This window comes from Actinomadura meyerae (genome assembly GCF_900188445.1).
GTDB classification, from domain to species: domain Bacteria; phylum Actinomycetota; class Actinomycetes; order Streptosporangiales; family Streptosporangiaceae; genus Spirillospora; species Spirillospora meyerae.
Window position 1 is genome coordinate 1 of record NZ_FZOR01000008.1, and the last position, 55007, is coordinate 55007.

General features: G+C 74.2%; 57 protein-coding genes, 1 pseudogene and 1 riboswitch (1 of these 59 running past the window's edge). Of the genes and pseudogenes, 36 read left to right on the plus strand and 22 right to left on the minus strand.

Annotated features, from left to right (window positions below):
* Positions 1–181: 181 nt before the first annotated feature.
* The gene (locus CHF16_RS10705; RefSeq protein WP_342750090.1) at positions 182–616 is read left to right on the plus strand and encodes a Rieske (2Fe-2S) protein; all 435 of its coding nucleotides are present in this window, start codon (positions 182–184) and stop codon (positions 614–616) included.
* A gap of 85 nt (positions 617–701) precedes the next feature.
* A complete protein-coding gene (locus CHF16_RS10710) occupies positions 702–1187 on the plus strand; it encodes a Rieske (2Fe-2S) protein (protein ID WP_089325818.1) in 486 nt (161 codons plus the stop codon).
* Here the strand turns inward: CHF16_RS10710 and CHF16_RS10715 are convergent.
* A complete protein-coding gene (locus CHF16_RS10715) occupies positions 1174–2424 on the minus strand; it encodes a mechanosensitive ion channel family protein (protein WP_143227941.1) in 1251 nt (416 codons plus the stop codon). The genes CHF16_RS10710 and CHF16_RS10715 overlap by 14 nt on opposite strands.
* A 174-nt stretch (positions 2425–2598) precedes the next feature.
* Between CHF16_RS10715 and uvrC the strand changes: the two genes are divergently transcribed.
* From uvrC to whiA, 4 genes are all read left to right on the plus strand, one after another.
* Positions 2599–4587, plus strand: coding sequence for an excinuclease ABC subunit UvrC (gene uvrC, locus CHF16_RS10720; protein WP_089325819.1), 1989 nt, complete (start codon positions 2599–2601; stop codon positions 4585–4587).
* Positions 4584–5462, plus strand: a complete 879-nt coding sequence (rapZ, locus tag CHF16_RS10725; protein WP_089325820.1) for an RNase adapter RapZ — start codon at positions 4584–4586, stop codon at positions 5460–5462. The genes uvrC and rapZ overlap by 4 nt, the downstream gene beginning before the upstream one ends.
* Positions 5463–5499: 37 nt before the next feature.
* Positions 5500–6477 (plus strand): gluconeogenesis factor YvcK family protein, encoded by a 978-nt coding sequence (locus CHF16_RS10730; RefSeq protein ID WP_179271477.1) that lies wholly within the window; start codon positions 5500–5502, stop codon positions 6475–6477.
* A 61-nt stretch (positions 6478–6538) separates the two neighbouring features.
* On the plus strand, positions 6539–7519 hold the full coding sequence (gene whiA / locus CHF16_RS10735) for a DNA-binding protein WhiA (protein WP_089325821.1): 981 nt from the start codon (positions 6539–6541) through the stop codon (positions 7517–7519).
* Positions 7520–8288: 769 nt separating this feature from the next.
* Here whiA and CHF16_RS10740 read toward each other — a convergent pair.
* Genes CHF16_RS10740 through CHF16_RS10750 form a run of 3 tightly spaced genes read right to left on the minus strand, consistent with a single transcriptional unit; the run spans position 8289 to position 11453 of the window.
* Positions 8289–9482, minus strand: a complete 1194-nt coding sequence (locus CHF16_RS10740; RefSeq protein ID WP_089325822.1) for a hypothetical protein — start codon at positions 9480–9482, stop codon at positions 8289–8291.
* A complete protein-coding gene (locus tag CHF16_RS10745) occupies positions 9472–10731 on the minus strand; it encodes a hypothetical protein (RefSeq protein WP_143227942.1) in 1260 nt (419 codons plus the stop codon). The genes CHF16_RS10740 and CHF16_RS10745 overlap by 11 nt, the downstream gene beginning before the upstream one ends.
* Positions 10728–11453, minus strand: coding sequence for a hypothetical protein (locus CHF16_RS10750; protein WP_089325824.1), 726 nt, complete (start codon positions 11451–11453; stop codon positions 10728–10730). The genes CHF16_RS10745 and CHF16_RS10750 overlap by 4 nt, the downstream gene beginning before the upstream one ends.
* A 224-nt stretch (positions 11454–11677) precedes the next feature.
* Here CHF16_RS10750 and gap point away from each other — a divergent pair, with 224 nt between their 5' ends.
* The 5 genes from gap (at position 11678) to CHF16_RS10775 (ending at position 15613) form a co-directional block, all read left to right on the plus strand.
* A complete protein-coding gene (gap, locus tag CHF16_RS10755) occupies positions 11678–12685 on the plus strand; it encodes a type I glyceraldehyde-3-phosphate dehydrogenase (RefSeq protein WP_089325825.1) in 1008 nt (335 codons plus the stop codon).
* 89 nt (positions 12686–12774) lie between these two features.
* Positions 12775–13962 carry a phosphoglycerate kinase gene (locus CHF16_RS10760; protein WP_089325826.1) on the plus strand — a complete coding sequence of 396 codons (1188 nt, stop codon included), beginning with the start codon at positions 12775–12777 and terminating at the stop codon, positions 13960–13962.
* 2 nt (positions 13963–13964) lie between these two features.
* Positions 13965–14777: a triose-phosphate isomerase gene (gene tpiA / locus CHF16_RS10765; protein WP_089325827.1), complete on the plus strand. Its 813-nt coding sequence runs from the start codon at positions 13965–13967 to the stop codon at positions 14775–14777.
* A 138-nt stretch (positions 14778–14915) separates the two neighbouring features.
* A complete protein-coding gene (secG, locus tag CHF16_RS10770; RefSeq protein ID WP_089325828.1) occupies positions 14916–15158 on the plus strand; it encodes a preprotein translocase subunit SecG in 243 nt (80 codons plus the stop codon).
* Positions 15159–15241: 83 nt separating this feature from the next.
* Positions 15242–15613 (plus strand): RNA polymerase-binding protein RbpA, encoded by a 372-nt coding sequence (locus tag CHF16_RS10775; RefSeq protein ID WP_089325829.1) that lies wholly within the window; start codon positions 15242–15244, stop codon positions 15611–15613.
* A 90-nt stretch (positions 15614–15703) separates the two neighbouring features.
* Here the strand turns inward: CHF16_RS10775 and CHF16_RS10780 are convergent, their stop codons facing one another.
* The gene (locus CHF16_RS10780) at positions 15704–17395 is read right to left on the minus strand and encodes a substrate-binding and VWA domain-containing protein (RefSeq protein ID WP_089325830.1); all 1692 of its coding nucleotides are present in this window, start codon (positions 17393–17395) and stop codon (positions 15704–15706) included.
* Positions 17396–17618: 223 nt separating this feature from the next.
* Here CHF16_RS10780 and CHF16_RS10785 point away from each other — a divergent pair, with 223 nt between their 5' ends.
* The 3 genes and pseudogenes from CHF16_RS10785 to CHF16_RS10795 all read left to right on the plus strand — a co-directional run bounded on the left by CHF16_RS10785 (position 17619) and on the right by CHF16_RS10795 (position 20525).
* Positions 17619–18110 (plus strand): Lrp/AsnC family transcriptional regulator, encoded by a 492-nt coding sequence (locus tag CHF16_RS10785; RefSeq protein ID WP_089325831.1) that lies wholly within the window; start codon positions 17619–17621, stop codon positions 18108–18110.
* Between the two features lie 111 nt (positions 18111–18221).
* A pseudogene (locus CHF16_RS10790) lies at positions 18222–19022 on the plus strand (DMT family transporter); the annotation flags it as partial.
* 92 nt (positions 19023–19114) lie between these two features.
* Positions 19115–19201: riboswitch (ZMP/ZTP riboswitch) on the plus strand.
* A gap of 52 nt (positions 19202–19253) precedes the next feature.
* A complete protein-coding gene (locus tag CHF16_RS10795; protein ID WP_089325833.1) occupies positions 19254–20525 on the plus strand; it encodes a serine hydroxymethyltransferase in 1272 nt (423 codons plus the stop codon).
* On the opposite strand, the gene CHF16_RS10800 is transcribed toward CHF16_RS10795, so the two are convergent.
* Positions 20522–21316, minus strand: coding sequence for a class I SAM-dependent methyltransferase (locus tag CHF16_RS10800; protein WP_089325834.1), 795 nt, complete (start codon positions 21314–21316; stop codon positions 20522–20524). The genes CHF16_RS10795 and CHF16_RS10800 overlap by 4 nt on opposite strands.
* Before the next feature lie 130 nt (positions 21317–21446).
* On the opposite strand from CHF16_RS10800, the gene CHF16_RS10805 reads away from it, so the two are divergent.
* The gene (locus CHF16_RS10805; protein WP_089325835.1) at positions 21447–22139 is read left to right on the plus strand and encodes a carboxymuconolactone decarboxylase family protein; all 693 of its coding nucleotides are present in this window, start codon (positions 21447–21449) and stop codon (positions 22137–22139) included.
* Complete coding sequence (locus CHF16_RS10810) at positions 22136–22735, plus strand: GNAT family N-acetyltransferase (protein ID WP_089326003.1); 600 nt, start codon at positions 22136–22138, stop codon at positions 22733–22735. The genes CHF16_RS10805 and CHF16_RS10810 overlap by 4 nt, the downstream gene beginning before the upstream one ends.
* Positions 22736–22757: 22 nt before the next feature.
* Here CHF16_RS10810 and CHF16_RS10815 read toward each other — a convergent pair whose 3' ends face one another.
* Genes CHF16_RS10815 through CHF16_RS10840 form a run of 6 tightly spaced genes read right to left on the minus strand, consistent with a single transcriptional unit; the run spans position 22758 to position 28567 of the window.
* Positions 22758–23525, minus strand: coding sequence for an isocitrate lyase/PEP mutase family protein (locus CHF16_RS10815; protein ID WP_089325836.1), 768 nt, complete (start codon positions 23523–23525; stop codon positions 22758–22760).
* Between the two features lie 37 nt (positions 23526–23562).
* Complete coding sequence (locus CHF16_RS10820; RefSeq protein ID WP_089325837.1) at positions 23563–24294, minus strand: aspartate/glutamate racemase family protein; 732 nt, start codon at positions 24292–24294, stop codon at positions 23563–23565.
* Between the two features lie 22 nt (positions 24295–24316).
* On the minus strand, positions 24317–25720 hold the full coding sequence (locus CHF16_RS10825; RefSeq protein WP_089325838.1) for an MmgE/PrpD family protein: 1404 nt from the start codon (positions 25718–25720) through the stop codon (positions 24317–24319).
* Positions 25717–26535 carry a cyclase family protein gene (locus CHF16_RS10830; RefSeq protein ID WP_089325839.1) on the minus strand — a complete coding sequence of 273 codons (819 nt, stop codon included), beginning with the start codon at positions 26533–26535 and terminating at the stop codon, positions 25717–25719. Before CHF16_RS10830 ends, CHF16_RS10825 begins: the two co-directional genes overlap by 4 nt.
* Positions 26532–27383, minus strand: a complete 852-nt coding sequence (locus CHF16_RS10835) for an HpcH/HpaI aldolase/citrate lyase family protein (RefSeq protein ID WP_089325840.1) — start codon at positions 27381–27383, stop codon at positions 26532–26534. Before CHF16_RS10835 ends, CHF16_RS10830 begins: the two co-directional genes overlap by 4 nt.
* Positions 27380–28567: a CaiB/BaiF CoA transferase family protein gene (locus CHF16_RS10840; RefSeq protein WP_089325841.1), complete on the minus strand. Its 1188-nt coding sequence runs from the start codon at positions 28565–28567 to the stop codon at positions 27380–27382. Before CHF16_RS10840 ends, CHF16_RS10835 begins: the two co-directional genes overlap by 4 nt.
* A 230-nt stretch (positions 28568–28797) precedes the next feature.
* Between CHF16_RS10840 and CHF16_RS10845 the strand changes: the two genes are divergently transcribed.
* Genes CHF16_RS10845 through CHF16_RS10890 form a run of 10 tightly spaced genes read left to right on the plus strand, consistent with a single transcriptional unit; the run spans position 28798 to position 39258 of the window.
* Positions 28798–30048 (plus strand): ABC transporter substrate-binding protein, encoded by a 1251-nt coding sequence (locus tag CHF16_RS10845; protein ID WP_089325842.1) that lies wholly within the window; start codon positions 28798–28800, stop codon positions 30046–30048.
* Positions 30045–31064 (plus strand): branched-chain amino acid ABC transporter permease, encoded by a 1020-nt coding sequence (locus CHF16_RS10850; RefSeq protein WP_089326004.1) that lies wholly within the window; start codon positions 30045–30047, stop codon positions 31062–31064. Before CHF16_RS10845 ends, CHF16_RS10850 begins: the two co-directional genes overlap by 4 nt.
* On the plus strand, positions 31061–32164 hold the full coding sequence (locus CHF16_RS10855) for a branched-chain amino acid ABC transporter permease (RefSeq protein ID WP_089325843.1): 1104 nt from the start codon (positions 31061–31063) through the stop codon (positions 32162–32164). The genes CHF16_RS10850 and CHF16_RS10855 overlap by 4 nt, the downstream gene beginning before the upstream one ends.
* Positions 32161–32895, plus strand: coding sequence for an ABC transporter ATP-binding protein (locus CHF16_RS10860; protein WP_179271478.1), 735 nt, complete (start codon positions 32161–32163; stop codon positions 32893–32895). The genes CHF16_RS10855 and CHF16_RS10860 overlap by 4 nt, the downstream gene beginning before the upstream one ends.
* Positions 32882–33583 (plus strand): ABC transporter ATP-binding protein, encoded by a 702-nt coding sequence (locus CHF16_RS10865; protein WP_089326005.1) that lies wholly within the window; start codon positions 32882–32884, stop codon positions 33581–33583. Before CHF16_RS10860 ends, CHF16_RS10865 begins: the two co-directional genes overlap by 14 nt.
* A 35-nt stretch (positions 33584–33618) precedes the next feature.
* Positions 33619–34965, plus strand: a complete 1347-nt coding sequence (locus tag CHF16_RS10870) for an MmgE/PrpD family protein (RefSeq protein WP_089325845.1) — start codon at positions 33619–33621, stop codon at positions 34963–34965.
* The gene (locus tag CHF16_RS10875) at positions 34962–35609 is read left to right on the plus strand and encodes a hydantoin racemase (protein WP_089325846.1); all 648 of its coding nucleotides are present in this window, start codon (positions 34962–34964) and stop codon (positions 35607–35609) included. Before CHF16_RS10870 ends, CHF16_RS10875 begins: the two co-directional genes overlap by 4 nt.
* Positions 35606–36982: an FAD-dependent oxidoreductase gene (locus CHF16_RS10880; protein ID WP_089325847.1), complete on the plus strand. Its 1377-nt coding sequence runs from the start codon at positions 35606–35608 to the stop codon at positions 36980–36982. The genes CHF16_RS10875 and CHF16_RS10880 overlap by 4 nt, the downstream gene beginning before the upstream one ends.
* 10 nt (positions 36983–36992) lie before the next feature.
* Complete coding sequence (locus CHF16_RS10885; RefSeq protein WP_089325848.1) at positions 36993–38462, plus strand: dihydroorotase; 1470 nt, start codon at positions 36993–36995, stop codon at positions 38460–38462.
* Positions 38463–38478: 16 nt separating this feature from the next.
* Positions 38479–39258 (plus strand): IclR family transcriptional regulator, encoded by a 780-nt coding sequence (locus tag CHF16_RS10890; protein ID WP_218826629.1) that lies wholly within the window; start codon positions 38479–38481, stop codon positions 39256–39258.
* Positions 39259–39286: 28 nt separating this feature from the next.
* Here the strand turns inward: CHF16_RS10890 and CHF16_RS10895 are convergent, their stop codons facing one another.
* Positions 39287–40015, minus strand: coding sequence for a metallophosphoesterase (locus CHF16_RS10895; protein WP_089325849.1), 729 nt, complete (start codon positions 40013–40015; stop codon positions 39287–39289).
* Positions 40016–40061: 46 nt separating this feature from the next.
* Here CHF16_RS10895 and pdxR point away from each other — a divergent pair, with 46 nt between their 5' ends.
* Complete coding sequence (gene pdxR, locus CHF16_RS10900) at positions 40062–41447, plus strand: MocR-like pyridoxine biosynthesis transcription factor PdxR (RefSeq protein ID WP_089325850.1); 1386 nt, start codon at positions 40062–40064, stop codon at positions 41445–41447.
* A gap of 57 nt (positions 41448–41504) precedes the next feature.
* On the opposite strand, the gene CHF16_RS39390 is transcribed toward pdxR, so the two are convergent.
* The 3 genes from CHF16_RS39390 to CHF16_RS10915 all read right to left on the minus strand — a co-directional run bounded on the left by CHF16_RS39390 (position 41505) and on the right by CHF16_RS10915 (position 43278).
* Positions 41505–41813 (minus strand): hypothetical protein, encoded by a 309-nt coding sequence (locus CHF16_RS39390; protein ID WP_143227943.1) that lies wholly within the window; start codon positions 41811–41813, stop codon positions 41505–41507.
* A 145-nt stretch (positions 41814–41958) separates the two neighbouring features.
* Positions 41959–42753, minus strand: coding sequence for an SDR family NAD(P)-dependent oxidoreductase (locus CHF16_RS10910; protein ID WP_089325851.1), 795 nt, complete (start codon positions 42751–42753; stop codon positions 41959–41961).
* A gap of 81 nt (positions 42754–42834) precedes the next feature.
* Positions 42835–43278 carry an ATP-binding protein gene (locus CHF16_RS10915; RefSeq protein WP_089325852.1) on the minus strand — a complete coding sequence of 148 codons (444 nt, stop codon included), beginning with the start codon at positions 43276–43278 and terminating at the stop codon, positions 42835–42837.
* A gap of 183 nt (positions 43279–43461) precedes the next feature.
* Here CHF16_RS10915 and CHF16_RS10920 point away from each other — a divergent pair, with 183 nt between their 5' ends.
* Positions 43462–44316, plus strand: coding sequence for a helix-turn-helix domain-containing protein (locus CHF16_RS10920; RefSeq protein ID WP_089325853.1), 855 nt, complete (start codon positions 43462–43464; stop codon positions 44314–44316).
* Complete coding sequence (locus tag CHF16_RS10925; RefSeq protein ID WP_089325854.1) at positions 44313–44513, plus strand: DUF397 domain-containing protein; 201 nt, start codon at positions 44313–44315, stop codon at positions 44511–44513. Before CHF16_RS10920 ends, CHF16_RS10925 begins: the two co-directional genes overlap by 4 nt.
* A 30-nt stretch (positions 44514–44543) precedes the next feature.
* Here the strand turns inward: CHF16_RS10925 and CHF16_RS10930 are convergent, their stop codons facing one another.
* Positions 44544–45110 (minus strand): TetR/AcrR family transcriptional regulator, encoded by a 567-nt coding sequence (locus tag CHF16_RS10930; RefSeq protein ID WP_089326007.1) that lies wholly within the window; start codon positions 45108–45110, stop codon positions 44544–44546.
* 108 nt (positions 45111–45218) lie between these two features.
* On the opposite strand from CHF16_RS10930, the gene CHF16_RS10935 reads away from it, so the two are divergent.
* Entirely contained in the window at positions 45219–45599 is a 381-nt protein-coding gene (locus CHF16_RS10935) for an ester cyclase (RefSeq protein WP_089325855.1), read from the plus strand.
* Between the two features lie 34 nt (positions 45600–45633).
* Here CHF16_RS10935 and CHF16_RS10940 read toward each other — a convergent pair whose 3' ends face one another.
* Both CHF16_RS10940 and CHF16_RS10945 read right to left on the minus strand, forming a co-directional pair.
* Positions 45634–46209, minus strand: a complete 576-nt coding sequence (locus CHF16_RS10940; RefSeq protein ID WP_089325856.1) for a hypothetical protein — start codon at positions 46207–46209, stop codon at positions 45634–45636.
* A gap of 76 nt (positions 46210–46285) precedes the next feature.
* On the minus strand, positions 46286–47281 hold the full coding sequence (locus tag CHF16_RS10945) for a zinc-binding dehydrogenase (RefSeq protein ID WP_089325857.1): 996 nt from the start codon (positions 47279–47281) through the stop codon (positions 46286–46288).
* A gap of 110 nt (positions 47282–47391) precedes the next feature.
* Here CHF16_RS10945 and CHF16_RS10950 point away from each other — a divergent pair, with 110 nt between their 5' ends.
* From CHF16_RS10950 to CHF16_RS10960, 3 genes are all read left to right on the plus strand, one after another.
* Positions 47392–48012 carry a TetR/AcrR family transcriptional regulator gene (locus tag CHF16_RS10950; protein ID WP_089325858.1) on the plus strand — a complete coding sequence of 207 codons (621 nt, stop codon included), beginning with the start codon at positions 47392–47394 and terminating at the stop codon, positions 48010–48012.
* Positions 48013–48097: 85 nt separating this feature from the next.
* Positions 48098–48469 (plus strand): VOC family protein, encoded by a 372-nt coding sequence (locus CHF16_RS10955; RefSeq protein WP_089325859.1) that lies wholly within the window; start codon positions 48098–48100, stop codon positions 48467–48469.
* Between the two features lie 7 nt (positions 48470–48476).
* Positions 48477–49052 (plus strand): DUF4303 domain-containing protein, encoded by a 576-nt coding sequence (locus CHF16_RS10960; RefSeq protein WP_089325860.1) that lies wholly within the window; start codon positions 48477–48479, stop codon positions 49050–49052.
* A gap of 34 nt (positions 49053–49086) precedes the next feature.
* Here CHF16_RS10960 and CHF16_RS10965 read toward each other — a convergent pair whose 3' ends face one another.
* Genes CHF16_RS10965 through CHF16_RS10975 form a run of 3 tightly spaced genes read right to left on the minus strand, consistent with a single transcriptional unit; the run spans position 49087 to position 52360 of the window.
* Positions 49087–50043, minus strand: coding sequence for a polyprenyl synthetase family protein (locus tag CHF16_RS10965; RefSeq protein ID WP_179271479.1), 957 nt, complete (start codon positions 50041–50043; stop codon positions 49087–49089).
* Positions 50040–51656, minus strand: coding sequence for a chymotrypsin family serine protease (locus tag CHF16_RS10970; protein ID WP_089325861.1), 1617 nt, complete (start codon positions 51654–51656; stop codon positions 50040–50042). The genes CHF16_RS10965 and CHF16_RS10970 overlap by 4 nt, the downstream gene beginning before the upstream one ends.
* Before the next feature lie 32 nt (positions 51657–51688).
* Positions 51689–52360, minus strand: coding sequence for a hypothetical protein (locus CHF16_RS10975; protein ID WP_089325862.1), 672 nt, complete (start codon positions 52358–52360; stop codon positions 51689–51691).
* Positions 52361–52643: 283 nt separating this feature from the next.
* Between CHF16_RS10975 and CHF16_RS10980 the strand changes: the two genes are divergently transcribed.
* The 3 genes in view from CHF16_RS10980 to CHF16_RS10990 are tightly spaced (at most 25 nt apart) and all read left to right on the plus strand, a layout consistent with a single transcriptional unit that may run on beyond the window.
* Positions 52644–54134, plus strand: coding sequence for a GDSL-type esterase/lipase family protein (locus CHF16_RS10980; protein ID WP_089325863.1), 1491 nt, complete (start codon positions 52644–52646; stop codon positions 54132–54134).
* Positions 54135–54157: 23 nt separating this feature from the next.
* A complete protein-coding gene (locus tag CHF16_RS10985) occupies positions 54158–54874 on the plus strand; it encodes a hypothetical protein (RefSeq protein ID WP_089325864.1) in 717 nt (238 codons plus the stop codon).
* Between the two features lie 25 nt (positions 54875–54899).
* Positions 54900–55007: the 5' end (the start) of a lycopene cyclase family protein gene (locus CHF16_RS10990; RefSeq protein WP_179271480.1), read on the plus strand. The gene runs 1923 nt beyond the window's last position; the window shows 108 of its 2031 coding nt (coding positions 1–108); its start codon is at positions 54900–54902; its stop codon lies beyond the right edge, outside the window.

The window sequence follows — 55007 nt, forward strand, 5'->3', positions numbered from 1 at the left end:
GGACTCCACGGTCCAGGCGATGGAAGTGCTCACTCACCGGCGGCTACCAGGCACCGAGTCTGTCAGCAGTGGCCGACCCGGCAGCTCCCATTAGGCGTCCGGTCCGGCCGGGCGTCCGGTCCCGCGGGTCCGCGGCGGGGCCGGTTCGAGGCCCGGGGGCCCGTCCACCAAGATGGGACCCATGGGAGAGAACGCGACGCCCCGGGCTGCCGGGGACGGGGATATCGGGCGGCGTGCGGTGCTGTACGGCGGCGCCGGGGTCTTGGGCGCGGCCGCGCTCGCCGGCTGCGGGTCGGGCGGCGGGGAGAAGTCCGCGGAGGACCTCAAGGGCAAGGAGATCGCGAAGGCCGCGGACGTCCCGGTCGGCGGAGGCAAGATCAACGGGACCGAGAAGGTCGTGGTGACGCAGCCCACCGAGGGCACCTTCAAGGCGTTCACGGCGGTCTGCACCCACCAGGGCTGCACGGTGGGCAGCGTGGCGAAGGGACTGATCAACTGCGCCTGCCACGGCAGCGAGTTCAAGATCACGGACGGTTCGGTGGCGAAGGGGCCGGCGGATCGGCCGCTGCGCGAGTACCCCGTCCAGGTGAAGAACGGGGGCATCGTCGTCACCTGATTTGGTTCCGGTTTGAACCATCTGGCGCGCGCGTCCGTGCTTCCCGGTGATGGACCGAACGAGAGAGCACACCGGAGGGGCGAGCATGGCGGATGCGTCCGGGACGCAGGCGGAGGAGACGGAGCGGGCGCCGGGGGAACCGCGCAGCCGCAGGACCCTGCTCATCGGCGCGGGACTCGCGGGCGTGGCCGGGCTGGCGGCCGCGTGCGGCGGGTCCGGTGACGGCGGCGGGTCCGGCGGCGCGGACGGCGGCGCGGAGCCGGGGACCGGCGGCGGCGCGGGCGGTGGCGCGCTCGCGGCCGCCGGCGAGATCCCGGTGGGGGGCGGCAAGGTGTTCGAGGACGCCGAGGTCGTCGTGTGCCAGCCGCAGCAGGGCCAGTTCACGGCGTTCTCCGCCGCCTGCACGCACCGCGGCTGCAGCGTCGGGTCGGTGTCCGGCGGGACGATCAACTGCCCGTGCCACGGCAGCAAGTTCGACATCAAGGACGGCTCGGTGGTGAACCCGCCCGCGGACGAGCCGCTGAAGGCCAGGAAGGTCACCGTCGAGGGCGGCAAGATCATGCTCGCCTGAGCCGCTTCGGCGGCGGGCCGTCCCCGGGCGGGGCGGCCCGCCCGTCGCCGGCCCGCCCGTCGCCGGCCCGCCCGGCGTCGGGGTCGTCGGGCGCGTTCACCCCGGCCGAGGCACCGCCCTCGGTCGGCCCGGCGCCGTCCACCTCAGCACCGTCCACCCCCGCGCCGTCCACCCCCGCGCCGCCGGCCGGAGGGGCCATGCCGTCGGCGACGGGGACGGACCCGACGCGGAACCGGGGGATCGCCTCGGGGTGGTGGTCGCGGATGTAGGCGACGAGATGCTCGCGGATGTCGCAGCGCAGGTCCCAGGTGCTCGCCGAGTCGGCGGCGCTCATCAGCGCGCGCAGCGTGATCAGCCCGTTCGGCTGCGTCTCCACGACCTGCAGCACCCATTCGCGCCGGTCCCACAGCGGGTTGTCCTGGAGCGCCGAGTACAGCTCGGCCCGCAGCTTTTCGACCGGCACCGTCCAGTCCACGTGCAGCTCGACCGAGCCAAGCAGGCGGCTGGAGTGCCGGGTCCAGTTCTCGAACGGCTGCTCGGTGAAGTGCGACACCGGGAAGATCATCCGCCGGTCGTCCCAGAGCCGGAGCACGACGTAGGACAGGGTCAGCTCCTCGACGCGCCCCCAGGTGCCCTGGGTGACGACGATGTCGTCCAGCCGCAGCGCGTCGCTGAACGCCAGCTGGAGCCCGGCGAGCAGGTTGCCGAGGGTGGGCCGCGCCGCGATGCCGACGACCAGCCCGGCGACGCCCGCCGAGGCCAGCACCCCGGCGCCGACCGCGCGCACCGCCGGGAAGGTGAACAGCGCCGCGCCGACGGCCAGGACCACGATCACCACGGCCGCGACCCGGCGCAGCAGCAGCATCTGGGTGCGGGCCCGCCGGGCGCGCCGGTTGCGCTCGCCCTCGATCCGCATCAGCCGCTCCAGCGGCGGGTCGCTCAGCGCGTACCCGATCCGCAGGATCAGCCAGGTCGTGGCGCCGATGGCGGCGATCCGCAGCGCGTGCCGGACGGCGCCGTCGGCCTGCCCGTGCAGCAGGTGGTAAGGCATCGCGGCGTTGGCGCTGACGACGGCCGCGAACGCGAAGGCGGGGGCCGCGACGCGGCGGGCGACCCGGCCCACGCCCGGCCAGCGGTGCGACAGCCGCCCGGCGAGCAGGCGGCGCCCGGCCTCCACGACGATCGCGGACGTGGCGACGACGCCCGCAAGGACGGCCCACGCCCAGAACGCGGACATGCTTGCGGCGACCTCCTCCGGCAGCTCGGTGACCTCCGTTCGACCTTCCCTTTCCTTCCACTTTGTGGTCATCCGACCCGAAAGGGAGATCTATGTCACCCCGGTCGTGCCGCCGGCCGGGCCGGACGCGCACGGGAGCACGGCGTGTCGGTACCGCCCACTAGGCTCTTGAGCGTGGCAGATCCGGCGACCTACCGACCCGCCCCCGGCTCCGTCCCGGAGTCCCCGGGGGTGTACCGCTTCCGCGACGAGCACGGCCGGGTCATCTACGTGGGCAAGGCGAAGAGCCTGCGCTCGCGGCTGAACTCCTACTTCGCCGACTTCTCGTCGCTGCACCCGCGCACGCAGACGATGGTGCGGACCGCCGCCCGGGTCGACTGGACGGTCGTCGGCACCGAGGTCGAGGCCCTCCAGCTGGAGTACTCCTGGATCAAGGAGTTCGACCCCCGGTTCAACGTCCGCTACCGGGACGACAAGTCCTACCCGTACCTCGCCGTCACCCTGAACGAGGACTTCCCGCGGGTGATGGTGATGCGCGGCGCGAAGCGCAAGGGCGTGCGCTACTTCGGGCCGTACTCGCACGCGTGGGCGATCCGGGAGACGGTCGACCAGCTCCTGCGCGTCTTCCCCGTCCGGACGTGCAGCGCCGGCGTGTTCAAGCGGCAGCACCAGCTCGACCGGCCCTGCCTGCTCGGCTACATCGGCAAGTGCTCCGCGCCGTGCGTCGGCCGCGTCTCCCCGGAGGAGCACCGCCTCCTCGCCGACGACTTCTGCGACTTCATGGCGGGCAACACCGCCCGGTTCATCCGGCGCCTCGAACGCGACATGCGCGAGGCCGCCGCGTCCCAGGAGTACGAGCGCGCCGCTCGGCTCCGCGACGACATCCGCGCGCTGGAGCGGGCGCTGGAGAAGCAGGCCGTCGTGCTGCCCGACAGCACCGACTGCGACATGATCGCCTTCGCGGAGGACGAGCTGGAGGCGGCCGTCCAGGTGTTCTACGTGCGCGGCGGCCGCATCCGCGGGCAGCGCGGCTGGGTGGTCGACAAGGTCGAGGAGGTCACCACCGCCGACCTGGTGGAGAACTTCCTCATCCAGATCTACGGCGAGCTCGAGTCGGTGCCGAGGGAGGTGCTCGTCCCGGCGCTGCCGCCCGACGCCGACGCCATGGCCGAGCTGCTGTCGGAGCAGCGCGGCGGGCCGGTGCGGCTGCGGGTGCCGCGGCGCGGCGACAAGAAGGCCCTGCTGGAGACGGTCGCGCGCAACGCCCACGAGGCGCTCAAGCAGCACAAGACGCGCCGCGCGTCCGACCTCACCACCCGCAGCCGCGCGCTCCAGGAGATCCAGGAGGCCCTGGAGCTGGACGAGGCGCCGCTGCGCATCGAGTGCTACGACGTGTCGAACCTGCAGGGCACGAACGTGGTCGCGTCCATGGTCGTGTTCGAGGACGGCCTGGCCCGCAAGAGCGAGTACCGCCGCTTCACGATCAAGGCCGTCGAGGGGCAGGACGACGTCCGCTCCATCCACGAGGTGATCACCCGCCGGTTCCGCCGCTACCTCGCCGAGAGCGAGAAGCTGGGCGAGCTCGACCACCTCGGCGACCGGGAGGACGAGGAGGGCGCGCACCAGCCGATCGACCCGGAGACCGGCAGGCCGCGCAAGTTCGCCTACCCGCCCAACCTGGTGATCGTCGACGGCGGCCCGCCGCAGGTCGCCGCCGCCCAGCGCGCCCTCGACGAGCTGGGCGTGGACGACATCGCGGTGTGCGGCATCGCCAAGCGGCTGGAGGAGCTGTGGCTGCCCGGCGAACCCGACCCGGTGATCCTGCCGCGCAACAGCGAGGGCATGTTCCTCGTCCAGCGGGTACGCGACGAGGCGCACCGGTTCGCCATCACCTTCCACCGGCAGCGGCGGTCCAAGTCCATGACGGCCAGCGAACTCGATAACGTTCCTGGTCTGGGCCCGGCGCGGCGCGCGGCGCTGCTGAAGCACTTCGGCTCGCTGAAGCGGCTGAAGGACGCGACGCCCGAGCAGGTCGCCGAGGTCCCGGGCATCGGCATGCGCAGCGCCGAGGGCATCGTCGCGGCGCTGCACGGCGGTACCGTCCCGGCGCGCGAGGCGGCGGGCGGCACGGGCGACGGGGAGCACAGGGGGAGACGGGGATGACCAGCGAGACGAAGATCCCGGACATCGTGATCGTGACCGGCATGTCGGGGGCGGGCCGCAGCACCGCGGCCAAGTCCCTGGAGGACCTCGACTGGTACGTGGTCGACAACCTGCCGCCGGGGCTGCTCGCCACGATGGCCGACCTCGGCGGCCGGGTGAAGGACGCCGTGCCCCGCATCGCGGTCGTGGTGGACGTGCGCAGCCGCGCCTTCACCGCCGACCTGCACTCCTCGATCGCCGAGCTGGAGGCGCGCGGCGTCCACCCGCGGGTGGTGTTCCTGGAGGCGAGCGACGCCGACCTGGTGCGCCGGTTCGAGAGCGTCCGCCGCCCGCACCCGCTGCAGGGCGACGGCCGGCTGGTCGACGGCATCGCCCGCGAGCGCGAGCTGGTCCGCGAGGTGCGCGCCGAGGCCGACCTGGTGATCGACACCAGCGGGCTCAACGTGCACGAGCTGCGCAACAAGATCATCGGGTTCTTCGGCAACGACACCGGCGAGTCCAGCCTGCGCGCCACCGTGGTGTCGTTCGGCTACAAGTACGGCCTGCCGGTCGACGCCGACCTCGTCGTCGACTGCCGGTTCCTGCCGAACCCGCACTGGGTGCCCGAGCTGCGCCCGAAGACCGGCCGCGACGCCGCCGTCCGCGACTACGTGCTCGGGCAGCGCGGCGCCAAGGAGTTCCTGGACGCCTACTCGGAGGTCCTGCGGCTGCTGTCCGAGGGCTACGAGCGCGAGGGCAAGCACTACGTGACGCTCGCCGTGGGATGCACCGGTGGAAAACACCGTAGTGTGGCCATGGCGGAGCAGATCGCCGCCCGGCTGCGGGACGAGGGCATCGAGGTGCAGGTCGCCCACCGTGACCTCGGCCGCGAATGAGCACCCGCGGATCCCGGACGAGGAGAGAAACGGCACGGTGAAGCCCTCTGGCTCGACGCAGGGCCCGAAGGTCGTCGCGCTCGGCGGCGGCCACGGCCTGTACGCGTCCCTGTCGGCGCTGCGCCGCGTCACCGACCGGCTGACGGCCGTCGTCACCGTCGCCGACGACGGCGGCTCCAGCGGCCGGCTCCGCCGCGAGCTCGGCGTGCTGCCCCCCGGCGACCTGCGGATGGCGCTCGCCGCCCTCTGCGGCGACGACGAATGGGGCCAGACCTGGCGGGACGTCGTCCAGCACCGGTTCGGCAGCGAGGGCGACCTGAAGGACCACGCCGTCGGCAACCTGCTGATCGTCGCGCTGTGGGAACTGCTCGGCGGCGCCGAGACCGGCGGCTCCACCGTCGCCGGCCTCGACTGGGTCGGCCGGCTCCTCGGCGCCCACGGCCGCGTCCTGCCGATGGCGGCCGTCCCGATGGACATCGTCGCCGAGGTGCGCGGCGCCGACCCCGCCCGCCCCGACGAGGTCACCCGGGTCAAAGGGCAGGTCGCGTGCGCCAAGACGCCCGGCAGCGTGCTCGGCATCTCGCTCGTGCCCGCCGACCCGCCCGCCTGCCCCGAGGCCCTCGCCGCCGTCGAGGACGCCGACTGGATCGTGTTCGGCCCCGGCTCCTGGTTCACCAGCGTCCTGCCGCACCTCAAGGTGCCCGCGCTGGCCCGCGCCCTCACCACCGCCCGCGCCCGCCGCGTCGTCGCGCTGAACCTCGCGCCGCAGCCCGGCGAGACCGACGACTTCTCCCCGCAGACCCACCTCGAGGTCCTGCAGGCGCACGCCCCGGACCTGCGGATCGACGTCGTCCTGGCCGACCGCGGCGTGGTGGACGACCCGGCGGCGCTCGACAAGGCCGTCCAGGCGCTCGGCGGGCGGCTGGTCCTCGCCGACGTCGCCGCCGACGACGGCTCGCCGCGTCATGAACCCGCCCGGCTGGCCCAAGCCTTGGTACAGATTTTCAGCGAGTGACATCCCGCGTGGTCGGCATCGGCCACACTGCTGGGAGTCCGATAGGGGGAGGGTTCATCAGATGGCGATGACCGGTGTGGTCAAGGACGAGCTGAGCAGGCTCACGGTCATGAAGCCGTGCTGCCGCAAGGCGGAGGTCTCGACGCTGCTGCGGTTCGCGGGCGGCCTGCACCTGGTCAGCGGGCGGATCGTGATCGAGGCCGAGATCGACACCGGCGTGGCGGCACGGCGCCTGATCAAGGACATCGCGGAGGTGTTCGGGCACACCTCCGAGGTCGTCGTGCTCGCGCCGAGCGGGCTGCGCAAGGGCAACCGCTACGTCGTCCGCGTGTTCCGCGACGGCGAGTCGCTCGCCCGGCAGACCGGCCTCATCGACAACAACGGCCGGCCCGTCCGCGGGCTGCCCCGGCACGTCGTCGCCGGAGCCGCCTGCGACGCCGAATCCGCCTGGCGCGGCGCGTTCCTCGCCCACGGCTCCCTCACCGAACCCGGCCGCTCCATGTCGCTGGAGGTGACCTGCCCCGGCCCCGAGGCGGCCCTCGCCCTCGTCGGCGCCGCCCGCCGCCTCAAGATCCACGCCAAGGCCCGCGAGGTCCGCGGCGTCGACCGCGTCGTCGTCCGCGACGGCGACGCCATCAGCGCCCTGCTCACCCGGCTCGGCGCCCACGACAGCGTCCTCGCCTGGGAAGAGCGCCGCATGCGCCGCGAAGTCCGCGCCACCGCCAACCGGCTCGCGAACTTCGACGACGCGAACCTGCGCCGCTCCGCCCGCGCCGCCGTCGCCGCCGGCGCCCGCGTCGCCCGCGCCCTGGAGATCCTCGGCGACGACGCCCCCGACCACCTCGTCAAGGCCGGCCGCCTCCGCCTGGAGCACAAGCAGGCCTCCCTCGAGGAACTCGGCCAGCTCGCCGACCCGCCCCTCACCAAGGACGCCATCGCCGGCCGCATCCGCCGCCTCCTCGCCATGGCCGACAAGCGCGCCACCGACCAGGGCATCCCCGGCACCGAGGCCAACCTGACGGCCGACATGCTGGCGCCGTAGTCATTGGGGGGCGACCCCCCAATCCCCCCGTTGCGAGCCGGTCGATCCTCACGACACGGTTTCTGTTGTCGTGACCGTGCGGGTTGTGGCGTGTCGCTGCGGTCGCCCGGCTCGGCGGGTCGTGCGGCCTCCGGGCGCTGGGCGCCCTCCGGCCGCCCGACCCGTGTTGTGTTGGCCCAGGGGGGCGACCCCCTGGAACCCCCGTTGCGAGCCGGTCGATCCTCACGCCACGGTTTCGGTTGTTGTGCCCGTGCGGGTTTGTGGCGTGTCGCTGCGGTCGCCCGGCTCGGCGGGTCGTGCGGCCTCCGGGCGCTGGGCGCCCTCCGGCCGCCCGACCCGTGTTGTGTTGGCCCAGGGGGGCGACCCCCTGGAACCCCCGTTGCGAGCCGGTCGATCCTCACGCCACGGTTTCGGTTGTTGTGCCCGTGCGGGTTTGTGGCGTGTCGCTGCGGTCGCCCGGCTCGGCGGGTCGTGCGGCCTCCGGGCGCTGGGCGCCCTCCGGCCGCCCGACCCGTGGCGCAACCTGGGCGCCCAGGGCCCGTTTAAAAACCCGACCGACAACCCCAGCCCGCATCACGGGCAGGCACGCGGAGCGAGCGCTAGCGAGCGCAGCGGGCATGCCCGCCGACGCAGGCGACCGCAGCGACGCCGCGCTCGTCGGAACGGGCACGACAGACCGCAACGGCGGCGTGAGGATCGCCTGCGTCGTGACGGGGGTTCCAGGGGGTCGCCCCCCTGGACCAACACAGCCCCCCCTGGGTACACAGCTTTAACCTTCTCCTCTTTGGATTCTTTCGATGAGGTCTTCTCTCAGGTGGCCGTAGCCGGTTTCGGCCCAGAGGCTTTGGGTCGGGTCGACCTCGAAGTAGGGGACGTCCCGGCCGTCGCGGCGGTCCATGAGGATGTCGGGGGTGTTCTTGGCGCGGGCGGCGCGGGCGCAGTCGCGGCAGGCGTGGACGCGGAGGCGGCGGCGGGAGCCGATGGGGCGCCAGTCGATGCGGGGGCCCGCGTCGCCGTGCAGCGGGTTGAAGAAGCAGAGCGGGCTCGGCGGGATCTCCGGCTCGCCGGAGGCGAGGGCCCTTGCGGACGCCAGGGCGTCGCGGCCCTGGTCGACCAGGACGAGCACGCCCGCCAGGTCGGGGATGCCGCGCGACCGGTCCAGGACCTTGCCGGCGGCCTGGTAGGCGTCCAGGGCCCGGGTCATCAGCTCGCCGGTCCGCTCTCCGGACACCGGGACGTCGGTGGTGTCGAGGAGTTCGCCGAACGCGATGACCTCGTGGGACGCCTGCTCGCGGAGCTGGTCCTCGCTGGCGCGCTTCGCGGTGGAGAACACCGTCCGGGGCAGGAGGAGGGCGCTGCCCTCGCGGTGGACGGACGCCATGCGGCGGCGGCGCCACAGGAGCAGGCCGCCGACACCGGCGGCCGCGACGCCCGCCGCGCCCAGCGTGATCGGGAGGACGGCGCCGTCGTCCCCGGCCGTGCCGCCCTCCTCGGAGCGGCGCTTCTTGGCGCGCTTCTCGATCTCCGCGGACTGGCGGTCGTACTCCTTCTTCGCGTTCCCCGACAGCATGAGGTCGGCGATCCGGTCGAGGCGCGTGGAGATGGGCGCGTCGTCGTAGGCGCGGTCGAACGCGACGGCCCAGGCCGCGTAGCGGGCCTGGTGGTCGCCGCCGAACTCCTTGGCCCGCAGGTCGTCGCCGATGTCGCTGAAGGTGATGTAGACGCCGTCCCGGCCGAGTTTCGCGTGCACGACCGTCGCGAGTTGGTCGTCGTCGTTCCACGTGCCGCCCTTGACCAGCGGGACGAGGACGACGAACACCGGTACGGGCAGCTTGCGGAACTTGGCGACGAGCCGGGCGCGGTCGGCCTGCGGGAGCGCGGACGCCAGCGACGGGTCGACGTAGATCGGGGAGCGCCGCAGCGCCGCGGCGAGCCGCTCGCCCGGGGACGGTTCACTCGACACCGAGATACTCCTGGATGCGGGGGATCAGGTTGCCGTCCGCCCCGAAACCGGTGTCCTTCCAGACGCCGGGGACGGTGTGGTGCGGGCGCGGCCCGTTCGGGCCCGGGACCTTCAGGGTCCGGTCGCGGAGCGCCGACGGGTTCTTTGCGCCGCAGGCGGTGCAGACGGGGCGGCGCCGTGTGGCGCCGCCTCCCAGCTGCACCTTGCGGCGCTGGGCGGACGGGCCGTGCAGCGGGTTGACGAAGCAGGGCGGCGGTGCGGCCGCCATCCTTCTGGTCAGTGCGGCGCGGCCCTGGCGGGCCAGCACGATCGCCCCGGCGAGGTCGAGCGCGCGGTCGGGGTCCTCGGCGGCGTCGTCGTGGAGGATCTGGGCGACGTCGTAGGCGGACACCGCGTACTCGCGGCCGGGATCGTCGTCCTCGGCGGTGGCGAGCGCGTCCCGCAACCGGTCCAGTTCCTTGAGGCCCGTGCGGCGCAGCCACTTCACGGAGGGCTCGGCGGGCGCGTTGGCGTAGCTCTCGACGGCGGGGGCGCGGGGTGTGCGGCGGTGGCGCCGGTAGGCGGCGGCGCCCGCGCCGGCGCCGTACAGGACGAGCGCCGCGACCGGGCCGACGAGCAGCAGGCCGGTGAGGAAGGGCGGCTTGGTCTCCGGCTCGACGGTCCGCACGGTGTGCTCTTGGCCGAACGGGTCCGGTGAGGTGTAGAGGCGGGGCGTCCGCGGGGTGCTGGACGGGGCGGCCTGGATGATCCGCAGCCGGACGGCGAGCCGGTCGGCCAGGTCGGCGAACTTGTTGTCGGGGTTGGCGGGGCTCTGCGCGCGGTCGTCGTCGATGGCGTACAGCCGGCGCGGCACGCCGAACGCCTCCTCCTCGAACCAGGCGGACGTGCCGACCAGGATGTAGAGGCCGTCGCGGCGGAGCCGGTCGTGGATCGCGTGCAGGAAGGCGTCGTCCCTGCCCTGGGTCTCCGATTCCGCCTTGTTCGGGATCACCACCACGTAGACGGGTGCGCCGAGCGCGTCCGCCGCCGACCTCATGGCGCCGCGGACGCGGGCCCGCCCGGCCTCGTCGAGCGCCGCGGCCATGTCGGGGTCGACGAAGAGCGGGTCCCTGCCGAGGGCCGCCGCCACCCGGTCGAGCCGGTGCTGCGCGTACGCGGGGATCGGCTCGCTCGCGGCCGCGGGCGCCGCGAGCAGCGGGACGGCGGCCAGCAGCGCCGCGAGGGTCAGGATCCGGACGATCGTGTTCACCGGCGCTTCCTCTGCTTCGGTGCCGCCCCCGCCTTCGCGGGACGGGCGCGGCGGCGCCGCCATCGCAGCCACAGGAGCAGGAGCAGGAGCGGGATTCCGCTGAGTGCCGTTCCCGTGGCGAAGGCGTCGCGCTCGGCGCGGTTCGCCTCGCGCTCGGACCGGTCGCGGGCGTCCAGCGCGATGCGGATCTTGGACTTCGGCCGGGGCCCGGCCTTCTCGGCCCGCTCCCGGGCGTGCCCGGACAGCGCGATCTCGACGAACCGCTCGATCAGCGCGACCGCGCCCGCGTCGTTCGGCAGCTCCGACGTCGCGGCCCGCTGCGCGTCCTTCACCGGGAGGGTCGTCGCACCGCCGTACTGGACGGCGGACAGCGACGCCGACCCGGGGTCGGCGACGATGTAGACGCCCGGCCGGTTGAGGCTGTCGTGAAGCAGCGGGACCAGGTCCTCGGTCGAGTGGCCGTCGGCGAGGTAGGCCGGGGTCACCGCCGTGTAGACGGGGACGCGGAGCCGGGCGACCGCCTTCCTGATCCGCTGTGCGGCGTCGGGCGGCAGCGCCCGCGGGGCGTGGTCGGTCACGTACACCGGGTCGCGGCGCAGCTCGGCGGCGAGGTGGTCGACGCGGCTCACCGGCTTGGCACGCTCCAGCGGGGCCGCCGCCGCGGGCGCCGCCGGGCACGCCAGAAGGAGGCCGATCACCAGAGCCGAGGACGCGCGCCACATGGTGGGCGAGTGTAGTGATGATCGACGAATGTCGTGAGCTGGGGTGGAAGCGAAGAAATCCCCCGGCCGGGGGACGGTGGCCTCACCCGTGAAAACCCACACCACCGGTGTCGGGCTACTCACGAGTCATTGGATAGGGTCGAGGGTGGGGGACAACCCCGGAATCACCGTAGTTGACAGTCCGGGTTCGTGCCGGGCGATACGACGTGAGGGAGAGCCGTTCCGTGACCATCCGAGTAGGCATCAACGGGTTCGGCCGGATCGGCCGCAACTTCTACCGCGCGGTCAAGGCGAGCGGGGCCGACATCGAGATCGTGGCGGTCAACGACCTGACCGACAACGCCACGCTCGCCCAGCTGCTCAAGTACGACAGCATTCTCGGCCGTTTCCCCGAGGACGTGCGCGCCACCGCCGACGAGATCGTCGTGGGCGGCAAGTCGATCAAGGCGTTCGCCGAGCGGGACCCCGCCAACCTGAAGTGGAGCGACGTCGGCGCCGACATCGTCGTGGAGTCGACCGGTTTCTTCACCGACGCCACCAAGGCCAAGGTGCACGCCGACAACGGCGCCAAGAAGGTGATCATCTCGGCGCCGGCCAAGAACGAGGACGTCACCGTCGTGCTGGGCGTGAACGACGACGAGTACGACCCGGCGCAGCACACCGTGATCTCCAACGCGTCCTGCACCACCAACTGCCTGGCCCCGCTGGCGAAGGTGCTGCACGACAACTTCGTCATCGAGAAGGGCCTGATGACGACGGTGCACGCCTACACGCAGGACCAGAACCTGCAGGACGCGCCGCACAAGGACCTGCGCCGCGCCCGCGCCGCCGCGCTGAACGTCGTGCCGACCTCCACCGGCGCCGCCAAGGCGATCGGCCTCGTGCTGCCCGAGCTGAAGGGCAAGCTGGACGGCTACGCCCTGCGCGTCCCGGTGCCGACCGGTTCCGCCACCGACCTCACCGTCACCGTGTCCCGCGACGTGACGGTCGAGGAGGTCAACGAGGCGTTCAAGAAGGCCGCCACCGAGGGCGCGCTGAAGGGCTACCTCACCTACACCGAGGACCCGATCGTCTCCAGCGACATCGTCACCGACCCGGCGTCCTGCATCTTCGACTCCGGGCTGACCAAGGTCATCGGCGACCAGGTCAAGGTCGTCGGCTGGTACGACAACGAGTGGGGCTACTCCAACCGCCTCGTCGACCTCGTCAAGCTCGTCGGCTCGCAGCTGTAACCGAAGCCGTCGCCGCCGTGGCCGCGGCGCGCCCGGGACGGGGGCGCGCGGCCACGGCGCGGCCGTGTACGGAAGGACATCGCATCCCGATGCGCACCATTGACGATCTCGACGTCGCCGGGAAGAGGGTGCTCGTCCGCGCGGACCTCAACGTCCCGCTGCAGGACGGCGCCATCACCGACGACGGGCGGATCCGGGCCAGCCTCCCGACGATCGAGGCGCTGCGGGCCCGGGGCGCCAAGGTCATCGTCTGCGCCCACCTCGGCCGCCCCAAGGGCGAGGTCAAGCCCGAGTTCTCGCTCGCCCCCGTCGCGCGGCGGCTGGGCGAGCTGCTCGGCACGGACGTGGCGTTCGCGTCCGACGTCGTCGGCGACTCCGCCCGCGCCGCCGCCGGCGGCCTCGCGGACGGCGCCGTCGCGCTGCTGGAGAACCTGCGCTTCGAGCCCGGCGAGACCAGCAAGGACGACGCCGAGCGCGGCGCCTTCGCCGACCGGCTGGCCGCCCTCGCCGAGGTCTACGTCGGCGACGGGTTCGGCGCCGTGCACCGCCGGCACGCGTCGGTCTACGACGTGCCGCGGCGGCTCCCGCACGCCGCCGGCGGGCTGATCGCCGCCGAGGTCGAGGTGCTCCGCAAGCTCACCGAGGACGTCGCCCGCCCCTACGCGGTCGCGCTCGGCGGCTCCAAGGTGTCCGACAAGCTCGGCGTGATCGACAACCTGCTCGGCAAGGCCGACCGCATCCTGATCGGCGGCGGCATGGTGTTCACCTTTCTCAAGGCGCAGGGCCACGAGGTCGGCAAGAGCCTCCTCGAAGAGGACCAGCTCGACACCGTCCGCGCGTACCTGCGGCGGGCCGAGGAGGCGGGCGTCGAGTTCGTGCTGCCCGTCGACATCGTCGCCGCCACCGCGTTCGCGGCCGACGCCGACCACGCCGCGGTCCCCGCCGACGCGATCCCGGCCGACCGGCTCGGCCTCGACATCGGCCCCGAGTCCGGCAAGCTGTTCGCCGCGCGCCTCGCCGACGCACGGACGGTGTTCTGGAACGGCCCCATGGGCGTGTTCGAGATGGAGCCGTACTCGCACGGCACCCGCGCCGTCGCGCAGGGCCTCATCGACTCCGGCGCGTTCACCGTGGTCGGCGGCGGCGACTCGGCCGCGGCCGTCCGGCAACTCGGCTTCGACGAGGCCGCCTTCTCCCACATCTCGACCGGCGGCGGCGCCAGCCTCGAATACCTCGAGGGCAAGACGCTGCCCGGCCTGCAGGCCCTGGAGGACTGACGATGGCCCCCGCGACCCCCTCTTCCGGCAAGCAGAGCGGCCGCAAGCCGCTCATGGCGGGCAACTGGAAGATGAACAACAACCACCTCGAGGCGATCGCGCTCGTCCAGAAGATGGCGTTCGCGCTCAAGGACGCCGACTACGACGCCGTCGACATCGCCGTGCTCCCGCCGTTCACGGCGATCCGGTCGGTGCAGACGCTCGTGGACGCCGACCGCCTCGCCATCCAGTACGGCGCGCAGGACGTCTCCCAGCACGCCTCCGGCGCCTACACCGGCGAGATCGCCGCGTCGATGCTCGCCAAGCTCGGCTGCGACTACGCGGTCGTCGGGCACTCCGAGCGCCGCCAGTACCACGCCGAGGACGACGCGGTCGTCAACGCCAAGGCCAAGGCGGCGCTCGCCGCCGACATCACCCCGATCCTGTGCATCGGGGAGGGCCTGGAGGTCCGCAAGGCCGGCGAGCACGTCCGGCACTGCCTCGCCCAGCTCGACGGCGGGCTGGAGAAGATCCCCGCCGACCAGGTGCGGCGCACCGTGATCGCCTACGAGCCGGTCTGGGCGATCGGCACCGGCGAGGTCGCCACCCCGCAGGACGCGCAGGAGGTCTGCGCCGCGATCAGGACGCGGCTCGCCGAGCTGTACGACGGCGGAGTGGCCGACGAGGTGCGTATCCTGTACGGCGGTTCGGTCAAGAGCGGCAACGTCGCCAAGCTCATGGCGCAGGACGACGTGGACGGCGCCCTGGTCGGTGGTGCCAGCCTGGACCCGGGAGAATTCGTCAAGATCTGCCGGTACCGGGATCTCCCCGTCTGATCAAAACTGATCAATTCTGCGTGAACTGGGGGTTCTTGCCGAACCAGCGGGTAGTTCGTCGTACCCTTCGTAGCTGACGGGTAAACCGCCCGGCCCGACCCTCCGTCCCCGACCTACAGACAAAGGCGCTGAAGAATCGTGATCATCGCAACGTCCATCGTGCTCATCGTCACGAGCCTGCTGATGGTGGTCCTCGTCCTGATGCACAAGGGCAAGGGCGGCGGGCTGTCGGACATGTTCGGCGGCGGCGTGTCGTCGTCCCTCGGGGGGTCGTCCGTGGTCGAGCGCAACCTCGACCGGCTGACGGTCGGCGTCGGGGTGCTGTGGTTCGCCTCGATCGTCGTGCTGGGGCTGCTGTTCAAGCACAAGGGCGTCGGCTGACGCCGCCCGTCTGACATCTGCGATCGCCGCCGCCGTCCCAGGAGGTCACGGGCGGGGGCGGAACACCGAGCAAGGAGTATTCCGTGGGTAGTGGCAACGCGATTCGGGGCAGCCGTGTCGGGGCCGGTCCGATGGGAGAGGCGGAGCGCGGCGACGCCGCCCCCCGTGTCTGGGTGACCTTCTACTGCGCCAACCGGCACGAGACCCGCCCGAGCTTCGCGACGGACGTCGCGGTCCCCGAGACGTGGGACTGCCCGCGCTGCGGGTTCCCCGCCGGCCAGGACGCGGACAACCCCCCGGCGCCGCCGAAGACCGAGCCCTACAAGACGCACCTGGCGTACGTGAAGGAGCGCCGCAGCGACGAGGACGGCGAGGCCATCCTGGAGGAGGCGCTCGCCAAGCTCCGCGAGAAGCGCGCCGCCGTCAAGCAGGCCATGGAGGCCGCGGCCCGCTGATCCCGGCCGCCGCATCGGCATCCGTGCGGCCCGGTCCCTCGCCTCGGGGGCCGGGCCGTACGCCTGTCCGGGGCGCGCCGTTCCGGGGAGTCAGCAGTCGGGGGCGCACAGCCGCCGGGCCGTGGCCTGCCCGAAGATCCGCAGGATGTCCTGCGGGACGTGCGCGGTGTAGACGGTGCCGCCGGTGGCGTCGGCGAGTTCGCGCAGCTCCGCGGTGTCCACGTCCGGCCCGAAGCCGATCACGATGATCTGCACCGGGCGGGCGGGGTCGCGGTCCGCGCGGAGCGCGGCCAGCGTCGCCCGCAGCGACGGGCCGCCCGGGTCCTCGTTGCGGCCGTCGGTGAACACCAGGACGGTGTTGACCATCTCCGGGCGGTACGTCCGCCGCATGTGGCGGACGGCGGCCAGCACCGTGTCGTACAGGCCGGTGCCGCCGCCCGGCTGGGGGCGCAGCCCGGCGAGCGTGCTCAGCACGCGCTGCCGCCGCGTCGCCGACCCGATCCGGCCGCCGAGCGGCCCCATCGGCACGGTGACGCGCCAGTCGCGGTCGCCGGCCATCCGCGTGGAGAACACCCACTGGCCGAGCTCGGTGTCGTCCGGCTGGAGGGCCAGGCCCTGCTGGGACGCCTGCGCGATCGCCTGCAGCCGCGTCAGCCGGGTTCCGGGCACCCGCCGGGCCATCGAGCCGGACACGTCGATCAGCGACAGCATCCGCGACCCCAGCGCCAGCCGCGCCCACGCCTGCGCGACCTCCCGCACCTCGGACGCCGCCGGGGCCGGCAGTTCGGTCTGCCGCGACGCGCCGACGCCGGCGGTGCCCGCGAAGGCCGCGGGCGCGGCGCCGTCCGGGTCCCGGAACCCGTGCGCCCGGAACGCCTCCCGCGCCCGGCCGGTACGGAGCGCGTGCTCGACGAGGCGGGCGGCCGGTCCGCCGCCGACGAGCGCGACCGGGTAGTCGAGGGACAGCGTCCCGCCGCGGGGGTACACCGCCTCCGCCGGCGCGCCGCCGGCGGGCCGCGCGCGGTTGTACGCCCACACCGCCTGCTCGGACGTCAGCAGGACGGGCACGCGCCCGGCGCCGCGGCCGGCGAGTGCGGCGAACTGCCCGGCGGCGTCCCGCGCGACGCTCTGCCGGACGTCCCGCGCGAACGCCGCGAACGCCCCCGCCGCCGTCCGGTACCGCGCGTGCACGATCAGCAGCGACGCCATCCCGGCGCCGGTGCGGGCCGGGTCGGCGATCGAGAGGCGGAACGCCCGCGACTCCCGCGATCCGGGCACGGCGGTGCCGAGGAGGTCGTCCCAGGACCCGGTGACGCGTCCGGCGTCCGCCCGCGGCACTGCCGCCACCAGCGGGGACCGCGCGACCGAGGGCCGCGCCGCGGGGGGCCGGTCGAGCGTGCGCAGCCACAGCGACGAGTCCGGCACCCACACGTCGGGGCGGCGGACGCCCGCGCCGTCCGGGATCTGCCCGGCGAGCAGGGCCGCCACCCCGGCGGGCCCCGCCGCCCGCACCGCCGCCCGGACGCACCGCCCGCCGCTCCGGTGCCCCGTCCGGTTGAACGCCGCGCCGGCCGCCGACACCGCTCCCGCGATCTCCGGCGCCACGGCGACGTCCACCGTGACCGCGGGCCCCGAGCAGCCCTGGACCTCCGACACCGCGTAGACGGACGTCCCGAGGACCGCCGCCAGCGCGGCCCCCGTGACCGCCGCGGCCCAGCGCAGCCGCCGCCCGCGCCGCGCGCGCCGTCCGCCGCGGGGGCGCCCGCGATGAGCTCCGCTCACGATCGACCTCGTCTCCCCGTCGGGGCGTGGACCCCGCCACCGCCATCCGTGAGCCGCCCATTGTCGGGGGCCGCCCGGCCCGCCGGCATCGGTGAAATCGCCTGCGCGTCCGCCCGCGGGGGCCGCCGCCGCGGCGCGTCGAATATTGTTCGGGGAACAGGTACTCCGGGCGTCGTTCGCGCGCGGGAGTTCGGCGTCTGGGAGTGTTTCGGGAGGGGGACCGGTGGACGCGGTCGATCAGGCGATCCTGCGGCGGTTGCAGCGGGACGGGCGGCAGACCAACCGGGAGCTGGCGGAGGCGGTGGGGGTCGCGCCGTCCACGGCGCTGGAGCGGACGCGGGCGCTGCGGGCGCGGGGCGTCATCACCGGGTTCCACGCCGCCGTGGACTTCGAGCGGCTCGGCCGCGGGGTGCAGGCGCTGATCTCGATCCGGATCCGGCCGCAGTCGCGGGAGGCGATCGAGTCGGCGCGCGACGGGATGGCGGCGATGCCCGAGGCCGTCGGGGTCTTCGTCGTCACCGGCAACGAGGACCTGCTGGTCCATGTGGCGGTGCCGAGCACCGCCTACCTGCGCGACTTCGTGCTGGACCGGCTGGCGCGCCGCAAGGAGTTCGTGGACGTCCGGACCACGGTCGTCTACGACTACGTCCAGCCGGTGGAGCAGTCCGAACTTCCGGCGGAGGGAACGCGCGGGAACCGAACGTCCTACCGCTGAACGGTGGGTATCCGCACGGCGGGGCGAATCTCCGACGGGTATCGGTGGTCACGCCGAACACATGAATGACAAGCGAGCGCTGACTCCGCATGTCCTTCTAGCTTCGGCCATATGGACCGACGAAGCGATGCCTCGGGTGCCCTGCTGGTGCTGGCGGCCGGGGTGCTCTGGGGGACGGTCGGGCCCGCGCAGGTGCTGGCCGCGCCGGACGCGGGCCCCGTCGCGGTCGGCGGGGCGCGGATCATGTCGGGCGGGCTGGTCCTGGCCGTGCTGGTGCTCGCGGCGGACCGGCGCGCCTTCCGCGGGCTCACGCGGCGCACCTGGGCGCCGCTCGCGGCGGCCTCCGCCGCCACCGGGACGTTCCAGGCGGCGTTCTTCAGCGCGGTCGACCGCACCGGCGCCGCGGTCGCGACCGCCGTCGTCTTCGGGCTCGCGCCGGTCTCCACCGGGCTGTGCGAGCGGCTCGTCCTGCGCACCCGGCTGAGCGGCCGGTGGTGGGCGGGGACGGCCTGCGCGGTCGGCGGCGTCGCGCTGCTGATGCTCCCCGGGACGGACGTCCGCGTCGACCCGGCCGGGGTCCTGCTGAGTCTCGCCGGCGGGATGTGCTTCGGCGTCTACACGGTGTCGGCCAAGGTCCTCACCGGGCGGGACGCGGGGATGGCCGCCGCCGTGGCGGTGACGCTGCTCGCCGGGGGAGCGGCGCTGCTGCCCTGGACCCTGGCGGAGCTGCCCGCCCTCGCCGCGCCCCGGTCGGCGGCGCTGGTGGGCTGGCTCGGGATCGCCGCGACGGCCGTGGCGTACATGTGCTTCGTCACCGGGCTCGGCCGGGTGGCCGCCGCGACGGCCGGGACGCTGAGCCTGGCCGAACCGCTCGTGGCCGCCGTGCTCGCCGTCGCCGTGCTGGGGGAGCGGCTGTCGGCGCCGGTCGCGGCCGGGTCGCTGCTCCTGCTCGGCGGGCTCGTCGTGGTCTCGGTCCCGGCCCGGACGCGGCCGGCCCGATATGATGGCGGGCACGTGACTGGCGCAGTGAAGGTGGAGACGACCACCGGGGAGCGAAACTAGTCCGCACACCGCGCGCCTGGGTGTACGGGTCCCGTTCGCCGGGCGCCCGAGGTCCCGGCGCGAGCAGCGCGGAGGCTCACGATGCACGTACCGTCCGTATCCCACCTGTCGGCCGAGGATCCCGAGATCGCCGGGCTGGTGGAGGCCGAGGCCCGCCGCCAGTTCGAGAAGCTCCGGCTGATCGCCTCCGAGAACTACGTGTCGCCGGCGGTGCTGGAGGCCACCGGGTCCGTCCTGACGAACAAGTACTCCGAGGGCTACGCCGGCAAGCGGTACTACGAGGGCCAGCAGAACATCGACCCGATCGAGCTGCTGGCGATCCGCCGGGCCAAGGAGGTGTTCGGCGCCGAGCACGCCAACGTCCAGCCGTACTCGGGCTCGCCCGCCAACCTCGCCGTCTACATGGCGTTCCTGGAGCCCGGCGACCCGGTGATGGGCCTGTCGCTGCCCATGGGCGGGCACCTCACGCACGGCTGGTCGGTGTCGGCCACCGGCAAGTGGTTCCGCCCCGTCCGCTACGAGGTGCGCGCCGACACCGGGCGGGTCGACATGGACCAGGTCCGCGACCTCGCGCTGAAGGAGCGGCCGAAGCTGATCTGGTGCGGCGGCACCGCGATCCCGCGGACGATCGACTTCCCGGCGTTCGCGGAGATCGCCCGGGAGGCGGGCGCGGTGCTCGCCGCCGACGTGGCGCACATCGCCGGGCTGATCGCGGGCGGCGCCCACCCGTCCCCGATCGGGCACGCCGACGTGGTCACCACGACGACGCACAAGACGCTGCGCGGCCCGCGCGGCGCCATGATCCTGTCGACCGCCGAGCACGCGAAGGCGATCGACAAGGCGGTGTTCCCCGGCCTGCAGGGCGGCCCGCACGACCACACGACCGCGGCGATCGCCGTCGCGCTGAAGGAGGCGGCGCAGCCCGGCTTCCCCGCGTACGCCCGGCAGATCGTCGCGAACGCGCAGGTGCTGGCCGCGGCGCTGGTGGACCGCGGCTACGACCTGGTCTCCGGCGGCACCGACAACCACCTGATCCTGATCGACCTCACGAACAAGGGCGTGGCGGGCAAGCCCGCCGCGCAGGCCCTCGACCGCGCCGGGATCGAGCTGAACTACAACGCCGTTCCGTTCGACCCGCGCAAGCCGTTCGACCCGTCCGGGCTGCGCATCGGCACGGCCGCGATCACCACGCGCGGGCTCGGCACCGAGCGGATGCCGCAGATCGCCGCGTGGATCGACGAGGTCGTGCACGGCGTCGCCAAGCAGGACGAGTCCGTCGCCGAGCGGGTCGCCGCGCAGGTCCGGGAGCTGCTCGCGTCCTACCCGATGCCCGGCTGGGCGCCCGCGCCCTAGCCGTTCGGCCCGGAGCGGCGCAGGATCGTGATCATGCGCCACGCCTCGGGGTCGGTGAGGGCCACCGCGTCCTCGCCGACCCCGAAGTCGCCGTACCGCGCGACGGTGCCGAGGCCGCCCGCGAGGCGGATCGCGGCGTCCAGCTCGGTCGCCGTCCAGAAGCGGTACGGGACGACGTCGCGGATCACCCGGGTGCCGTCCCCGTCCGTGATCGTCATCGTGACGTGGTCGTCGGCGATCTGGGTGACCGGGTCGAGCCGGTCACCGGGCTCGCCCCACCGGACGGTCGCGTGCACGCCGCCGCGCCGCACCGTCCAGCCGGTGCTGACGCTCGGCTCGTCGCCGAGCCGGTCGCGGGGATGCGACATCTCCACGATGTACAGCCCGCCGGGGGCGAGGTGCGCGGCGGCGCGGCGCAGGTGGGCGACGAACGCGTCCAGCGTCATCAGGTGGGACGTGGAGTCCAGCATGGTGACCACGAGGTCGAAGCGGCGGCCGAGGTCGAAGGTGGTCATGTCGTCCTGGACGACCTCCAGCTCCAGCCCGGCCCGCCCGGCCTCGCGGGCGGCGTAGGCGCACATCGCCGGGTTCAGGTCGAGCGCCGTCGCGGCCAGCCCGCGGCGCGCGAACTCGCGCGCGTGCTCGGCGGGCCCGGCGGCGAGCTCCAGCACGCTCGCGGGCCGCGCGCCGAGCCCGGCGCACCAGCCGAGCAGGACGTCGGCCTCGGCGGCCACGTCGCGGAACGAGCACGCCAGCTCGTAGGCCCAGGGGTCGTCGTAGATGCCGCTCACCCGATCATCCTGCCAGCGGCCGGGGGCGGGCCGGCGCGTGTCACGCGACCGCCACGTCACCGTGCGGCCGGGGTTCCACATTGCGGACCGGGGGTTGAGGCACCCGCCCCGACCGCCTAGCGTGCGGTAAGTGATCGACCCCGTGAGCGGTGAGGACGTCAATGACCGACGGCGGCGCGGCCCGTCCGCGACCAGGCTGCCGCTGCTGCTCCCCGGTTCCCTCAGCGACGAGCAGCGCGCCGTGTACGAGGCGGTGACGGGCGGCCCCCGCGCCGCCGGCCGCACCCCGCCGTTCGCCCTGGCCGACGACATCGGCCGGCTGCACGGCCCCTTCAACGCGATGCTCTACAGCCCGCCGGTGGGGCTGCCCCTGCAGGACCTCGGGGCGGCGCTGCGCTTCCGGACGGCGTTCACCAAGCGCGAGCGGGAGATCGCCACGCTGGTCGTCGCCGCGCACGTCCGGTCCGACTACGAGTGGTACGCGCACGAGCGGATCGGCCGGCGGCACGGGCTCACCGACGCGGAGCTGGACGCGCTGCGCGAGGGCCGCGCGCCGATGCTCGGCGACGTCCGCGAGCGCGTCGTGCACGAGGCGGCCCGGCAGCTCGCCGCCGAGGGCGACCTCGCCGACGCCGTCTACACCGAGGCGGTCGCGACGCTCGGCCGCGGCGCCGTCGTCGAGCTGGTCACGCTCGTCGGCTACTACAAGGCGCTCGCGCTGCAGCTCCGCGTGTTCCGGGTGGGCGTCCCGGACGGCGAGGAGCCGCCCGCGTGGCCGGCCGGCGATGCCGCGGAGCCGGGCCGGGGCGGTGCCGGGGCATGAGCGAGGTGCTGCGCACGGTGCGGCTGGCGCTGCATCCGGTGTCGATGCGCGACCACCGCGCCCTGCTGACCCACTGGACGGGCCCGCGCGTCCGGCGCCACCTCTTCGACGACCGGACGGTCACCCCCGTCCAGGTCAGCGAGATCATCGAGGCGAGCGAGCGGGACTTCGCGACCGAGGGCTACGGGCTGTGGGCGCTGCGCCCCGCCGCCGCGCCGGGGCCCGACGCTCTCCCTGAAGCGGTGCCGTCGCCCGGCGGTCCGCTGATCGGCGTGGCCGGGCTCAGCCACCACGAGGGGCCGCTCGGCCACGGCGTGGACGTCGAGATCCTCTACAGCCTGGAGCCGGACCACTGGGGCCGCGGCCTGGCGGCGGAGGCGTCCCGCGCGGTGCTCGACTACGCGTTCGGGGTGGTCGGGGTGCACCGGGTCACCGCCGAGATCGACCTGGCCAATCCGGCGTCCGCGGAGGTGGCGTTCCAGCTCGGGATGCGGCCGTGGCGGGACGGCCCGTCCGGCCCCGACGGCGCCGCCTACTACGCCGCGGACCGCTCCCGCTGGATCGGTTCCCGCCGCGTCGCGGACGCGATCACCTAGCCCGCGCGCCCCGCCGCCGGAGTCACCGTCCGGCGATGAGGCGCTGCACGTCCGCGTAGGAGGGCGTGGAGCCGTCCGCGTCCGCTCCGGTGACGCCGAGTGCCGCGGTCACCGCGGCGCGGAGCGCCTCGCGGAACGGCAGCGACCCGGTGCTGATGCGGTGCACGCCCAGCCGCGCGAGCCGCTCGTACCCGGTCCTGCCCGGCAGGTACAGGACGTTGAGCGGCAGCTCCGCCGTCTCCAGCACGGCCCGGATGTCGGCGTCGTCCGCGATGCCCGGGACGAAGATCCCGTCCGCGCCCGCCGCCGCGTACGCGGCCGCCCGCCGCAGGGTCTCCTCGCGGTCGGGGTCGCCGAGCCAGAAGGTGTCGGTGCGGGCGTTGAGGAACACCTGCGGCGCGGCCCGCTTCACGGCGGCGATCAGTGCGGCCTGGTGGTCGAGCGGCGCCAGCGTCCCGTCGGGGCGCCCGTCCTCCAGGTTGATCCCGGCGATGCCGAACGAGGCCAGTTCGGTGACCAGGTCGGCCACGTCGGCGATCCGGCCGGAGAACCCGCCCTCGATGTCGACGGTGACGGGCACGGGCAGCCGGGACAGGGCGCGGGCGAGCGCGAGGGTCTCGGCGCGGGTGCCGCCCTCGGCGTCCGGTTTCCCGGCCGCGGCCGCGACGCCGAGGCTGGTCGTCCCGACCGCCGGGAAGCCCGCCTCGGCCAGCGCGGCGCCGCTCGCGAAGTCCCAGGCGTTCGGCAGCACCAGCGGGCGGTCGCCGTAGTGCAGGTCCTTGAAGTCCATGTGGCCCCCTCCACGCTCACCCTAGGTCCGCCTTGTTTCAGCGGCCGTCGAAGCTTCCGCCGCGCCAGGTGGGCAGGGGCCTGCGGCCGGTGGCGGTCTCGAAGGCGGCACGGGCGAGCAGGCGGGTGGAGTCGAGAGTGGGCAGCGGCGAGACGTCCGGGGTGACCAGCAGCGGGATCTCGGTGCACACCAGCGCGACCGCGTCGCAGCCGCGCTCGGCCAGCCGGCCGATGATCTCGACGTACGCGCGCCGCGACTTCTCGGTGATCACCCCGTTGACCAGCTCGTCGAAGATGATCCGGTGGACGGTCTCCCGGTCGGCGGGCCCGGGGACCTCGGCGGCGATGCCCCGCGCGGCCAGCTCGCGCGGGTAGACCGGGCCGTCCATCGTGTAGCTGGTGCCGAGCACGCCGACGCGGGTGCGGCCGTCGGCGGCGGCCCGGTCGGCGACGACGCCCGCGATGTGCAGGCCGGGCAGGGCGAGGTCGTCGCCGGGGCGCTCCAGCGCCATGTGCGCGGTGTTGTCGGGGCAGACGAAGAAGTCGGCGCCCGCCGCCGCCAGGCGGCGGGCGCTCTCGGCCAGCACCTCCCTGACCGCGTCGTGGTCGCCGGAGTCCCAGGCGGGCATGCTGCGGGCCAGCGCGATCAGGTCGAGCGTCACGTCCGGGTGGTCGTCGGGGCCGAGCTCGCGGAAACCCTCATGGCAGAAGGTGCGGAAGCACAGCGCGGCGCCTTCCGCGCTGTGGGCCAGGATGCCGAGATGCTTCATGATCCGCGAGCCTAACGGGCGGCTACTCCAGCAGGGACGTGAGCCGCCCCACGTCCGCGGCCCCGGCGAGCCCGTAGGTGAGGGAGGTGATCTCCTCGGCCCGCTCCGGAGTGACCCGCCGGGAGGCGTTCAGCCGGAACTTCGTCGCCAGCTCCTCCGCCGACAGCGGGTTGCCGGGGCCGCCCCGGTTGACGTCCACCCGCTCCTCCAGCAGGTCCCCGGCGCGGGTGCGGACCCGCAGGACGGCCGGGAACTGGTGCGGGAAGATCTCGTCGCAGCGGGCGTCGGGGACGCAGCGGACCTTCGCGGCCAGCGCGAGCCGGTCGGGGTCCGCGGCGGCCTCGTCGGTGAAGTCCTCGTGGAAGACGCCGAGCCCGCCGCCGCCGAGCAGCGCCGCCGCGACGGTGTAGGGGCCGGAGAACGCGGCGTGGTACCCCGACTTCGGGCGGATCTTGTCCTCGTGCGGCTCGCCGATCGTGCGCAGCACCGGGGTCGGCGCGCCCAGCTCGGCCGACTCGACGGCGGCCGGGTCCAGGCCCCGCTCGCGCAGCCGCAGCGCGGCGTCGATGCCCGCGTGGGTGAAGTGGTTGCACGGGTAGGGCTTGAAGAAGATCCCGGGGAGCTCCCAGTGCTCGCCGAGGCCGGAGGTCAGGGCGTCCAGGTCGACCTGGTCGCCGCAGAACGCCTGGAGGAACCCGAACCGGCCCTCCAGGACGGTCGGCGGGCCGGTGATGCCGGTGCGGGCCAGGCCGGCGGCGGTGACGGCGGCGTGCGCGGCCCAGCCGCAGTGGATCCGCTTGACGGTGCCGCCGGTGCGGTTGGCCTCCAGGATCCCCGAGCCCATGCTCGCGGCGATGCCCATCGCGTGCGCGATGCCGTCGGCGTCCAGCCCGGACAGCATCGCGGCGGACGCGGCGGCGCCGACCGCGCCGCAGATCGCGGTGGCGTGCTGCCCGCGCTCGAAGAACACCGAGTTGCCGAGCTCGCGGTCGTACCCGGCCATGCCGAGCCGCACGGTGATCTCGACGCCGACGCCGACCGCGTCGAGCAGCGCGGCGCCGGACGCGCCCCGGGCCTCGGCCGCGGCGAGCGCGGCGGGCACCACCGACGCCGACGGGTGCAGGACCGACGGCAGGTGCGTGTCGTCGAAGTCCAGGGAGTGGGCGAGCGTGCCGTTCAGCAGCGCGGCGCTCGGCTCGGGCAGCCGCGTCCCGGTGCCGATCGCGGTCGCGCGGCCCGCGCCGCCCCATTCGCCGACGAGCTCCCCGACGGCCCGCGCGGGCGGTTCCGCGGTCGCGGCGAGGCTGTTGCCGAGGACGTCCAGCACGCGGCGCGCGGCGTCGTCGCGCAGCTCCGGCGGGAGCCCGCCGGCCGCGGTGGCGGCGGCGAGCCCGGCGAGCCGCTGGACGGGGGTCCCGGCGGTCATGCCGACACCGCCGCGAGCGGCCGGACCGGGGAGCCGGTGCCGCCCTTGATCCGCAGCGGGGCCAGCACGAACACGAACTCGTGCAGCCCGGCCTCGGCGAGCGCCTCCAGGTTCAGGTGCTCCAGGATGAAGATCCCCGACTCGACCAGCAGGATCCGGTGGACCGGCAGGACGGCGTGGCCCGCGCCCTCGGGGATCTGCTCGTAGGCGGTGGTGTCGGCGCCGGTCGCGGCGATCCGCCGCTCCGCCAGCCACCGCGCCGCGGCCGGGGTCGCGCCGGGGACGCCGGTCTCCTTGCCGAGGTAGGCGGTCGTGTCGCCGAAGTTGCGGGCCCAGCCGGTGCGGACGAGCGCGACGTCGCCCTCGCCGGGCTCGGCGCCGGCGCGCTCGGCGGCCAGTTCCAGGTCCTCGACGGTCACGCCGTAGCCGGGCGGCAGCGTCGCCACCCCGTGGACGGCGGCCACGTCCAGCAGGACGCCGCGGCGCAGCAGGCCGGGCAGGTTCTCCGCCCCGTGGCTGGTGAAGGCGCCGCCGCGCTGGGCGTCGGCGGCGGAGATCCCGCCGTGCAGCTCGCCGTTGTGGCTCACGTGCGACAGCGCGTCGATGTGCGTGCCGACATGGCCGCCGGTCACGATGATCTCGTTGGCGGCGGAGCCGCCGTCCGGGCGCTCCATGTCGCCGTGCCGCCGGATCAGCGTCATCCGGAACCCGGGGTGGTTGGGGGAGCAGGGCATGCCGGTGAAGAACGGCTGGCCAAGCTCGATCAGCCGGACGCCCCCGGCGACGGCCGCGAGCAGCGGGTCCTGCGTGGTCATTTCTGGCCTTCCTTGACGGGCCGGGCGGCGGACTCGGCGGACGCGGCGGCGTCGAGCAGCCAGGCGGCGCGCTCGACGACGGCCTTGTCCACGAACCGGCCGGCGGAGTCGATCCATGCGGCGCCGCCGCCTGCCGCGGCGCGTTCGGTGAGCTGGCTCATGAGGTCGCGCGCCCACGCGACGTCGTCCGGGTCGGGGACGCACGCCTCGTGGACGACGGGGATCTGCGCGGGGTGGATCACCGACCGGCCGAAGAACCCGGCCCGGCGGCCCGCGAGCGTGTCGGCGCGCAGCCCGTCCAGGTCGCGGACGGCGGTCCACACGCTCTGCGCCGGGGACGGCAGCCCCGCCGCGCGGGCCGCGACCACGACCCGCGAGCGCGGCCAGGCCAGCGCCTCGCCGCCGGCGCGCAGGTCGGCGGCGAGGTCGGCCTCGCCGAGCGAGATCCCGGCGACCAGCGGGTGCGCGGTCGCGAGGCGCAGGGCGTTCTCCACGCCGAGCGCCGACTCCAGGATCGGGAACACCGGCACGCCGAGCGCGTCGGCGACGCGGCGCAGCTCGCCGGGGTCCTCGCACTTGGGCACGCGGACGCCGGCGAGCGCCTCGGGCGCGGCCGCGAGGAGCGCGATGTCGTCGGCGCCGTCGGGGGTGCCGGGCGCGTTGATCCGCACGTACGCGGAGTTCCCCGCCGCGAGGGCGTCGACCACGGTGCGGCGCGCCTGCTGCTTGGCGGAGGGCGCGACCGCGTCCTCCAGGTCGAGGATCACCGCGTCGGCGCCGGACGCGAGCGCCTTGCCGATGCGGTCCGGCCGGTCGCCCGGCACGTACAGCCAGGACCGCGGGGTCACTTGACCACGCCCTTGCCGCGCAGTTCGGCGAGCGCGGCCTCGTCCACCCCGTAGCGGGCGAGGATCTCGGCGGTGTGCGCGCCGAGCGGCGGCCCTGCCGACTCGATCCGCCCCGGCGTCCGCGACAGCCGGAACAGCACGTTCTGCATCTTGACCGGCCCGAGCTCGTCGTCGGGGACGGTCGCGATGGAGCCGAGCGCCTCGAACTGCGGGTCGGCCATGACGTCGGCGGCGTTGTAGATGGGGGCGACGGCGGCCTGGGCGTCCTCGAACGCCTTCACGACCTCGTCGCGGTCGCGCTGGGCGATCCACGACCCGACGGCCTCGTCCAGCACGTCGGCGTGCCGGGCGCGCTCCGCGCCGGTCGCGAACCACGGCTCGTCGATCAGCTCGGGCCGGCCGACCAGCCGCATCACCCGCTCGGCGATCGACTGGGCGCTGGTGGAGATCGCGACCCAGCTGCCGTCGCGGGTCCGGTAGGTGTTGCGCGGCGCGTTGTTGTGCGACCGGTTGCCGGTGCGGGCCTGGAGCTCGCCGAGCTGGTCGTAGGTGATGATCTGGGGGCCGAGCAGGGTGAGGATCGGCTCGATGATGGCCAGGTCGACGACCTGGCCCTCGCCGGTCGCCTCCCGCGCCCGCAGCGCCGTCATGACCGCGAACGCGGTGGTGAGCGCGGCGATCCCGTCGGCGAGGCCGAACGGCGGCAGGGTCGGCGGGCCGTCCGGCTCGCCGGTGATCGCGGCGAACCCGCTCATCGCCTCGGCGAGCGTGCCGAAGCCGGGGCGCTTGGCGTAGGGGCCGATCTGCCCGAACCCGGTGACCCGGGCGAGCACCAGCCCCGGGTTGATCCGCTTCAGCTCGTCGTAGCCGAGGCCCCAGCGCTCCAGCGTCCCCGGCCGGAAGTTCTCGATCACCACGTCGGCGTCGGCCACCAGCCGGCGGAACAGCTCCTGGCCCTCGGGCGCGCCGAGGTAGAGCGTCATCGCCTTCTTGTTGCGGCCGAGCATCTTCCACCAGAGCCCGACGCCGTCGCGCTGCGCGCCGTGGCTGCGCACCGGGTCGCCCTTGGGGTGCTCGATCTTGATGACCTCGGCCCCGAAGTCGCCGAGCAGCGTCGCGGCGAGCGGACCGGCGAACAGCGTGGCCGTGTCGAGGACCCGGACTCCGGACAGCGCGTCGGTCATGGACGGTACCGCCTTCACGGACGATCGTTCCGCTTAGAGAAACGAGGATGGACAGCTCCACCGGTTCGCGCAGGCGCCCCGGACGTCTCAAGGTGGCACCGCACGGTGAGTTACGTCAAGTTTCGCCCACATATTGACCGATTGGCGTGACGGGTGCCACGATGACGCATCAGTGACCTGGTGTTCCTCCTAGCGGAACGATCACCGGGCAGATAGGGCGGGAGAGGTGAATGTGGGCTCGTAAGCTCGCCGCCGGGCTCGGCGCCTGCGCGGTCCTGGCCGCCGCGGCCGGCTGCGGCGGCTCGGCGCCGTCCGGCGCGGCCGGGGTGGCCGCCGGGCGCGACCGGGGCCCGGTCAAGATCGGCGCGCTGCATCCGGTCAGCGGCGCCAACGCGGTCGACGGCCAGCAGATGCGCCGCGGCGCGCAGCTCGCCGTCGAGGCGGTCAACGCCGCGGGCGGCATCAGGTCGCTCGGCGGCCGCAAGGTCGAACTCACCACCGGCGACACCCAGGGCAAGGCGGAGGTCGGGCAGAGCGAGGCCCAGCGGCTGATCTCGGAGGGCGCGGTCGGCCTCGTCGGCACCTACCAGAGCGCCGTCAGCACGAACGCCGCGGTCGTCGCCGAGCGCAACCGGGTGCCGTTCGTCATGGACGTCACCGCCTCCGACGCGATCTTCGCCAACGGCTACCGGTACTCCTTCCGGGTGCAGCCCGGCAGCGCCGCCATCGCCGGCGCCGCCGCCCGCTACCTCAAGGAGGTCTCCGAGCGGGCGGGCAAGCCCGTCCGGAAGGTCGCGTTCCTGCACGAGCAGACCGACTTCGGCAGCGGCGCAGCCGAGGCGTTCACGGCGGCGGCGAAGAAGCTCGGCATCCAGGTCGGACCGAACATCAGCTACGACGCGCTCACGGTGTCCGACCTCACGGCGCAGGTCACGCAGGTCAAGGCGTCCGGCGCGGACGTCCTCGCCGTCGCCGGCTACTACCGCGACAGCCTGCTGGCCGCCAAGGCCGTCGCCGCGGTGAAGCCGGACCTGAACGCGGTCTGGGGCGTGTCCAACGGCGCCTACGACCAGCCGAAGTTCGTCTCCGACGCCGGCCCCGTCGCGGAGCGGATCTTCAGCACCAACTACCACTTCGACGCCAAGAACCCGCAGACCGCGAAGCTGCGGGAGGAGTACCAGCGGCGCTTCGGCGCCCCCATGCGCACCGGCGCCGTCCTCGCCTACGACGCGGTCCAGGTGATCGCGCAGGCGGTGGAGCGCGCCGGCTCCACCGACGCGGAGAAGGTGCGCGACGCGATCGCGTCCTCCAGCGTCGCTCCCCTCACGGTCGGCACCGGCCCGATCTCCTTCGCCCCCAACGGCGACAACGAGGCCGCCCTGCCCGTGCTCATGCAGGTGCAGGACGGCGAGGTCAAGCAGGTCTACCCGGCGGAGAAGGCCGAATCCCAGCCCAACTACTCGGTGACGTGGCGGTCATGAGCAACATCGGAACCAAGGCGCAGTCCCCACCCCCCGCCGCCCGGCGCCGCCCGCTGCCGGGCGGCGCCGGGACGGGGGCCGTCCTCAAGCGCGCCGCCGTCACCGGCGGCCTGGTGGCGGTCGCGATCGCGGTCGCCCTGATCAAGTCCGGCAGCGGCCTGGTCGTCTGGCAGTCGGTGGTGACCGGCCTGCTGATGGGCGGGCTCTACGGCCTCATCGCGATGGGCCTCACGCTGATCTTCGGCGTGCTGGACATCGTCAACTTCGCGCACGGCGCGCTGCTGGCGATCGCGATGTTCATCGCGTTCGGCGTCGTGCAGGGCACCGGCGCCCACCCCTACCTGACGCTGCTCGTCGCGGTGCCCGCGCTGTTCCTGCTGGGCGCGGCCGTGCACCGCGGCCTGCTCAGCGGGGCGGGAGGCGCGTCGCTGGAGAACCAGCTGCTCATCACGCTCGGCTTGTCGCTGCTGCTGGAGAACGGCCTGCTGATGTTCTTCGGCGCCGAGCCGAAGAACGTGGCGCTGCCCGGCGACTTCCAGTTCTCGCTGTTCGGCGCGGTCGTGTCGGGCGCCCGGCTGTACGCCTTCCTCGGCGCGATCGCGATCGGCGCGGTGCTGTTCTGGCTGCTGCGCCGCACCCGGTTCGGCACGGCGATCCGCGCGGTCGCCGCCAACGGGCAGGGCGCCGAGCTGGTCGGCGTGAACGTCCGGCGCGTGCACACCCTGACCTTCGCGATCGGGACGGCCTGCGCCGGCGCCGCGGCGGTGCTCGCCGCGCCGCTGGTCACGGTCACCCCGACGCTCGGCGAGCAGTTCAACATCACCGCGTTCGTCGTCGTGGTGCTCGGCGGCATGGGCAACGTCGCCGGCGCGCTCGTCGGCGGCCTGCTGATCGGGCTGGTCGAGCAGCTCACCACGATCTACATGGACGGGCAGAGTTCGCTGCTCGGCGTGTTCGCGGTCTTCGTGGTCGTGCTGTTCCTCCGCCCGCAGGGCCTCTTCGGGAGGCGGGCATGACCGATACCGGAACGACCGGCACCGGCCCGGCCGGCGGCGCGGCGGGCACGGGCATCACCCTCACCCGGCGCGCGGACGCGGACGGCGCCCGGCCGGCGAAGGCGCCGCCGCTGCGCCCGCACCACCGGCAGCTCGCCGTGCTCGGGGTGCTGCTGCTCGTCGCGATCCCGCTGCCGCTGGTGCTGCCGCCCGCGCAGGGCGCCGTCGCGGTCCGCATCCTGATCTTCGCGCTGATGGCCATCGGCTGGAACGTGATGAGCGGGTTCGGCGGGATGTTCAGCTTCGGCCACGCGGCGTTCTTCGGCCTCGGCGCCTACACCAGCGCCTACCTGCTCGTGGAGCACGGCGTGTCGCCGTGGATCGGGATGCTCGCCGGGATGGCGGTGGCGGCCCTGGTCGCCGTCGTCATCGGGTACTTCGCGTTCCGCTACCGGCTGCAGGGCGCCTACTTCGCGCTGGCGACGTTCGCGTTCGCCGAGATGCTCCGGCTGATCGTCACGACCAGCGAGTTCACCAACAAGGCGGTCGGGTTCACCGTGCCGCTGATCCAGGGCTCGTCGTTCTGGAAGATCCAGTTCGCGGCGGACTCGCCCGCCTACTTCTGGATCGCGCTCGGCCTCGCCGGGACCGCCGCGGCGGTCAGCATCGTGTTCCTGCACTCGCGGACGGGCCGCTACGTCACCGCGATCCGCGACGACGAGCTGGCGGCGGCGTCCCTCGGCACGCCGGTGCTGCGGTACAAGCTGCTCACGGTCGCGCTGTCGGCCGCGATCACCTCGGTGGCCGGCGCCTTCTACACGCAGTACTACCTGTTCGTGAACCCCGACCTGGCGTTCGGGTCGTCGGTGTCGATCCAGGCGATCGCGACCGTGGTCATCGGCGGCATCGGCACCGTGTGGGGCCCGATCGTCGGCGCGGTCATCCTCGGGGCGCTGTCGGACGTCACCGCGACGCTGCTGCGCACCCCGCCCGGCTTCCTGGACTTCCTGCAGGGCCGCAGCGGCCTGGACGTCGCGGTCTACGCGGTCCTGCTGATCCTGATCGTCCGGCTGCTGCCCAAGGGCATCGTCGGCACGATCTCCGCGAGGTGGCGCCGATGAGCATCCTGAACGTGTCCGGAGTGGGCAAGGACTTCCGGGGCCTGCGCGCCCTGTCGGACGTCGGGTTCCAGGTCGAGCCGGGGGAGATCCTCGGCATCATCGGCCCGAACGGCGCCGGGAAGACGACCCTGTTCAACGTCATCTGCGGCGCGCTCGCCCCCGACACCGGGCAGGTCGTGTTCGGCGACCGGGACGTCACCGGCTCCTCGCCGGACCGCATCGCCCGCGCCGGGATGGTCCGCACCTTCCAGCTCATGCGCCCCTTCGGCAGCATGACCGTGCTGGAGAACGTGAGCCTGGCCGCCCAGCACCGCCGGGCGTCGCCGCACCGGCTGCGCAAGCGGTCGATGGACGTCGTGGAGCGCGTCGGCCTCGGCCAGTGGGCGCACCGCAACGCCACCGAGCTGCCCACGGCCGGGCTGAAGCGGCTGGAGCTGGCCCGCGCGCTGGCGATGGGGCCGAAGGTGCTGCTGCTGGACGAGGTCCTGGCCGGGCTCGTCCCGTCCGAGCGCGAGCCGGTCCTGGACCTGCTGTCGGCGCTGCGCGACGAGGACGGCACGACGCTGCTGTTCATCGAGCACATCATGGCGGCCGTGATGCGGCTGTCGGACCGGGTCCTGGTCCTCGACCAGGGCCGGGTGCTGGCGACCGGCTCGGCCGAGGAGGTCACCTCCGACCCCCGCGTGATCGAGGCCTACCTCGGAGAGGAGCCCGGCGATGCTGAGGCTTGACGGGCTCTGCGCCGGCTACGGGCGCATGCAGATCCTGCACGACGTCGACCTGCGCCTCGGCGAGGGCGAGATCGTCGCGCTCGTCGGCGCGAACGGCGCGGGGAAGACCACGACGCTGCGCGCGGTGTGCGGGCAGCTGCGGCCCATGGCCGGGACGATCACGTTCGCGGGCGCGTCCACCGCCGGGCGCCGCCCCGACGAGCTCGTCCGCGACGGGCTCGTCCACGTCCCCGAGGACCGCGCCCTGTTCGGCACCCTCACCGTTGAGGAGAACCTGCGGATGGGCGCCTGGACCCGCCCGCACGGCGAGGTCGAGGGGGCGATGCGGGAGGTGTTCGAGCTGTTCCCCGTCCTCGCCGAGCGGCGCCACCAGGTCGCGCAGACCTTCAGCGGCGGGCAGCAGCAGATGCTCGCGATCGGCCGCGCGCTGATGGCCCGGCCGAAGCTGCTCATGCTGGACGAGCCGTCCACCGGCCTGTCCCCGAAGCTGACGTGGGCGATGCTCGACGCGGTCAAGCGGATCCGCGACACCGGGGTCGCGGTGCTGCTGGTGGAGCAGAACGCCAAGCAGGCCCTCGGCATCGCCGACCGCGCGTACGTGCTGGAGAGCGGCTCGACCGTCCTGCACGGGACCGGCGCCGAGCTGGCCGGTTCCGCCGAGGTCAGGAAGGCGTACCTGGGGCTTTGACGGATGCGGGGGCTGCGAGAGAAGCGGGGGCCGTGATGGACACGGACGCGGGGGCCGCGACGGCCCGGCTGGGGGAGTGGGTCGCGGGCCTCGACGTCGCGGACGTGCCGGGCCCGGTGCTCGACCGGCTCTCCCTGGTGCTGCTCGACGCGATCGGCGTGACCGCGCTCGGCGCCGGGCTGGCGGAGACGCGGGCGCTGCGGGCGGCGTGGGACGCCCCCGCCGGGCCCGCGCCGCTGATCGGGGCCGGGCGGTGCGCCTCGGTCGACGCCGCGGCCTGGCTGAACGCCGTGGCGCTCGTCTGCCTGGAGCTGGACGAGGGCAACAAGTACGCCAAGGGGCATCCGGCGGCGCACGGCTTCCCGGCCGTGCTGGCGCTGGCCGCCGAGCGGGACGCCTCCGGCGCGGAGACGGCGGCGGCGCTGCTCGCCGCCTACGAGGTGGCGTCCCGGTTCGGGCGGGCGTCCCGGCTGCGGCCGGGCGCGCACCCGCACGGCAGCTGGGGCGTCGCCGGCGCCGCCGCGGGCTGCGCGCGGCTGCTGCGCCTCGGCCCGGACGCCGCCGCGGCCGCGATCGACACCGGGGCGGGCCTGCCGGTCGCCGGGCACTTCTCCTCCGCGACGGACGGCAACCCGGTGCGGGACGCGTGGATGGGCGCGTCCAACATGTCGGGCCTGGCCGCGGCGCGGATGGCGGCGGCCGGGCTCGCCCGCAACACCGGCACCGCCGCGCTGTCGCTCGGCACCCTGCTCGGCGAGTTCGACGCGGCGGAGCTGACCGGCGGGCTCGGGGAGCGCTGGGACATCACGCGCGGCTACTTCAAGAGGCACGCGTCCTGCTCGTTCACCCATCCCGCCGCCGACGCGGTCCTCGGCCTGCGCGGCGGGCTCGACCCGTCCCGGATCACGGGCGTGCTGGTCGAGACGCACGCGCTCGGCGCCGGGCTGGCGTCGCCGGAGTGGGAGAACCGGCTGTCGGCGATGTTCTCCACCCCGTTCGCCGTGGCCGCCGCGCTGCTGCACGGTGAGGTCGCGCCCGGCGCCGACCTCGGCGATCCGGCCCTGCGCGCCCTGGCGCGGCGGGTCCGGCTGGCCGAGGCGGCCGACCTGACCGCGCGGCTGCCGGACGAGCGCGCCGCCCGCGTCACCGTCGAGCTGGACGACGGCGCCGTCCGGACCCGCGAGGTCCCGAACCCGGTCGGCGACGCCGACCACCGCCCCCTGGACGAGGGGGACGTCCTGGCCATGCTGCGCCGGTGGCTGCCGGGACGCGACGAACTGATCGACCGGGCGGCGGCGCTCTCCCGCGAGCTGCCGCGCCTGGACCATGCCGGCGAGCGCCTGCGCGGCCTCGCCGGAGACGAGACGAAGGAGCCGAAGTGACGCGCGCCCTGGCCGTGACGCCGATCCATCTGCCGCCCGGGGAGGTCCGGCGGCGGCAGGCCCGCTACGACCGGCTCGCCCCGCCGGGCCTGACCGTGGAGCTGCGCGACGTCGGCCCGGCCGCGCCCGGCTCGCTGGACGACGAGGCGGCGATCCGCGCGTCGGAGCGGGAGGTCGCCGCCGCGCTGGCCGCGTCCGGGGACGGGTGGGACCTCGCCTTCCCCGACTGCGTGCTCGACCCGGCCGTCCCGGACGGCCCCTCCGGCCCGGCCGGTCCGGGCGTGCGGCCGATCGGGCTGCTGAAGCTGAGTAGTATGCACCTTTCTGCGAAGAATGTTCGGTTTGGTGCGGTGGTGCGGAACGAGGCGATCGGTGCGGAGCTGGGCCGCCGCCTCAAGGGCTACGGCCTGGACGAGTACGTCGCCGGGATCGCCGTGCTGGAGCTGCCCTTCGACGCCGTCGCCGACGCCGCCGCCTGGAACGCCGCCCTCGGCGAGGCCGTGGACGCGCTCGCCAATGCGGGCGCCGAGGCCGTGATCAACGGCTGCTCGGCCGTCGACGTCGGGGAGGACCGGTTCGCGGCCCGGGTCGTCGACCCGACCGCCCTGGCCCTCCGGCTCATGACCGCGGAGGGAGCCGCGTGACGGACGGACCCGACCTCGTCGTCGCCGGAGCCGGCGGCGGGCTCGCCGGCGCGCTGCGCGCCGCCGAGCTCGGCCTCAGCGTCGTCGTCGTGGAGGCCAGCGAGCACTTCCGGCGCGGCAACAACACCTCGATGTCGACCGCGATGTTCCCCGGCGCGGGCTCGCGCTGGCAGGCGGCCGAGGGCGTCCACGACTCCCCGGCCCGGTTCGTCGCCGACATCATGGCCAAGACCAAGGGCCGCGCCGACGCCCGGCTCGCCCGCACCCTCGCCGAGGTCAGCGCCCCGCTCGTGGAGTGGCTCGCCGACTCGGTGGAGCTGCCGCTGTCCCTGGTGACCGACTTCAACTACCCCGGGCACTCGGTGACGCGCTGCCACTCCGTCCCGGGGCGGCACGGGTCGAGCGTGATCGACCACCTCGCCCGGCGCGTCCGCGAGCACCCGGGCATCGACCTGCTCGTCCCGGCGCGGCTCGCCGACGTGGCGACCGGCCCGGACGGTGCGGTGCGCGCCGCCGTCGTCCAGTACCCGGACGGGACGACCGAGGAGATCCCCACCCGGGCGGTGCTGCTGGCCACCAACGGCTTCGGCGCCGACCGCGCCCTGGTCGAGCGGCACCTGCCGGAGATCGCCGGGGCCCTGTACCAGGGCAGCGACCAGTCGCTCGGGGACGCGCTGCGCATCGGCGGCGGCCTCGGCGCGGCCACCGGCTACCTGGACGCCTACCAGGGGCACGGCGCCGTCGCCGCCGGCGCGGGGACCCTCGTCGGCTGGGCCACGATCATCCACGGCGCGATCATGGTGGACCTCGGCGGGCGCCGGTTCGGCGACGAGACCCGCGGCTACTCCGAGTACGCCGCCGAGCTCGCCGCCCGGCCCGGCTCCACCGGCTGGATCGTCCTGGACGAGACCGTCTTCGAGCAGTGCCAGCGGTTCAAGGACTTCCGCGACACCGTCGAGTCGGGCGTCCTCGTCCGGGCCGGCGACGCCGAAGCCCTCGCCAAGGCCACCGGCCTGCCGCCGGACGCCCTCGCCGAGGAGCTGGCGGCCAGCGCCGCCGCGGCGCGCGGCGAGCGCCCCGACGAGCACGGCCGCACCCACTGGGAGCGGCCCCTCGCCGCCCCGTACGCCGCCGTCCGCGTCGTCCCCGCGCTGTTCCACACCCAGGGCGGCCTGATCGTCGACGAGGACGCCGCCGTCGTCGACTCCGCGGACCGGCCGATCCCCGGCCTGTACGCGGCGGGCGGCGCCGCCGCCGGGATCTCCGGCCACGGCGCCGACGGCTACCTGCCCGGCAACGGCCTCCTGCCCGCCTTCGGGCTCGCTTACCTGGCGGCAGGCGCCGTCGCCCGCACGACCCCCCGCGAGAATTGAGGAGTACACCATGGCCACGACCGAACTGCTGCTGAAGAACGTGCGGGTGGTCCGCCCCGACGCCCCCGACGGCACCGAGCCGGAGCGCGCGGACATCGCCGTCAACGACGGCACGATCGTCCGGGTCGCCCCGGACCTGCCCTCCGACGACGCCGCCACCGTGGTCGACGGGGGCGGGCGCCTGGCGTTCCCCGGCGTCGTGGACGCCCACCAGCACTGGGGCATCTACAACGAGCTGTCCGCCGACACCCGCACCGAGAGCCGCGCCAGCGCCCAGGGCGGCGTCACCACGTCGCTGACCTACATGCGCACCGGCCAGTACTACCTGAACAAGGGCGGGCCGTACCGCGAGTTCTTCCCCGAGGTGCTGAGCGCCGCGCAGGGCAACGCCTACGTCGACTACGCCTTCCACCTGGCGCCGATGATGGCCGAGCACATCGACGAGATCCCCTACCTCGTCGAGGAGCACGGCGTCACCTCGTTCAAGATCTTCATGTTCTACGGCAGCCACGGGCTGCACGGCCGCTCGTCCAGCCAGAGCGACTTCCTCATGACCCCGCCGGACGAGCGCTACGACATCGCGCACTTCGAGTTCGTCATGCGCGGCATCCAGCGGGCCCGCGAGCAGCTCGCCGAGTACGCGCCGCACATCTCGCTGTCGCTGCACTGCGAGACCGCCGAGATCATGACCGCCTACACCAGGATGGTCGAGCAGGAGGGCGAGCTGACCGGGCTGCGCGCCTACAGCGCGTCCCGCCCGCCGCACTCGGAGGGCCTCGCCGTCACCATCGCGTCCTACCTCGCGCACGAGACGGGCCTGCCGAACATCAACCTGCTGCACCTGTCGTCCGAGAAGGCCCTGTCGGCCGCCCTCACCATGGCGGGCGCCTTCCCGCACATCGACTTCCGCCGCGAGGTCACCATCGGGCACCTGCTCGCCGACGTCGACACCGCGCACGGCCTCGGCGGCAAGGTCAACCCGCCGCTGCGCGACCGCGCCGACGTCGAGGCGCTGTGGCGGCACGTCCTCGCCGGGGAGGTCGACTGGGTCGTCAGCGACCACGCGTGCTGCCGGGACGAGATGAAGTTCGGCGCCGACCGCGACGACATCTTCCTCGCCAAGTCCGGGTTCGGCGGCGCCGAGTACCTGCTGCCCGGCCTGGTCGGCGAGGGCCTCAAGCGCGGCCTGCCGCTCCAGCGGGCGGCCCGGCTCACGTCCTGGAACCCGGCCCGCCGCTACGGGCTGGTCAACAAGGGCACCATCGCCGAGGGCTACGACGCCGACATCGCCCTGGTCGACCCCGACGCCAGCTGGACGGTCCGCGCCGCCGACTCCGAGTCGACGCAGGAGTACACGCCGTTCGAGGGGTTCGCGATGACCGCTCGGGTCACCGACACCTTCGTGCGCGGCAACCACGTCTACAAGGACGGCGCGATCGCCGGCGACCCCGTCGGGCGCTACCTGCGCCGCGGCCGGTGAACCCTAGGATCGTGGCGTGACCAACCAGACCGCCACCGCGCCGCCGCCGGGGGGCACCGAGGTCGCCGGGCGGGTCGCCGACGTGCTGCTGATGTTCGCCGGCGGCCCGGAGTACCTCGGCGTCACCGCCATCAGCCGCGAGCTGGGCATCTCGAAGGCCGTCGTGTACCGCATCCTGCAGTCGCTGGTGTCCCGCGAGATGCTGGAGGCGGGCACGGCGGGCTACCGGCTCGGCCCCGCCGCCGTCGCGCTCGGGGTGAGCGCGCTGCGCCGGTTCAACGTCCGCAGCGCCGCCGCGCCCGTGCTGCGGCGGCTGCGGGACGCCACCGGGGAGACCACCACGCTGTCCGGCCTCGTCGGCGACGAGCGGGTCTACCTCGACCAGTTCGAGAGCCCGCACGAGGTCAAGATGACGGTCGAGGTCGGGCGCCGGTTCCCGCTGCACGCCGGCTCCTCGGGCCGGGTGATCCTCGCGTTCCTGCCCGCGGAGCGGCGGGAGATGCTCCTCGGCCGGCCGCTGGCGGCGATGACCCACCGGACCGTCACCGACGAGGACCGGCTGCGCGCCGAGCTCGCCGAGACGGCCCGGGAGGGCGTCGCGGTGTCGCTCGGCGAACGGCAGGCCGACGCCGGCTCGGTCGCCGCGCCGCTGTTCGGACCGGACGGGGAGGTGCACGGCTCCATCAGCGTGTGCGGGCCCCGGCACCGGTTCACCCCCGAGGCCATCGACCGCTACCGGACCCTCGTCGTCGACGCCGCCGAGGAGATCACCCGCACCTGGACGACGCACCGCTAGGGCGGCGCACCACTGGGACGGCGCACCGCTAGACGGTGCGGTAGTGCGTGGTCAGGCGCCCCTCGTCGTCCAGGAGGTGGATCGCCATGCCCGGGGGAGCGCCGCGGTCGACGGCCTCGGCGCCGCGCGGCGGGAAGGTGAGGGTGGACGCGGCCCCGGGCGCGACGAGCAGGGGCCGCCCCGCGAAGGTCGTGGCCGCCGCCGTGTGGGCGTGCCCGCACAGTACGGCCACGACCTGCGGATGCCTCTCGATCACCCGGGCCAGGCGCTCCTCCCCGAACTGGCGGATCTCGTCCGCGTAGGGGGCGCCCAGCGCGACGGGCGGGTGGTGGAAGCAGACGAACGCCGGCCCGTCGCGGTTCTCGGCGAGGTTCCGGTCGAGCCAGGCGAGCGTCTCGTCGTCCAGGTACCCGTGGGCTTCCCCGGGGACGGTGGAGTCGCACATGAGGAACACGGCGCCCGCCACCCTGTGCATCCGGTTGACGGGGCCGTCGCCCGGTGGCTCGCCCAGCAGGACCTCGCGGAAGGGGCCCCGCGCGTCGTGGTTGCCGGGGCAGACCAGCAGCGGGTGCCTTGACGCGAGCACCTTGCGGGCCTGCTCGTACTCGGCGGGCTCCCCGTGGTCGGCGATGTCGCCGGTGACGAGGACGGCGTCCAGCGGGAGGCCGTCCAGATGCGCCGCGATCCGCGACGCGCGCCCGGCCGCGCGGTCGCCGAGATCGAGATGGACGTCGCTGAGCTGCGCGAAAAGCATCATGCCGCGAATCTAGGCGCCGGCCGGACCGGGATTAAGATCCGGTCGCATGCCGAAAGACTGGTCCGGTTCGGTCGACCTCCACCTCGCCGTCGACGCGGCGGGCGGCCGCCGCGCGGGCCTGGAGCGGGCCCTGCGCGCCGCGATCGCGGCGGGCCGCCTCGCGCCGGGCGCCGCGCTGCCCTCGACCCGCGCCCTCGCCGCCGAGCTCGGCTACTCCCGCGGCACGGTGACCGCCGCCTACGACCAGCTGACCGCCGAGGGGTACCTCGTCACCGTCCCCGGCTCGGGGACCCGGGTCGCCTCCGGCGCCGCCGCGCCCTCGCCCGCGCCGGACCTCCCGGGCGCGCCCGCCGGACCGGCGCACGACCTGCGGCCCGGACGGCCCGACCTGAGCGCGTTCCCGGCCGCCGCGTGGCTGCGCTCGACCCGCCGCGTCCTGGCGTCCGCGCCGCCCGAGGCGCACGCCCTCGGCGACCCGCGCGGCCGCCCCGAGCTGCGCGCGGCGCTCGCCGGCTACCTCGGCCGGGCGCGGGGCGTCCGGGCCGACCCCGCCCGGATCGTGATCACGTCCGGGTACGCGCAGGCGCTGGGCCTCCTCGCCGCCGCCCTGCGGGACGCGGGCACCACGGCGATGGCGATGGAGGAACCGGGCCACTTCTTCCACCGCGCCGTCGTCGGCCGCGCCGGGCTCGGCGTCGTCCCGCTGCCCGTGGACGGCGACGGCGCCCGCCCCGAGGGCCTCGGCGGCACCGGCGCCGCCGTCCTCACCCCGGCGCACCAGTACCCGTCCGGCGCGACCCTCCACCCCGCCCGCCGCCGCGCCTTCACCGTCTGGGCCCGCGACACCGGAGGGCTGATCATCGAGGACGACTACGACGGCGAGTTCCGCTACGACCGGCAGCCCGTCGGCGCACTCCAGGGCATGGCCCCCGGCAACGTCGTCTACGCCGGTACCGCGTCCAAGACCCTCGCCCCGGCGCTGCGCCTCGCCTGGCTGGTGCTGCCCGCGCACCTCGTCGAGCCCTTCGCCGAGGCGAAGCGCCTCGCCGACGCGCACACGCAGTCGCTCGCTCAGCTCGTCCTGGCCGACCTGATCGGCGGCCACGCCTACGACCGGCACGTCCGCGCGTCGCGGCTCCGCTACCGGCGCCGCCGCGACCTGCTGGTGGAGACGCTCCGCGCCCGCGCCCCGCACGTGCGGGTCCAGGGCATCGCCGCCGGCCTGCACGCCCTCGTCCTGCTCCCGCCCGGCGGCCCGGACGAGGACGAGATCATGGAGCGCGCCGCGTCCCGCGACCTCGCCCTCATGCCCCTCCGCGCCCACTGGCACGACCCGTCCGGGCGGCCGCAGGGCTTCGTCATCGGCTACAGCACGCCCCTCGCCTCCGCCTACGGGCCCGCACTGGACGCCCTGAGCGCCGTCCTCGCCTAGAAAGCGGGAATCCGCCGCCCCGCCGTGTCGCCGGGGCGGCGGATTCCGCGGTGCGCCTTACCGGCCGGGGTGCCCGTGGTGGTGCCCGGGGTGCCCGTGGTGATGGCCGGGCTTCCCGTGGTGGTGGCCGTAGGGACCGTGATGGCCGGGGTGCCCGTGGTGGTGGCCGTGGTGGTGGCGGACGCACCGGTGAAGGAAGGCGTTCCAGTAGGTGCCGCGCGGGCACCAGTGGGAAGCCGTCGCCTCGGCCGCGGCGGGCTGCGCCGCGCTCGCCGAGGCGGCGGGCGCGAACGCGGCCAGGCCCGAGGCCATGACCAGGCCGGCGGCGGTCAGCGCCGCGGAGCGCAGCGGAGTCCGGATCTTCATACATCCTCCTGTGGGGAAGGGGCGGCAGGCCCGTTTCCGTAGCCACCCGTACCCGTACTGTAATCACTCGACTACATGCCGTAGGTACAGAGCGGCCAAGGATGTGTCCTCGCGGGACTCCGCGGGCTCATGGATCGTCAGGCGTTCAGGGCAGTATCGCGTCGACGTAGCCGCCGTCCACCCGGAGCGCGCCGCCCGTCGTGGCGGACGCCTGGTCGGAGCCGAGGTAGACGACCATGTTCGCGATCTCCTCCGGCTCGATGAGCCGTTGCAGCAGCGAGTTCGGGCGGTGCTCGGCCATGAAGCGGCGCTGCCGCTCGTCCCAGGGCAGGTCGTCGCCGACCATGTCGGCCACGAAGTCCTCGACGCCGCCGGTACGGGTCGGGCCCGCCAGCACCGTGTTCACCGTGACGCCCGTCCCGGCGACGGCCTTGGCGAAGCCGCGGGAGACGGCGAGCAACGCGGTCTTCGACATGCCGTAGTGCACCATCTCCGCCGGGATCGCCACGGCCGAGTCGCTGGCGATGAACTGCACCCGGCCCCACCCGCGATCGACCATGCCGGGCAGGTAGGCGCGCGCGAGCCGCACCCCGGACAGCACGTTGACCTCGAAGTACCGCCGCCACTCGGCATCGTCGATCTCCAGCGCGGGGCGCGCCTCGAAGATGCCGAGGTTGTTGACCAGGATGTCGACGCCGGGGTGCGCCTCGGTGACCGCCCGCGCGCCCTCGGCGGTGGCGACGTCCGCGGCGACGCCGTGCAGGCGGGCGGCCGGAAGCTCGGTGCGGAGCGCCCGCAGCGCCTCGTCGACGCTCCCTTCGGATCGGCCGTTGATCACTGTGGAGGCCCCGGCCCGTGCCAGCCCGGCGGCGATGGCACGGCCGATGCCCTGCGTGGAGCCGCTCACGAAGGCGGTCCGTCCGGTGAGATCGATGCGCATGGGGGGGCCGTTCCCGCCCTCGCGCCGATCAGCCGGGCCGCGCACGCCGGATCGGCGTGCGCGGGGGAGCGGACCGGGGCCTCACCCGGCCGCCGGAGGCTTCCGGACGGCGGGGAAGTCGGCCCACACGGTGGTGCGGGCCCCGTCCGCGCGGTACCCCCAGCGGGACGCGAGCGCCTCGACGATGAGCAGCCCGCGCCCGCTCTCGCCGTCCGCCGCGTCCCGCAGCACCGGCCGCGCCCCGCCGGCCCCCTCGTCGGTCACCTCGGCCCGCAGCACACCGTCCCCCGCCCGCAGGCTGATATGGATCTTCCCGCCGCGCCCCGACGCCGTGTGCCTGATGCCGTTGCAGGCGAACTCGTCCAGGACGAGCGCCATGTCGCCCAGCAGCGCGTCCCCGGGAGCGATGTGGTCCGGGACGAGCGTGTCCCGGAGGAACAGCCGGGCATGCCGGACGGAACGCTCCACGCCGGGCAGCGTGAGCACGGCCAGCAGCCGCAGTTCTCCGGCCTCGCGGTCGATCATCCTGTCTCCTTCTCGAATGGTCACCGCCAGGCTGATCGCCCTCCGTCACCGCATCAACACGTTCCCGTGAGCTGAGAGGCATCCGGCGCGGGCCCATCGAGAAGCCGAAGTATCGAAGAACGGATGTATGGAAGTTCTCCGAGTCCGAGCCCGCCGTGTCACGTAGCGTGACAGCATGGATTCATGACGTTAAATGATCAGTTCTCGTACCGGCGCCGGAAGATCGGCCAGGCGCTCCGCCGGTACCGCGAGGAACGCAACCTGACCCAGGACGCGGCGGCCCGCCTCGTCGAGCGCTCGCCGGCCACCCTCAGCGCCTACGAGAACGGCCACCGCGCCGTCCGCCCCCGCGACCTCCGCCAGATCCTCGACCACTACGGCATCACGGACGACCGCGAACGCGCCCGCCTCCTCGACCTGGCCGCCCAGGGCCGCAAAGACGGCTGGTGGCGCGATTTCACGAACCACGAAGATCCATTCGCCGTGGATTTCGCCTCACTGGAAGCCGAGGCATCGCGCGTGCGATCTTTCGAGCCGACCCTCGTGCCGGGCCTGCTGCAGACGGCCGGATACACCGAGGCCGTGTTCGCCGCCTACGATCCTGTCCGAAAGCGGCCTAGGGCCAAGAATTCCATCGCCTTCCGGATGGCGAGGCAGCGAGTCCTGGAGGACCCGTCCCTGCGAGCCACCTGGATTCTGGGTGAGTCCGTGCTTCGCATGATGGTCGGAGGCAGGGATGTGATGCGCGCCCAGTGCCGCAAGATCGTGGAGGTCGCGAGCACGGAGAACCTCGATGTGCGGATCCTGCGCAGGGACGTCGGAGCGCACCCCGGCCTGGCCGGAGCCTTCACCATCCTCGACGTCGGTTCGGACGATCCGGTGAAGGTGGTCGCCGTGGACGGCCTGACCCGCGGCTGGCTCATCGATGAGCCCGCGAACGTCGAGTATTACGAACGGGCCTACGCGGAACTTGAATCCCTTGCCCTGCCGAAGGCGGAGACCCTCGCGCTCATAGAAGCGATAGCGTCGGAACTATGAGCAGTTCGACCCCCCGATGGCGCAAGAGCAGTCATAGCGGCGATCACCCGAGCAATTGCCTGGAGGTCGCGATGGTGGATCAGGGCATTGCGGCGCGCGACTCGAAGGATCCGGCGGGGCCGGTGCTGGGGTTCGCGCCGGTGGAATGGAGAAGGTTCGTGGACGAGGTCAAGCGCGGGACGTTCGACCTGCCCTGACCGGAGGCCGGGCCCCTGGGCGGCGGCTCCTCAGCGGGGGCGCAGACCGTCGAGGATGAGCCGGGCGATGTGCTCCGACCGTTCGGGGCTGGTCTCGGCACCGGCGTGGCGGATCGCGGTGAAGGCGCCCGCGACGAGCGCCATCACCTCCTCCACGCCGGTGTCGGGGCGGACGGCTCCGGCCGCCTGGGCGCGGGCCAGCAGGTCCGCGACGTGGCCGGTGAGGCCCGCCGCGACATCCGGGGCGGCGGTGCGCAGGTCGAACTCGGCGGCCGCGAGCGCGCTCTTCACCGCGACGTTCTCGGCGCCCGTCGCGATCATCCGGGACAGCAGCGTGAACAGGGCCGCGGGGTCGCCGGTGGCGGCGATCTCCTCCGCCTCCGCGACCAGGCCGCGCAGCATCTCGATCGCGACGGCCAGGTAGAGCGCCTCCTTGGTGGGGAAGTGCCGGTGGACGGTGCCGGGGCCGACGCCCGCGCGGCGGGCGATCTCGTCGAGCGGCACGCCGAGCCCCTCCGCGGCGAAGAGCCGCTGCGCGGTCTCCAGCACCCGGTCGCGGTTCCGGCGCGCGTCGGCGCGCAACGACGGCTCGGACATCACGGCAACCCTACAACCGGGGCGCCGCACCGGTTAGTCTTGGCGGAACCGGGGCGGCGCACCGCTTAGGGCCGCCGCCCGCCATGTCCGGCATGAGGAGACGCGCCGATGACCACACGCGAGGAAGCGACCGCCCTGGTGCGGCGGATGCAGGAGTGCTTCAACACCCGCCGGTTCGACCGGGCCGCCGAGCTCCACGCCCCGGACTTCTTCAGCCATCCGCTCGGCAGCACGGGCTTCGCGGCGGGCGAGGCGGCATGGCGGGCGCTCACCGGCCGCTACCCCGGCATCCGCGTCGTCGCCGAGGACATCCTGGTGGACGGCGACCGGGCCGCCGTCCGGTCGGCCGTCGAGGGGATCCCGGGCGCCGGGAGCCCCGCGCTGTTCGAGATCTTCCGCTTCGAGGACGGCCGGTTCGCGGAGATGTGGGGCGCGAGCGCGGGGTTCCCGGCCGAGACGAGCCCCGAGGACGTCGCCGGCCGCCCCTGAGCGGAAGGGCGACCCCCCGGTTGGACGGTCCGCGTCACGGCACGCGCGGGGGCCGGGGCATGGGCGGGGGCAGCGCCCAGGCCGGTGGCCTGACCCCCTCGACGACCAGCGCCGGATTGCAGAGGCGCAGGCGGTACACCAGGTCGCCGAAGTCCTTGCCGCCGTGCCCGGTGACGTGCAGCGGGGACCACCGGGAGCGCCGCGGTTCAGGGGTGTACCGCATGCTCCGCCAGATCGGGAAGCGTCCGCCCGTCCAGTGGACGACCGCGGGCGCGAACCCGAGCCGCGCCCATCGGGAGACGGTGACCGCGGTGATGCCGCGCGCGTCGACGTCGACGCGCTGCCCGAAACCGGTGACGACCAGGCGGCCGCGGTCCGTCAGGGCGGCGCGGCGCGCCGGTCCCGAACTGACCAGGGCTCCGGCGAGGGCGCTGGCGGTCGTCAGCCAGAAGGTCGGCACACCCGCGTCCATGGCCGGGCTGACCAGCGCGCAAAGGACCCCGATCACGAGTGCCAGTGCGAGGAAGGTGAGCCCTCTGGGCGGGGCGCACTCGTAGTTCAGCGCGTACCCCGGCGCCTGGTCGGACCGCCGCGAGACACCTCGGGCCATGGGGCGCCTCGCCTTCAACGTGACAGCACGCTCCTACCTGGAGAGTGACTCATGGCGGGAGCGAGGGCAACGGGCGTCAGGGCTGGAGTGCGAGCTTGCCCGTGGTGGCCCGCGCCTCCAGTTCGGCGAGCACCTTCGGCCCCTCGGCCAGCTCGTGGACGGCGGGCCGGCCGGGGCCGAGGACGCCGGCCGCGATGAGCGCGGACATCTCGCCCATGACCTCGCCGAAGACCTGCGGGGCGGTCCGGATGAGGACGCCGATGTTCAGGCCGATGACGTGGACCTGGTGCGCGTAGACCAGGTCCCAGTTGGTGATCGCGGCCTCTCCGCCGGGCAGGCCGTAGACGACGACCCGTCCGGTGACCCGCTTGGCCGCGGCCAGGCTCGCGCCGAAGGCGGCGCCGCCGGCCGATTCCAGGACCAGGTCGGCGCCGGCCCCGCCGGTCAGCTCCAGCACCTCGGCCGCGATGTCGCCGCGGGAGTCGATGACGTGGTCGGCGCCCAGTGCCCGCACCGCCTCGTGCTTGCCGGGTGAGGCCGCGGCGATCACCGTGGCGCCGTAGTGCCGGGCCATCCGCACCGCGGCCTCGCCGGTCCCGCCGGCGGCGGCGTGGATCAGCACGGTCTGCCCGGCGGTGAGGCCGCCCAGCGGTCTGAGCGCCGCCAGCGCGGTCGGCCAGTTCACGACCAGGCCCAGGGCCTGCTCGTCCGCCCAGCCCTCCGGCACCGGCACCGCGCCGGCGGCGGGGAGCGCGAGGTACTCGGCGAAGGCGCCGCCGCCGATGGCGACGCCGACGACGTGGGCGCCGGGTTCCGGGCCCACCACGCCTTCGCCGAGGGCGACGACCTCGCCCGCGGCCTCGATGCCCGCCAGGTAGGGCGGCCGCGGGCCGCCCGCGAACGTGCCGCGCGCCTGCGAGACGTCGACGTAGTTGACCCCGGCCGCGGTGACCCGGATCAGGACCTCGCCGGGGCCCGGGTCCGGCACCGGCGCGCCGGTGATCAGGCGCAGGTCCCCCGGCCCGTCCAGGGACGTCTGCTCCAGGGCGCGCATGGTCGCGGGAATGCTCACGGCGTCCGCCTCCTTTGTTTATCGAACGACAAACAAACCGTCCCACGGCCCGGCGGCGCCGGTCAAGCTATAGTTGATCGAACGACAAACAAAGCACGGAGGCCCCACCGATGGCCACTCGCGGCAGGCCGCGCACCTTCGATCCCGACACCGCCCTGCGCCAGGCGCTGGACGTGTTCTGGGAGCGCGGCTACGAGGGCACCTCGCTCAGCGACCTCTCCCGCGCCATGGGCATCGCGTCGGCCAGCATCTACGCCTGCTTCGGCAGCAAGGAGCAGCTGTTCCGCAAGGTCATGGCGCTCTACGGCGCGACCTCGGGCGAGCCGCCCAGGGCGGCGCTGCGCGAGCAGCCGACCGCGCGCGCCGCGATCGAGGCCATGCTGCGCGCCACCGCCGACGAGATCACCCGTTCCGACGCGCCGCACTACTGCATGCTCGTCCTCGCCGCGCCCACCGGGGCCGTGGAGAACCAGCCGGTGCGGGAGTTCCTGGCGGGCATCCGGCGCGACATGCGCACCGCCATCGAGGACCGGCTCGCCCAGGGCGTCGCCGACGGCGACCTCACCGCGCCGCCCGAAGCGCTCGACGCCATCGCCCGCTACTACACCACCGTGGTGCAGGGCCTCTCCATCCAGGCCCGCGACGGCGCCACCCGCGCCGAGCTGGAAGCGGTCATCACCTGCGCGATGGCCGCCTGGGACGCCCTGACGTCCGCCCGCCCGGCCGGCTGAGGGGCCGGCCGCGCGGGAGCGGCCGGTGTGCGGTGATGATCGTTCTCCTGTTTCATGGGACGCGTCCGTGAGGAGAGGAGCGGGGATGGCCTGCCGGATCAGTGAGCTCATACTCGACTGCCGGGATCCCGAGGCGCTCGCCGCGTTCTGGTGCGAGGTGCTCGGGTACACGGTGCTCGACCGGGAGGACGGCGATGTCGAGATCGGCCCGGAGGAGGGGTTCGGCGGCCTCCAGCCGACGATCATCCTCAGCCGGAGCGACGCGCCGACGCCCGGGAAGATGCGGCTGCACTTCGACGTGAACGCGACGGACCGGGACCAGGACGCCGAGCTGGAGCGGCTGCTGGCCGCGGGGGCGCGGCACGCGGACGTCGGCCAGACGGGGGAGGAGAGCTGGGTCGTCCTGCAGGACCCGGAGGGCAACGAGTTCTGCCTTCTCCGCTCCCGGCTGGGATGATCTCCGGATGTCGTTCGATGAACTGGCGGACCGCCTGGTCGTGGCGGGACGGGCCGCGTTCCGTGAGGCGCGGGAGCGCAACCGCGGGGAGACCTTCTACAGCTTCGCGCTGTTCTCCGACGTGTTCGCGGCCTACATCCTGCCGACCTGCGGCACGGAGGAGGGGCTGCTGCGGGTCGCGGAGAGCTACCTCGCGGAGTTCGGCGGGACGGTGGAGGAGCAGGCGGCCACGCTGCGGTGGAGCCCGGCCGACTCGCCGTACCACATGCTGGGCGAGGAGCACTTCGAGGGCGTCCTGGAGCTGCTGAACCGGCGCGGCGACCCCTGGCAGCGACTCGACGACCCGGACCGGGACGCGTTCGACGCCGAGGTCGGCGGGCGGTTCGAGGCGTGCTTCCGCGCCCTCGCCCGGCTGGACGAGGAGGGGCTGTTCGGGCGGGGCGCCGAGCGCGAGCGCGTCGTCGTGAACATCCTCCAGGGCGACCAGAGCGAGGAGAGCATTCTGGACAACGCGCGGCGCCTCAATCCCCCGGAGGCCCTCGTCCGGTTGGAGCGGGACATGGGGGAGTGGGCACCCGGATAACCCCGGCGGGGCGCCCCGGCGGGGCGGTGACCGGTCAGAGGCGGGGTTCGACCTCCGCGAGGATGGCGAGCACCCGCGTCCGCGCGTCTTCGGCGACCTCGTCCAGCGCGGCCCGCGCGCGGTCGAGGTGCTCGCCCGCGAGCTCCATCGCCCGGTCCAGGCCGCCGGACGCCCGGACGAGCGAGCGCACGGCCGGCAGGTCGCCGGCGGTGAAGTCCGGTGACAGCAGCAGTCCGGCCAGCGCCTCCGCGCCGTCCCCGCCGAGGGCGGCCAGCGTGGGCGCGCCGAACAGGCCCAGCATGTGGTCGGTGCCGACGGACTTGTCGAGGTCGCCGGGGGCGAGGTCGAGGCAGTCGTCGAGCACCTGGAACGCGATGCCGAACTCGCGGCCGAACAGCGACAGCGCCGCGACCTCCCGCTCCGGACGCGCCGCCTCCGCGGCGCCCAGCAGGCACGTCATCTCGAACAGGGCGCCGGTCTTGCGCTCGATGAGCTCCAGGTAGTCCTGGAGCGTGTAGGCGGTGTCGAAGGTCCGCTCGATGTCCAGCAACTGGCCGTGGGCGAGCTCGCGCAGCGTGCGGCTGACCAGCATGTCGATCCCGGCGCCGAGTTCGGCCGACTCGGTCCCGGCCAGCGCGAAGGCGGCCAGTCCCGCCAGGGACGCCCGTTCCGGCCCGACCAGCGTGTGCGCGGTCGGCCGGCCGCGGCGCAGCGCCGCCCGGTCGACCACGTCGTCGTGGAGGAGCGACGCCAGGTGCACGAGCTCCACCAGCGCGCCGAGCCTGACCAGCCGGGCCGGGTCCACGGGGGCGTCGCCCACGCAGGCCGCGAGCAGGCCCGAGCGCAGGTTCTTGCCCGGATTGGCCGCCAGGGCCGCCACCGGGCCGCGCAGGGACGGGCCGAGCCCCGCGGCCAGCCGGTCGATCCGGGCCATGACCTTCGCGGTGTAGTCCGTCTCCGCGCCGGGTGCCGGGGGCTGGGCCGCGGTCATGAGGTCGGTTCCGGAGGCCTCTGCTTGAAGGGCGCGTTCAGCTCGATGCCGGCGGTCGCGGCGACGGCCTCGTAGACCTGGCCGTACAAGGCGGGATTTCGCATGTACTCCAGGACCTCCCGCCTGTTCATCCCGAGCGTCGGCACGAGCGACTCCTGGTAGAGCTTGAGGGCGAGCCGTGCCTCGGGCGCCAGGAGGACACCGGTCTGGATGAGGCCGACGATGACGGTCTGGGCGTCGTCCAGGTGCTCCTGGGTGACGACCTCCGCCGAATCCGGGTCGTCGAGCACGCTCTCCAGGAAGTCGTGGTACTTGGTGTAGTACTGGTTCGCGTAGGCCATCTCGGCGCCCTGCGCCTGCCGGTTCTTCAGCCGGTCGACGAGCGTTTCGGAGTTCACATAGGCGAGCTCGACCAGCATCTTCCCGGTCGTGCTCTGCAGGAAGTACTCGTCGCGCACCTTGTCGGCGAGCGCGTTGTCATCGGTCAGCGGCAGCCGGTAGTAGGTGCTCAGAGCCGAGAGGACCGAGCAGTGCACCTCGATGGGGCCGGGCATCACGGGCGTGTTGCCCTCGCCGCCCGCGAAGGCGACCGAACCGGAGTCGCCGGACGAGGCGAAGTACTCGGTGTAGATCTGGTCCTTGTAGACGACGTCCCCGATCGGCGTGACCACGGGCGACTGCACACCGATCGCGATGATCTGGCTGGCGGAGTAGCCGGTCGTCCGCCCGACCTTCTCGATGTTCATCCCCGGCTGGGGGTCGGCGACCCCGAGCACCGGTCCCGCACAGGGCAGGTCGGCCGCCGCGGCGGAGGCCGTCTGCCCGAGGGGGAGGCGAACGTTGAGGGCGTCGAGCGTCAGGTCCATCCGCGACAGCAGGCAGCCCCCGAAGGCGTCGCCGGCGACGACCATCCCGACGACCGGGTGGCCGGCCGAGACGGGGGCCATGAGGTCCTTCGCCACCTCCATGGTGTAGGCGCTCTGGTCGGTCAGCTGCGCGATGGCGCCGTCGATCGTCGTGCCCGTCGTGGGGATGGGCGCCCAGCGCTTCAGCGTCGCGATCGCGTCGGACGCCTTGCCGCCGTCGTAGACGCCGGGTTGCACGATCGGCTCCCCGGCCCTGCCGCGCCCCAAGCGCCCGATCACGTGGTTGCAGGTCAGCAGGCACACGGTGTCGTCGGTGTTGTCGATCACGAACATGCCGAGCGTTCCGGCCGTCGTGCCGTCGATCGGGTTGGAGATGCTGGCGCCCTGCCGGGGCGGCCGCATCCGTTCCGTGATCGGGTCCGAGACACCCGCCCGGGCGAGGGGAGCCCGCTCCGGGGCCAGGGCCGTCCGCGCCTTGGACGTGAACGGGCCGGCCTGCTCCACGTCGACGTCGTAGACGGTGCCGTCGACCTCGACGGTGCGCGGCAGCAGCCGGCGGCGCGACACCAGGGCCTCGCGGCGCTTCTTGGCGACCAGCACGACGACCGCGGGGCGGCCGGTCGACGTGCCGCCCTGGCGGCGGAAGCCGATCCCGACCCCGCTGACGTTGGGGTCGTCGCCGTGGGCGGCGAGGATCTGGTCCCGGGCGCGCTCCAGCTTGCCGTGGTCGTCCTTGCAGAGCTCCATGGTCCTCCGTCGTCGGGCCGGGCGGCGGTCGGTCAGTTCCGGGACGAGATGGGCTGCGGCTGCTGGCCGAGCCGGTGCTGCCGGGCGAGCCCGCCGAGCCAGACCTCCGCCATGGCGTCCTCGGCCGGGTCGAAGTGGGGGGCGACGGTCGCGACGCCGAGCGCCACGAACGCGCGGAGGTTCCTCTGGTCCGCCTCGCCGGCCTGCGCGGCGTGCCGTCCGATGCCCGCCAGCAGCCGGCCCTGCGGCACGCCCAGCAGGCCCTGCGCGATCAGCGCGTCCGCGCCCGCCCGGGCGCGCGCGAGGCGCTCGGGGGCGAGCCTGCGCTCGGCGGCCAGCAGGCGCGCCGCGGTGACGCGGTCCGCGCCGCGGGCGGACTCCCCGAAGCCGCTGATCTCGATCGGGTAGACCGCGCCGGCCCGCGCTACCTGCAGCAGCATCTCCCGCCGCTGGTCGAGCGGTGCGGCCTGCGCGGCCGGCGCGCCGGCGTCCGGGTCGCCCGCGGCGGCGACCGCCTGCCCGGAAGGACCGGCACCGGACCCGCCGAGCATCGCCCCGGCGGCGACCGTGGCCGAACCGGCGACGGCCGTCCTGCCGAGGAACCCGCGCCGGGAGACCGGGGCCGGCGGCTCTCCGCGGCCGGAGGGCTCGCGGTCGGGCGGCTCGTGGCGGTCGGACGGCTCGGTGCGCGCAGTGGAATCCATCGGACCACCGTTTCTTCTCTGGAGTGCCCGAGTTGATCAGCAGGCGCACGCTAACCCGAAGATCGCTAAACATGGCAATTGTGGCCGGATCCGGCCAGACGCCCGCGAAAATCCACCCCGATTGGCGAGATATGCCGAGCCGATCCCTCTTTGACGGTAATAGCTGCCAAGCCACCGTCCGGCCGTTGACACCAAGATCGTCAAGTGTTGCGATCATGGCGATCATCGTCCGGGGCGTTCGCACACGCGGTGCGAGCGCTCTTCTCCTGGGTGGGGGAAGTGCATGCGACAGCGCGGCCTTGTCATAGCGGGATCCTGCGTCGTCGCGTTCGCGGCCTCGTCGGCGGTGGCGCCCGCGGCGCCCGCGGCGGCCCCCGGCCGCTGGGTCGCGATGGGCGACTCCTACCAGGCCGGCGTCGGAGCGGGCGACTACTACCCCGCCAGCGGTGACTGCAGCCGGTCTCCGTGGTCGCACGTACCGCTGCTCCAGGAGGACGGGGTGCTCGGCGGGCCCGTCACCTTCGTCGCGTGCAGCGGCGCCACCACCGAGGACGTCCGCAACGGCAAGTCGGGCGAGCCGCCGCAGCTCGACGCGCTCGACACCGATGTCTCCCACGTGACCCTCGGCATATCGGGCAACGACATGGGCTTCGCCGACGTCGTCACGTCCTGCATCAAGGTCTCGGCGCTCAAGACCTGCGCGGGCGCCCAGGACGCCGCTCTCAAGGCGGCCATCGACAGGCTCGACGAGGGCACGGCGCAGAACGCCAACCTGGTACAGGAGATCATCAAGGACGTCCGGCGGCGGGCCCCGCAGGCGAAGGTCTTCGTGCCGACCTACCCGAAGTTCTTCCCCGACGAGGGCGGGCGCGACGGCACCTCGACCGTCCCGCTCCCCACCCAGCGCTGCCAGATGATCCGGCTCACCGACCAGCTCTGGATGAACCAGTGGGTCCAGCGCCTCGACAGCTACCTCGTCACCTCGGCGACCATCGCCGGGGCCGTGCCGGTCGACCTCTACAACTCGTCGGACGGCCACGAGATCTGCCCGCCCGAGGGCCAGCAGCGGTTCCTCAACGGGATCGTCCCCAGGAACCGCAACGACTCGTTCCATCCGACCAGGGCCGGTTACGCCAACACCGCGTGCATCATCAAGGAGGCGTTCCTGCGGCCGTCCGCCGTGCCGCGGGTCGCGGGCGACGCGGGGGTGACCCGGCAGACGGCGGACGTCACCGTCCAGCCGGGGCAGAAGGTCCAGGTCCCGGTGGCGCTGAGGGGCGGCGGGCTCGGCGCCGGGTTCGGCGCCACCTGGGCGGAGGGGGACGTCACGATGCGGGTGCTGCGGCCGGACGGCGCGCAGCCCGGCGCCCGGCACCGCCGGAACGTCACCAAGCGCGGGGCCTACGACAGCGTGTACGTGCCCGGCGCGGGGGCGGGGGGCTGGAAGGTCGAGCTGACCGCCGGCGACCGGCCGGTCAAGGTCCGCATCACCGCGACCGAGCTCGCCCGGCCCAAGAGCCCGCCGGTGGCGAAGGTGACCCTGAAGCGGATCAGCCCGAACACGGTCGTCCTCGACGCGTCCGGCTCGAAGGGGTCGGCGGGCGGCGAGGTCGAGAGCTACCTGTGGGAGTTCCCCGACGGGACGCTGGCCAAGGGCGCGAAGGTCACCCACACCTACACGAAGTCCGGCACCCACGTCGCCAGCCTCGCGGTCACCGGCGACGACGGCCAGATGGGGTTCGGTGCGGCCCCGCCCGTCACGGTCTCCGAATGACCTCCCGCTGAAGGGCCGGGGACGTGGAGGTGCAGGGCAGGGCGGCGCTGGCCGTGCCCGGCTGCGCGCTCGTGGTCATCGGCGGACTGCTGGTGGTCAAGGGCATGTACGACCGGCTGGGCCGGCCCGCGCACGTCGCGGAGCAGCCGCTCCAGCACGACCGGGTGATCGTCTACCTGGGCGCCGCGGCGGTGGCCCTCGGCGCGCTGCTGTTCCTCCTCGCCGGGGAACGCGGCCCCGCCCTGGCGGTACTGGTCACCGCGCTGGTCCCCGTACTCCTGCTCGCGCCGGGCCTCGCCGCGGACGCCGCGGCCTTCCCGCCCTGCCTGATCACGGTGCCGGTGGGCGCCGCCCTGGCGCTGCGCACGGTGCTGGCGCCGCGGACCCCGGTCACGCTCCTCGCGGTGCTGGCGTTCGCCGTGGTCGCCGTGGCCGGGAGCGTCCTCCTGGCCGGCCTGTCGGACGCCGTGCCGTTCATGAGCGCGTTCGGCGAGGAGGAGGCCCAGCGGCAGGCGAGCGGGCGTCTCACGGCGGGCCTGGCGGGCGTGGTCCTGGCCGCGGCGCCGGTGCTGCTGCTCCTCGCCGGCCACCGGACCGCCGCGGCGGTCGCCGCGCCGTTCGTGCTCGCCGCGCTCGTCACCGCCGTCGACACCCGGACCCTCGCCCCCTGGGCGGTCTACGCCCTCACCGGCCCGCCGGCCATGGGCGCCGCCGTCCACGTCCTGTTCACCGACCGATGACGGTCGCCGCACACCGGAGATGCCCGTGACCGAGCCGGTCGACGTGCTGGTCGTCGGCGGCGGCGCCGCCGGTACCGCGGCCGCCGCCGCCCTCGCCCGCCGGGGCCTGCGCGTCCTGCTGGCGGGCGAGCGG

Bases quoted from the DNA above. Each gene is read 5' to 3' on its own strand.
- CHF16_RS10705 (WP_342750090.1), top strand. From the start codon at position 182: ATGGGAGAGAACGCGACGCCCCGGGCTGCCGGGGACGGGGATATCGGG.
- CHF16_RS10710 (WP_089325818.1), top strand. From the start codon at position 702: ATGGCGGATGCGTCCGGGACGCAGGCGGAGGAGACGGAGCGGGCGCCG.
- CHF16_RS10715 (WP_143227941.1), bottom strand. From the start codon at position 2,424: ATGTCCGCGTTCTGGGCGTGGGCCGTCCTTGCGGGCGTCGTCGCCACG.
- rapZ (WP_089325820.1), top strand. From the start codon at position 4,584: ATGACCAGCGAGACGAAGATCCCGGACATCGTGATCGTGACCGGCATG.
- whiA (WP_089325821.1), top strand. From the start codon at position 6,539: ATGGCGATGACCGGTGTGGTCAAGGACGAGCTGAGCAGGCTCACGGTC.
- CHF16_RS10750 (WP_089325824.1), bottom strand. From the start codon at position 11,453: ATGTGGCGCGCGTCCTCGGCTCTGGTGATCGGCCTCCTTCTGGCGTGC.
- CHF16_RS10760 (WP_089325826.1), top strand. From the start codon at position 12,775: ATGCGCACCATTGACGATCTCGACGTCGCCGGGAAGAGGGTGCTCGTC.
- tpiA (WP_089325827.1), top strand. From the start codon at position 13,965: ATGGCCCCCGCGACCCCCTCTTCCGGCAAGCAGAGCGGCCGCAAGCCG.
- CHF16_RS10795 (WP_089325833.1), top strand. From the start codon at position 19,254: ATGCACGTACCGTCCGTATCCCACCTGTCGGCCGAGGATCCCGAGATC.
- CHF16_RS10810 (WP_089326003.1), top strand. From the start codon at position 22,136: ATGAGCGAGGTGCTGCGCACGGTGCGGCTGGCGCTGCATCCGGTGTCG.
- CHF16_RS10815 (WP_089325836.1), bottom strand. From the start codon at position 23,525: ATGGACTTCAAGGACCTGCACTACGGCGACCGCCCGCTGGTGCTGCCG.
- CHF16_RS10820 (WP_089325837.1), bottom strand. From the start codon at position 24,294: ATGAAGCATCTCGGCATCCTGGCCCACAGCGCGGAAGGCGCCGCGCTG.
- CHF16_RS10825 (WP_089325838.1), bottom strand. From the start codon at position 25,720: ATGACCGCCGGGACCCCCGTCCAGCGGCTCGCCGGGCTCGCCGCCGCC.
- CHF16_RS10830 (WP_089325839.1), bottom strand. From the start codon at position 26,535: ATGACCACGCAGGACCCGCTGCTCGCGGCCGTCGCCGGGGGCGTCCGG.
- CHF16_RS10840 (WP_089325841.1), bottom strand. From the start codon at position 28,567: ATGACCGACGCGCTGTCCGGAGTCCGGGTCCTCGACACGGCCACGCTG.
- CHF16_RS10845 (WP_089325842.1), top strand. From the start codon at position 28,798: ATGTGGGCTCGTAAGCTCGCCGCCGGGCTCGGCGCCTGCGCGGTCCTG.
- CHF16_RS10850 (WP_089326004.1), top strand. From the start codon at position 30,045: ATGAGCAACATCGGAACCAAGGCGCAGTCCCCACCCCCCGCCGCCCGG.
- CHF16_RS10855 (WP_089325843.1), top strand. From the start codon at position 31,061: ATGACCGATACCGGAACGACCGGCACCGGCCCGGCCGGCGGCGCGGCG.
- CHF16_RS10860 (WP_179271478.1), top strand. From the start codon at position 32,161: ATGAGCATCCTGAACGTGTCCGGAGTGGGCAAGGACTTCCGGGGCCTG.
- CHF16_RS10865 (WP_089326005.1), top strand. From the start codon at position 32,882: ATGCTGAGGCTTGACGGGCTCTGCGCCGGCTACGGGCGCATGCAGATC.
- CHF16_RS10870 (WP_089325845.1), top strand. From the start codon at position 33,619: ATGGACACGGACGCGGGGGCCGCGACGGCCCGGCTGGGGGAGTGGGTC.
- CHF16_RS10885 (WP_089325848.1), top strand. From the start codon at position 36,993: ATGGCCACGACCGAACTGCTGCTGAAGAACGTGCGGGTGGTCCGCCCC.
- CHF16_RS10895 (WP_089325849.1), bottom strand. From the start codon at position 40,015: ATGATGCTTTTCGCGCAGCTCAGCGACGTCCATCTCGATCTCGGCGAC.
- pdxR (WP_089325850.1), top strand. From the start codon at position 40,062: ATGCCGAAAGACTGGTCCGGTTCGGTCGACCTCCACCTCGCCGTCGAC.
- CHF16_RS39390 (WP_143227943.1), bottom strand. From the start codon at position 41,813: ATGAAGATCCGGACTCCGCTGCGCTCCGCGGCGCTGACCGCCGCCGGC.
- CHF16_RS10910 (WP_089325851.1), bottom strand. From the start codon at position 42,753: ATGCGCATCGATCTCACCGGACGGACCGCCTTCGTGAGCGGCTCCACG.
- CHF16_RS10915 (WP_089325852.1), bottom strand. From the start codon at position 43,278: ATGATCGACCGCGAGGCCGGAGAACTGCGGCTGCTGGCCGTGCTCACG.
- CHF16_RS10920 (WP_089325853.1), top strand. From the start codon at position 43,462: ATGACGTTAAATGATCAGTTCTCGTACCGGCGCCGGAAGATCGGCCAG.
- CHF16_RS10925 (WP_089325854.1), top strand. From the start codon at position 44,313: ATGAGCAGTTCGACCCCCCGATGGCGCAAGAGCAGTCATAGCGGCGAT.
- CHF16_RS10930 (WP_089326007.1), bottom strand. From the start codon at position 45,110: ATGTCCGAGCCGTCGTTGCGCGCCGACGCGCGCCGGAACCGCGACCGG.
- CHF16_RS10935 (WP_089325855.1), top strand. From the start codon at position 45,219: ATGACCACACGCGAGGAAGCGACCGCCCTGGTGCGGCGGATGCAGGAG.
- CHF16_RS10940 (WP_089325856.1), bottom strand. From the start codon at position 46,209: ATGGCCCGAGGTGTCTCGCGGCGGTCCGACCAGGCGCCGGGGTACGCG.
- CHF16_RS10950 (WP_089325858.1), top strand. From the start codon at position 47,392: ATGGCCACTCGCGGCAGGCCGCGCACCTTCGATCCCGACACCGCCCTG.
- CHF16_RS10955 (WP_089325859.1), top strand. From the start codon at position 48,098: ATGGCCTGCCGGATCAGTGAGCTCATACTCGACTGCCGGGATCCCGAG.
- CHF16_RS10960 (WP_089325860.1), top strand. From the start codon at position 48,477: ATGTCGTTCGATGAACTGGCGGACCGCCTGGTCGTGGCGGGACGGGCC.
- CHF16_RS10965 (WP_179271479.1), bottom strand. From the start codon at position 50,043: ATGACCGCGGCCCAGCCCCCGGCACCCGGCGCGGAGACGGACTACACC.
- CHF16_RS10970 (WP_089325861.1), bottom strand. From the start codon at position 51,656: ATGGAGCTCTGCAAGGACGACCACGGCAAGCTGGAGCGCGCCCGGGAC.
- CHF16_RS10975 (WP_089325862.1), bottom strand. From the start codon at position 52,360: ATGGATTCCACTGCGCGCACCGAGCCGTCCGACCGCCACGAGCCGCCC.
- CHF16_RS10980 (WP_089325863.1), top strand. From the start codon at position 52,644: ATGCGACAGCGCGGCCTTGTCATAGCGGGATCCTGCGTCGTCGCGTTC.